Origin of the sequence: Candidatus Allofournierella merdipullorum (assembly GCF_048426865.1) — a bacterium.
GTDB lineage: Bacteria > Bacillota > Clostridia > Oscillospirales > Ruminococcaceae > Allofournierella_A > Allofournierella_A merdipullorum.
Map to the genome: position 1 here is coordinate 1 of NZ_DBFNWJ010000007.1, position 55,598 is coordinate 55,598.

Here is a 55,598-nt window from a genome sequence, read left to right on the forward strand (position 1 = left end):
TCTGGTGGGTCTGGCCGCCGGCTGGGCCGCCGCAAAGCGGGGCGTGCAGCTGCCCGGGCCGCTGAGCCGCCTTTTGGACAAGGCCGGCCTGGGCAACACCGAGCAGGTCACCGAAGAGGACCTGTATGAGATGGTGGACGACGCCGACGAGCAGGACCTCATCGACGAGAACCAGAAAGCGATGATCACCAACATCTTCGATCTGGGCGAGGTGACCGCCGGCGACATCATGACCCATCGCATGGACATGGTGGCGGTGGACGAGACCGCCAGCTGCCGGTCGGTGATCGCGGCGGCGGTGGAAAGCGGCAACAGCCGCCTGCCGGTGTTCCGCAAAACGGTGGACGAGATCGTGGGCGTTCTGTATGTGAAAGACCTGCTTTGCCTGTTCGACGAGCCCACCGCTCTGGACGGCCCGGTGAGCCGCTTTGTGCGCAAGGTGATGTTCGTGCCCGAGAGCCGCCCGGCGGGCCAGCTGCTGCTGGACTTCCGCCGCGAGCGCACCATGATCGCCATCGTGGTGGACGAATACGGCGGCACGGCGGGCCTTGTGAGCATGGAGGACATTCTGGAGGAAATAGTCGGCGACATCCAGGACGAGTACGACGACGAGGAGGCCGAGCTGGTGGCCCAGGGCGACGGCTACGCCGTGGACGGCGCCATCGACCTTTCGGACGTGTTCGAGGCCTTTGGCATGGAGTGCCCGGAGATGGGCGAGGACGAGGAGTTCGACACCCCGGGCGGCCTCATCATCGACAAGCTGGGCCGCATCCCCGAGGAAGGGGAGAAGGCGGCGGTGGAATGGGGCGGCCTTCGCTTTGAGGTGCTCAAGGCGGGGGAACGCCGGGTCCAGCGGGTGCTGTGCACCCGGCTGCCTGAGACAGGGGAGGAAGAGCAATGAGCCACAGCGAGACCCAACTGGACAGCCGCACCCTGTTCGAGGGGCGGGTGTTCACCGTGACCTTTGACCGTGTGCGCCTGGAAAACGGCGCCGAGAGCACCCGGGAAGTGGTGCATCACCACGGCGGCGCCTGCATCGCGGCGCTCACCGACAATGACGAAATTTACCTGGTGCGCCAGTACCGCTACGCCCTGGGGCAGGAGCTCTGGGAGCTGCCCGCCGGCAAGCTGGAAAAAGGGGAGGACCCCTTCGAGGCGGCCAAGCGTGAGCTGGCGGAGGAGTGCGGCCTGGTGGCCCAGCACTACACCGACCTGGGCGAGTTTTACCCCACGGTGGGCTACTGCACCGAGATCATCTACACCTGGCTGGCCAGGGGCCTGACCCCCTGCCCCATGCACCTGGACGAGGACGAGTTCCTCACCCCGGAAAAGGTGCCCTTCGACCAGGCGGTGGCCATGGTGCTGGACGGCCGCATCAAGGACGGCAAGACCGTTGCGGCGATTTTGAAGATCGACGCGCTGCGCCGGCAGGGGAAGCTGACCGGCTGAAACCATCATTGAAAAAAAGCCCCCCGGACGTTTGTTCGGGGGGCTTTTCTATACAATCTGTATTTTATAGTCGCTATATTACATGATTGCCTGGCCCTGCATATAGTAAACGCCCATCTTCCAGAGGAAAAAGGCGCTCACCGCCGCCAGCAGCCAGCGGGCGGGGCGGGGAAGGCTGGCCCCGATGAGGAAGAGAGGGATACACCCAAAGACGTAGCGTCCGCCGCTGATGAGCCAGCCGGCGAGGTAGCACATGCCCAGATACGCCCCGCCCCAGATGAGCCAGTGGGTGGGGCATTGTTTCCACAGGCCCCAAAGAAGCAGGGCCATGGCGGCAAAATAGAGCACCAGCTGGGCGTGGTAGAGGAACGGCGCGAGGCCGGGGTATTCCAGCGCCATCTGCCAGTGCTGGGTCAGGTTTTCGCTGATCCACTTCACCGACTGATACCAGGGGGGCGCGCTCTGAAACTCCATAAAAGCGAAGGGGTCGCCGAAGAGCCGGGCATTGAGGGCCAGATACCCGCCCCAGGCAAGAAGGGGCAGGGCCAGCGCCAGGGAAGCAGGGCCCTGTTTTTGCTGCCGCCTTGCCCGCAGCCAGAGGTAAACCAGGGGCAGCAGCAGCACCAGGCCCTGGTTGCGGCAGAGGGCCGCCAGGGCCCCCAGCACACCGGCGGGCAGCCAGCGGCCGCGGCGGGCAAAATACATGCACAGCAGGCAGAGCAGGAGGAACAGGCTCTCGGTGAACACGCCCAAAGCGAAGAAGCCGAAGGGATAAAAAGCCATCAGCGCCACGGCGCAGACCGCCTGTTCTTTGGGCAGGTCCTGCCCCGCCAGCGCCAGCATGGCCGCGCCCGCGCCGCCCCAGCACAGCCAGCTCACGGCGAGGGCCGCCCCCTCCCAGCTGACCGAAAAGGGGCTGAGCAGGGTGTGGACCAGCCGCACCGCCAGCGGGTAGAGGGGATAAAACACGATGTATTTGGCCGCGTCGCCCTCGGCCACATAGCCCTGCCGGGCCAGCAGCAGGTAGTGGGGGCTGTCGCCGGCGGTGGTGAACCGCTCCCAAAAGCATCGCAAAAAGGCGTCAATTCCGCCGCTCTGGCCCAGATCCAGCCAGCCCAGCCAGACGAAGAAACACTGCGCCGCCAGAACGCCCAGCGCGGCCAGGGCCAGCGCCCCCGGGCCGGGGGCCCAGCGGGGAGCGGCGGGCCGGGCGGGCACGGCGGGCCAGAACACAAGGCCCAGCCGCTTTGCGCACCGCAGCGCCAACAGCGCCACAAAGAGGAGCATCAGCCCTCCGCCGAAATGACCCAGAAAAACGCCCATGGGTTTCCTCCTCTCAGTGGCTCAGCATATAGGCCGCGCCGTAGAAATTGAACAGCGCACCCGCCGCCGTCAGCCACATGGCGCCGCCGCCGAAGGGGCGCCGGGGCCGGGCCAGATACCACCAGAGGGCCAGCGGGATGAGGTCCACGGTGTAGCGGGCGCCGAACTGCCAGCCGCCCATGGTGCGGTGAAGGCACAGGGCGACCAGGGTGATGAGCGCCAGCGCGGGGGCCAGCAGGTCTTTGGGCGCAAGGCGCTTTTGAGCCGCCGCCCGCACAATGTCGATGGCCCACAGCAAAAAGACAGGGCTTGCCAGAAACAGGCAGAAGCCGTTGAAGGTAGGGAAGGAGAGATCCAGCGAGGCGGTGAGGGTGACGGGACGCAGCACGCCCCACAGGTTGGCCCAGAAGTTCTCGGTGGTAAACTGGCCGCCGTCCCGCACGAACTCCGGGAGGTAGGAGTGGCCGAACTCGAAGGGGCTGCCGAACCGGATGAAGTTATACCAGCCCAGCGCCAGCGCCACGGCGGCGGCGGGAGCGGTGAAGGCCAGCAGGCGGCGCCACCGGCGGGTCTTGACCGCGTTCAACGCGGTGGGCAGCCAGAGGGCGAAGGCCAACAGGGCAGTGAAGGGGCGGCAGCCCACCGCCAGCGCCACCAGAAAGAAGGCGGGGGCGTACTGTTTTTTCAGCCAGAAGAACAGGCCCCAGACGGTGAAGGCGAAGTTGAGCACCTGAGCCTGGAACCAGACGCCGCCGCTGCCCGCCAGCCAGAAAAACCCGCTGGAGAGGGTGGCCAGCAGCGCCCACCCGGCGCAGGCCCGGGGGGTGTGGCCGGTGCGCCAGAAGCAAAGGTAGACCCCGGCCAGGGCGGCCAGAGCCCACAGCGCCTGCCACAGATTGCCCAGGGAAAGCCCCAGCGCCGCCGCCGGCAGCGCCAGCACCGAGGGCACCGGCGGGAAGGAGAGATAATACTCTCCGTTATAAATTGCAAGTTCCAACCAGGGGTATTTTTCGCCGTTGGCGATGGAGACCCGCCCCTCCAGCCAGTTTTGGGCCTGCAGCAGATAGCTGTCGTAGGCGTTGGCGTCCAGCAGGGTGCCCCCCGCCAGCGAGTGATAGAGCACGAGGGCCAGCGCCAGCAGCGAAAGGCTGCCCGCCAGCGCCTGAAGATGGCGGCGGTCAAAGGCGCGGGAAAAGAGCGACGGTGCCACGGGCGGGGCCTCCTTTCGGGCTTGGTTTTCGTTATTATACCACAAAAAGCCGCCCCGGAGAAAAGTTCTCCGGGGCGGCGGGTCATTTATTGCTGTTCGTCGTCACTTCTTCTGCGCAAAACCAGAATGACCACCAGCCCGATCAGCGCGGCCAGTGCCAGACCCAGCAGGGCCAGGCCCCAGGGGAAGCCGGAGGACGGCTCCTGCCCCTGGGAGGGCGCGGGGCTCTCGGTGGGAAGAGGCTCCGGGGTGGCCGTGGGCTCGGCGCTGGCGGAGGGTTCCGGGGCAGCCGAGGGCTCCGGCGTGGCAGTGGGGGCCGGGGTGGGCTTTGCGGTGGCCGCCGGCTTCGGGGTCGGGGTCGCAGCCGGAGCCGCCGTGGGCACGGGCGTGGCCGTGGGCGACGGGGTCCACTCCAGCTGGTCCAGACGCTTCAGCAGCGCCTGGCAGCGGGCCAGGAGGCTTTCCACCTTGTCCTTTTCCGCCTGGGTGGCGTCGGTGAGGTCGATGCCCTTCAGGGTCGCTTCCAGCGCCTGCAGCCGGGGCCGGTCGCCGCTGGTAACGGTTTGCTCCGTGAGCCCCTCCATCACCTTTTCCAGGTCGGACAGCGGCTTCATTTCCACGGTGACGGAGGTCACGTTGCCCGCCTTGTCGGTGACGACAACGGCATAGGTCGCCTTGGTGTCGCCGGTCAGGGTGAAGTCAGCGGCAACGGCCTCGCCGTTCACCGTCACGGTGTTCAGGTTCTCGTCGCTGGCCTTCAGCGCCTGGGTCACATAGTAGCTGGCGCCGTTCTCCACGCCGGTGAGGCCGGGGGCGGCGGCGTCCAGCACAAGGCCGTCGGAACTGATGCAGACCCCGTTGCCCGCGTGGTCGGTGATCTTCACATACACCACCAGCCGCGCCTCCGGGTCGATGGAGAAGGGCTGTTTGTATTCGGTGAACTCCACGCTCTTCAGGTCCTCCAGGGTGAGGGCCGTGCCGCCGCTGTGGAGATAATACTCCACTTTGACCGCTTTGTCCGGGGTGTAGCCGCCCACGGTATAACTGTCGTCCGAGGCGGTGACGGTCACCTGCTGGGTCTCCTTGAAGAACAGGCCGAAGGTGATGTCGTTGAGGAATTTGTTCCAGTGATTCTCGCCCAAAGTGATCTCACCGGAGGGTGGGGTGGAGTCCGCCTTCAGCGGGCCGTAGGCCCCGCCGCACACCTGGCACACCGCCTGCAAAAAGTAGGTGGCCTCGCCGCCGGTGCAGTTCTCCGTCTTGGTCTCGCCGCAGCCCGGCCGCTGGCAGATGCCGGTGTGGGTGCCGTCGCCGTTGGATTTCCAGCCGCCGAAGTCGTGGCCCAGGGGCGGAATGACCTTCCAGGAATCAAAGTCGACGATGGGCGTGTCGCAGGCGGCGTCCTCAAACAGCGCGCCGCATACGCTGCACTTATAGTAGGCTTTGACGCCCTGCTCGGTGCAGGTGGCCGGCTGCTCCGGCTGCGGCACTCCCACATGGGCGTGTTCCACCTGAACGTTGAGGTCCAGCTCCACGGTGTTGTAGTTCGCCGTATCGGCGGGGGTGTAGACGGCGGGGAATGTCTGCGTTCCCTCCTGTTCGGGAACGGTGCTGCCGTCCTTCCAGGCCCAGCCCTGGGGCAGCGCTACGTCGGAGAGAGGCTTGCCCAGCCGGGCGGTAAGGCCGGTGGGCTCCGTGTAAGAGGGCGTGGCTTTGGCGATGGTCAGGTCAAAACTGGTCTCGGCGTACCATTTTTCGACCGCATTCAGGCACTTGGCCTGGATGGTGTAGGCGCCGGCGTTCGTGGGCCAGCCGGAAACAGGGCTGCCTGCCGCGTCCGTGCAGGAGTACTCCAGCAGCGTGGTCCCGTTGGGGGCAATGGTGAAGTCCTCGCCCGGCACCACCGGCTGGCTGTCGTAGGTGATCGTTCCCTGATTCAGGCTCGCCGCGTCGTTCTTCACGGCGTACACTCCGTAGGAGTAGCCCTCCTTGTAAGCGGGGTCGTAATTGGCATCGCCGGCTTTTCCGCTTATTTCGAGTATCTTACACGGATTGTCGGTGTTGCCTACCAGGATATTGTCCTTATCACTGGGCGGGGCGTCGAAATAGCCGCCGTAGAGAGTGACCTTCTGCTGGCCGTCCGTTGTGAATTTGGAAATGCTGCAGTAGCCGCCGTATATGAGCCATTTTGCATTTTCCAGCGTCACCGAACCGCTTTGGACGGTGCCCTTATCCATTGTCACATCGACGTTTATCGCCTTTATATTGCCGCTGATGATGCTCTCGTCGTCTCCTCTGTCGCCGATCCGGAGCACGCCGTAATTTTTCGAGTTTGAGCCGTCACCCAAAAAATGCAGGTCGTTGTTGTCATAGACCAGTGTCCCGTTGAATTCCACGGTCCACTGCGCGCCGACCACATACATACCGCTGCCTCTGGCGGCGGTGTTTCCGGACAATAAACCACGATAATTCTCATTGCCGTTGAGATAGATGGTGCAGCCGCTTGCGGCCCAGATACCGCCGCCGTCGCCGGTGGCGCTGTTTTCTCTGAATTGCGCGTATGATGCCAGTTTGGCGCCGGAAGACAGATACACGCCGCCGCCGTTCGAGGCGGTGTTGTAACGTAAAGTTCCCGCGCTCATGTTGATACGCACACCTTCGCCCGCATAAATGCCGCCGCCGTTGCCAGTGGCGTTGTTGTTTAAGACCACGGAGCGTTCCCGCAGCCAGCAGGTGGCGCCGCCGGCCACATACACACCGCCGCCGTTTTTTGCCGTGTTGCCGTTGACTTCGGCATAGCCGTCGATGATGCATTTGCCGCCGGCCACATACATGCCGCCGCCGTTTTTGGCCGTGTTATTGGTGATGTTGGCAGCAACGTTCATGGCGCCGTCGATGATGCACTCGCCGCCGGCCACATACACACCGCCGCCGTTTTTGGCCGTGTTACTGGTGATGCTGCCGCCGCTGATGGTGCAGGTGCCGCCGGCCACATACACGCCGCCGCCGTTGCCGTTTTCGTTTTTGTTGTTTTGGATCGTGCCGCCGGTGATGGTGCAAACGCCGCCGTTCACACTCACACCGCTCTCATCATATGTATCTTGGATCGTGCCGCCGATGATGGTGCACTCGCCGCCGTTCACCGTAATGCCTTTTACAGTGCCGCCGTTGATGGTGCAGACGCCGCTGGTCACCATCCTGCTGCTCACCTCAGCGCCGTCATAGAGATTGAGGGTGCCGCCCTCTTCCACCGTGATGGTTCCCTTCACGGTGCCATAGATGTCTGCCGTGCATCCGCTTTCCACCGTGATGGTCCTGTTCACGGTGCTGCCGGCGCCCACGGTCAATGAACCCGTTTGGGGACTATAGGTTTTCACCTCGATATCGCCGCTGACAGTTACATTCTCCGTAAGGGTCAACGGCTCATAAACATTGATCGGCCCGCCCGTGACGGTGAGTTTTCCTTCGCCGCTGCAACTTTCAATGGTGAGAGGTGCAGTTACAATGAATTCCCTATTTTTCGGAACCGCCGCGAGTTTCACTATCAGGGTACGGCCCGCAAGGCAAAGGATTTGATTATTATCGCCCTGAAATATAACACCGCTTTCTATTGTTTTACTGTCGTTCACCCAGTAAGCAGGCTCCTCCAGGGCGCCGCCAATTGTTGCATCTCCGTCCAGCCGCTGTGGCCGCCGTGGTCGGCGGCAAACACCGCCCCGGGCAACACAAGGGCCAGCGCCGCAAGGCACACCAGGCCCCGCAGCAGCGCGGCGCGAATGGATGACTTTTTCATGTGGATTCCTCCTTTTCTGCCGCCGTTCCGCCGTTTCCGGCGGGCAGGGCGTTGTTTTTTGCCGCCAGCACCGCACGCAGCGAGGTGCGGATGGCGTTCAGCTGCAAGTTCAGATATTCCTCGTCCTCAAACAGGGCGTAGTGGACGCAGGCCCGCACAAAGGAATAGGTCATGCCCTGGATGTAGTCCGCCGGCAGGCCCAGCTTGCCGGAAAGCTGCCGGGCATACTCCCCATAGCGCCGGTTCACGCCCTCGAAAAATTCCCTGCCGCTTTGGCGGTATTTCGGGCTGGCATACACCTGATACATAAAGCGGTATTTCGCGCCGTGCATCTCGGCGGTGACGCGGGGCATCTGGCGCAGAAAACGCTCGATGTCCGGCGCGTTTTTGGGCGCCAGCGCCATGAAATCGTCCTCCACTTTGGCCATGCAATGGGCCGTCGCCTCAATGACGATGCGTTCCATGTTGCCGAAATAATACACCAGCGCCGCGTTGGACACCCCGCAGGCCTGTGAGAGCATCTTCATCGTTGTGTTCTCCAGCCCGTTTTCACAAAAGACGTCGAAGCATTTTTCCAAAAGCTCCGTCGCCCGGGGCGAGCGCAGTCGGTTTTCGATGAGGGCCACCTCCTGAATTTCCTTACTAACCGGACAGTAAGTTCCCGAAGAAAAAAAACAGCGGTCTCTCCGCTTTTTTTCATCATAGCACGGCGGCGGCAGGGCTCACAATCCCTCCGACTGTACAAAAACAGGGTGCCTTTTTGTTAAAACAAGACAAAGGAGCACCGCGGCAAAGGCCGCGATGCTCCCGAAAAGGCTGTTGTTTTTCCGGTCAGTTCCACGGGGACTGTTTCTCCGGCATGGAAAGCAGCCAGTCGCCGATGTCCTCCGCTTCCACGATGCCGCACGCCGCCAGCTGCCGGTTGGCGGCCCGCAGCCAGACGTCCGGCTGAGAGAGGCACAAGGCCAAAAACAGCCCGCAGAACACCGCCGCGGCGGTTCGCACCACCGGGAAGGGGCGGAACAGGCTGACCAGCGCCAGCACCGTGAGCACCGCCAGCACCAGAATGAACCAGCTGGAGACGATGCGGTTCGGGGTGAAGCCGAAGCGGTGGATGTAAAGCACCATCTTGCTGGCCCCCACCAGGGCGAACAAGAGGTTCGAAAGGCAGAGAGCGGCGGCCAGGCCCTTCAGCACCGGGCTTTGGCGCAGCGGGACACGGCTGGCCTTGGCGGCGGCGGTGAGCACCGAGAAGTTGAGCACCACCACGGCGCACAGCTCAAAGAAGCCACGGCGGGCGTATCCGGCGGCGGTGAAGCCCACGGGCAGACGGCCGAAAAAGCCGCCGGTGAGGTAGTTCAGCTGGATGGAAAAGAAGAGGACGTAAAGCGCCAGCAGCAGCGCAAGGCAGAAGGCCAGCGCGCCGGCGGGGGCAAGGCGCAGCTTTTCCGCCTCGGCCCGCAGGGCGGGACTCCGGGCGGGGTCGGGGGCTTTTTTCAGCGCGCCCGCCGCCAGGCCGAAGAGATAGGCGCCCACCGGCAGGCCCACCGCGAAGTAGGTAAACTCGCTGAGCAGCGCCCGCGGCAGGGTGATCCAGCTCAGGAAGTTTTCCAGCGCCGCGCCGAAGGCTTCGTCCGCGCCGGCCAGCAGCCCCGCGGCCAGCGCCAGCACCGGCACCGCCACGCACAGGGTGACCACTCCGGCCCAGAAATTTTCCTTTTTGCGTCCGGAAAGGCCCCGGAGCCAGTCCGTCAGGGCACGCAGCAGCACCCGGATGCGCAGAAAGAAATTGCCGAAGGGCAGGATCACCAGCGCCCGCAGCGTGTCCAGGGGGAGGAAGGGGCCGGTGCGGCCTTCGGTGAGGGAGCCGGTGCGGGCCAGCACCCAGTAGGCGGCGGCGAGATGCAGGGCGAAAAACTCCCAGTTCTGCACCGCGTCGTGGTAGAAAAAAGCGGAAATTTTAAAGATGTAGTCCGCCGCCAGCAGGCCCCACAGCGCCAGCCACAGCCGGCTCTCTTTGGGGGCGGGGCGGTTCGCGGCCCGGCACATCCACTCCACCCCGGCGAAGAACGCAAGGCAGAACAGAGCCATAAAAACCGGGCCGTATTCAAAGCCGAACAGCAGGCCCCGGGCGTAGGCCCAGCCCCACAGCCAGCTGAAAAGGACCGCGGGCACAATCCACCTGGGCAGCGGCGGGCGAACAGGGGAGGCAGGCGCGGGAGCCGGCGTTTCACCGGCTCCGGGGCCGTAGGCCGGGGGCGTTTTTTCGCCGCTCACAAGGAGCGGGGCAGGCTCCGTTGCCTGATTTTTGGGCGCATCAAAGATAGGGGGGCAGGCGCTGCCCTCCGTTTTGCGGGGTTCCATCATCAAACCCTCCTTTTATTCATTTATAGATGCGGCCGGTCTGCGCCGCTCATTCACTCAGGTCGGTGACCATCACCCACAGGAGCTGGTCGGTCTCATACACTCCCTCGTAGGGGCTCTCGATGTACCATTTGTTCTTTTCCGGGTAGACGAAAACCGTCTGCTCGCTGCCATCCTCCAGCACAAAGTGCACCGAGGCCATGTCCTCTTTGTCCGGCACGTCCTGCACGGTGGCCTTGCGGGTGGGTTCGGCGGCGGCCAGGTCCTCCAGCAGCATCTCGATCCAGCCCGGGCCGGTGCGGACGACGCTTTCGCCCTCGTATTCCAGCCGCACTTCGGTCACATCGTGGGCAGCGGGCAGGGTGAGCGGCCCGGCTTTGGCCGCGCAGGCGGAGCAGAGCAGCAGCAGCCCCGCCATAATGAGAGTCCAGATGGGTCGTTTCATCGGGTCAGTCCCCCTTTCAGGTGTCCAGTTCGCAATAGTAAAGGATACGGGCGTCGGCGTCGTAGACGCCCACGGTGAAATTGAAGGAGCCCCGCTCCAGCAGGGGAGCGGTCTGGTCGCTGTGGCGGTCGATGAGGCGGTAATAGCCCGTTTGCACCGCCGGCACCAGCGGCGCGCCCTCGCTGTCGGTGAGGCAGGGGCCGATGCTTGCCCCTTCGTCCTGTGTGCCCCAGACCAGCGTCTGCACCGTTTCGTCCGCAGGCAGGCTGTGCCAGGCGGGGTCGGCCGCCAGCTGCTCTTCCAGCCGGCCGTCCGGGAAGGAGAGGGCGATGCAGCCGGTCCCGTCACCGAGAAAACCGCCGTGGCTGTCGTAAGAAGAGACGAGGGCCGCGCCCGTTACGTCCAGGCTCAAGGCTTTGGCCACCGTCGCTTCCTCGCTTTTTGCGCCGCAGCCGGCCAGCAGAAGCGCCGCCGCCAGGGCAAGGGCCAATCGTTTCATTCGTCCTCCTCCTCGCCGGGCACATACTCCAGCAGATCGGCGGGCTGGCAGTCCAGCGCGCGGCAGAGCGCCGCCAGGGTGGAAAAACGCACCGCCTTGGCCTTGTTGTTTTTCAGAATGGAGAGGTTGGCCGGGGTGATGCCCACCTTTTCGGCAAGCTCGCCCGCGCCGATCTTGCGGCGGGCCATGACCACGTCCAGATTGATGATGATGGGCATTGCTCCGCCCCCTTTAAATGGTCAGGTCCAGCTCGGCCTTCATGCCGATGGCCCGCTGGAACACGTTTTTGATGATGCGGACGATGAGGCCCATGAAAGCCGCGGCGGCGGCCACCATCACCATGGGCAGGTAGAACACCGCGCCGCCCAGGCACAGCAACGCCACCGCCATGCAGCACCAGCTGGCCGCCCGCAGATGGTGGACGTTGTCCGCCACGAACACCTGTTCCTCTTCGATGTTGACCAACAGGCGGTAGAGGTTCCACAGCAGCACATAGGCCGCGGCACTGGCTACGTAGAGGGTGACGAGGCCCCACACCAGATGGGCGGCGTCGTTGATGCCGGCGTAGCGGCTGGTGCGCAGAAACCAGTTCACCAGCCACCAGCCGGACACGTCGCACACCGCCACCGCGCCGGTGAACAGCAGCACCGCCAGCCGGGAGAGGGAAAGGCTGTTTTTTTCGCTCCACATGAGAGATTTCTCCTTTTTTGACGAGTTTCGTTTGCCCCAGACGAGGGCAGCGGCGGCCGCCGCCGCCAGCGCCACCGGCCAGAGTGCCAGGCCGTAGACCGCGGCCACTCCGTAGTTGCGGTAGACTGGCTGGTAGCCGTAGACCCCCGCCCAGACAAGGTCGGTGAACGCCTCCGCCGCCAGAAAGGCCAGCAGAACATTTTTTGCCCCGGCCTTTTTGCGCAGGGGCGGCACGCCCAGCATCAGTGCGAAATACAGCGCCGCCAGGGCCAGCCAGAACACCAGCCAAAGCTGGGCGCCCCGAAGCTGGCTCAGGGCTAACATTGCAGTGAGCATACCGCTCCACCTTTCCCGCGGCGGGAAGGCCCGCCGTTTTTTCCCGGGGAGATACGAACTGCCCCGGCTGTCTGCGGCGCGGCCTTTGGGCCGCTCCGCTCTTTGAGGCCAGTATAGCATGGGGTTTATTGAATTTCAAGTGTTTTTTATTGTTTTTCGATAATTTTTTATTTTGTGACGATATGACCACCAGATATTGCGGCGGCAGGGCAGGGGGACACAAGGGGGGAGGGCGGCAAGGGAGGGCGGGTCTCTTACCCGTTTTGCCCGGCTCTCCGCCCGATGCAGGCCGAGCCAGACGCACCCAGGTCAGACTCTCTTTTTGCGTCCGCACGGGGGCACCACCCTCGCACGCGGCATCTCGGACACTTTTCACAACGAAGAAAAGTGTCCGTTCTGAGGCGCACTAAGGGTGGTGCCCCCGCGCTGCCGGGCCGGGTGGGGGAGGCAGGCAGGCCGCCCATTTTGGCGGCACCAACCTTGCGCTCGGGCCGGCGGCGTGGCATAATGGAAGAGCAACAAAAGAAAGGCGGCGACACGGTATGACCGAACTGAACATTTCCCAGGAATATCTTCTTCTGGCGGTGAACGACCGGGGCCGCTTTTCGCCCCTGAACCCCCAGCAGCCCATCTGCTTTGTGGCGGCGGCGCTGGCAGAACTGACCGAGGCGGGGGCCGTGGCTTTCACCGGCGAAAAGGTGAGCCTTGCCGGGCCGCTGCCCGCCGCGCTGCGGTGTCTGAAGCCGCTGTACGACTTCATCGATCGGCCCCGGCCGGTGCCGCTGGCGATGGCGCTGCGGGATTTTTCGCCCGACGGACCGAAGCTGGCGGAACTGGCCGAGACGGTGGGGGAGAGCCTGGAGGCTCTGGGCCTTGCCGCGCCCCAGCGGGCGCTGGCCGGGCGGGTGTTCTACCTGCCGGCGGCGGGGCAGACCACCCGGCGGCTGGAGCGACTGCTTTTTCATTTGAGCGCCGAGAGCGGCCCCGCCCCAAAGGAGGCGGCGCTGGCGGTGCTGCTGTGTCAGAGCGGAGCAGTGGCTCAGAAGGCGGGCGCGGCCGCGGCGGCGAAAGCCGAAGCCGCGCTGGCGGCGCTGCTGCTCACCGGCAGCGACGCGGCCCGGGCCGCCCACGCCGCTCAGGACATGGCCGACCGGGTGAACGCGGTGCTTCGATGACAAAAAAGAGCCGACGGCGCGCCGTCGGCTCTTTTTATTGCTTTTTTCTGCGCTGCATCAGCCGCTGCAATCGGGGACGGTTGTAGCGCTGGAGAGAAACGAACATCAGGTCAAACAGAGCGGCGGCAAGGCTCGTGAGCAAAAACACCGGCGCCGCCCCCAGCCAGGGCACGGCGGCAAGGGGCAGGAAACTGAGCACAGCGCAGGTCTCGTGCACCAGTTCCGCCTGGCACATGGCCATGGCCACCTCTTCCAGGCTCCGCTTTTTGGTGTCGAAAAGCTCCGGCTCCCAGGAGGGCATGCCGACCTTCCAGCGCTTCACCCTCAATGCCCGCCACAGAGCCGGCTCCCACCGGCGGGGGGTAAACCAGGGATTGCCCAGGTCGCAGCGGTTGTTCATCCGGCGGTCGAATACGCCGCCCACCAGCAGACGCATCCACAAATGATAACATACCGTGAGCAGGGTGACGGCTACAGCGGTGGAAAGGCTTCCCGGCCACAGCAGGGCCGCGGCCAATGCCGCGGCCGAGCCCGCCGCCGCCAGCCGGGCGGCCCGCTCCATACACCGTTTCATCCCTTTTCTCCCCTTTTGAAGAAAGAGAGCCGGCGGCAAGCGCCTCCGGCTCTCTTTTGTTTTATTCCTCGTCGCCCTCGTCGTCAGCGGCTCCTTCGTCCGCCGCCGCGTCCTCGGCGGCCAGAGCAGCCAGTTCCTCGTCGGTGAGGGTCTCCTCCGGCTCGTCCTCCGGCTTCTCCACCGGCTCCTCGTCGCTGCGCTCGGTGCGGGCCACCGTGACCACACGGTCGCCCTCCGCCAGACGCATGACCCGCACGCCGCTGCCGTAGCGGCTCTGGACGTTGATGTCCTCGGCGTGCATGCGGATGATGATGCCCTCCTGGCTGATGAGGATGACGTCGTCCTCGTCGTCCAGAATCTTGATACCGGCTACGCCGCCCTTGGCGTAGTTGCGGATGCCCTTGCCGCCGCGGCTCTGCAGGCGGTAGTCATCCACACGGCTACGGCGGCCCTTGCCGTTTTCGGTCACGGTGAACACCGTGGCGCCCGGGCGCAGGATGCCCACGCCCACGACCTCGTCGCCTTCCGCCAGGCGCACGGCGCGCACGCCGTGGCCCATGCGGCCCATCTGCCGCGCGCCCCGCTCGTCAAAGCGGATGGACATGCCGTCCCGAGTGGCCAGCAGCAACTCGTCCGAGCCGCTGGTGATGCGGCACCAGGCCAGGGAATCGCCCTCGTAGAGGCTGACGGCCAGCAGTCCGCTCTTGCGGATGTTGGAGTAGGCCTCGATGGGGGTGCGCTTGATGAGGCCCCGTTTCGTCACCATGGTGAGGAAACCCTCGGCCTTGTCGGCGGGCATGCACACCATGCGGATGACCTTCTCCTCGTTCTGCAGGGGCAGGAGATTGACGATGTTGGTGCCCTTGCTGGTGCGGCTGCCTTCATAAATCTGGTAGCCTTTGAGGCGGTAGACACGGCCCTGGTCGGTGACAAAGAGCACATAGTCGTGGGTGGAGCCGATGAACAGCTCCTCCACAAAGTCCTCGTCCTTGTGGGACAGGCCCGAGATGCCCCGGCCGCCCCGCTTTTGCACCTGGTAGGTGTCCTTGGACTGGCGCTTGATATAGCCCGCGTGGGTGAGGGTGAAGACGCACTCCTCCACCGGGATGAGGTCCTCGATGTCCACCTCGCCGCTGACGTGGGCAATTTCGGTGCGGCGCTCGTCGCCGTACTTCTCTTTCAGCGCCAGCAGCTCTTCCTTGACGATGGCCAGCACCTTGGCGTCGTCCGCCAGGATAGCCGTCCAGTCGGCAATTTTCTTGTGCAGCTCGTCCAGTTCGTTCTCTATCTTGAGAATCTCCAGACCGGCCAAACGGCCCAGGGGGAACTTGCAGATGGCGTCCGCCTGGGGATCGTCGAAGCCGAACTTCTCCATGATGGCGGCTTTCGCTTCCGCCTGGCCGCCGCCGCAGTGGCGGATGGTGTAGATGACGTCGTCCACGATGTCCACGGCGCGGGCGAGGCCTTCCAGAATGTGGGCCCGCTCCTGGGCCTTCTTCAAATCGAACTGGGTGCGCCGGCGGATGACCCCGTCCTGGAACTGGACATACCGCTCCAGCATGGTTTTGAGGGTCATCACCTTGGGCACGCCGCCGTCCAGCGCCAGCAGGATGACGCCCACGGTGTCCTGCAGCTGGGTGTAGCGGTAGAGCTGGTTCAGCACAACCTGGGGGTTGGCCTCTTTCTTCAGCTCGATGACGATGCGCATGCCGTGGCGGTTGGACTCGTCGTTCAAATCGCTGATGCCCTCGATGCGCTTGTCCTTCACCAGGTCCGCGATGCTCTCGATGAGGCGGGCCTTGTTGACCATGTAGGGAATTTCGGTGACGATGATCTGGAAGCGGCCGTTCTTCTTCTCTTCAATTTCCGTGCGGCCCCGCAGGGTGATCTTGCCGCGGCCGGTGGCGTAGGCCGCCCGGATGCCGCTGCGGCCCATGATGACGCCGCCGGTGGGGAAGTCGGGGCCTTTGATGTGCTCCATCAGACCGGCCAGGTCCAGCTCCGGGTCGTCGATGAGGGCCACCGCGCCGTCGATGACCTCGCAGAGGTTGTGGGGCGGGATGTTGGTGGCCATGCCCACGGCGATGCCGGTGGAGCCGTTGACCAGAAGGTTGGGAAAGCGGCTGGGCAGAACGGTGGGCTCTTTTTTGGTCTCGTCAAAGTTGGGGCCGAAGTCCACCGTGTCCTTGTCGATGTCGGTGAGCAGCTCCATGGCCATCTTGCTCATCCGGGCCTCGGTGTATCGGTAGGCAGCCGGGGGGTCGCCGTCCACGCTGCCGAAGTTGCCCTGGCCGTCCACCAGAGGGTAGCGCATGGAGAAGTCCTGGGCCAGACGCACCATGGCGTCGTAAACAGAGGCGTCGCCGTGGGGGTGGTAGCTGCCCAGCACGGCGCCGACGGTGTCGGCGCTCTTGCGGTAGGGATGCTGGGGGTCGTTGCCCCGCTCGTGCATGGTGTAGAGGATGCGCCGGTGCACCGGCTTCAGGCCGTCCCGCACGTCGGGCAGGGCACGGGAGACGATGACGGACATGGAGTAGTCCAGAAAGGCGCTTTCAATCTCGTCCTTCACGTCCCGCACGATGAGCTTGGTGCCGGTGCCGGGGATCATCACAAAATCTTCATTCAATGGTGTTCACCTGTCTCTTTCTGAAATAGGGAGCGTCACACGTCCAGCGTGGCGTAAAGGGCGTTCTTCTCGATGAACTCGCGGCGGGGCTCCACCTTGTCGCCCATCAGGATGGTGAAGGCTTCGTCCGCCTTCACGGCGTCCTCGATGGAAATTTGCACGATGACCCGGTTGTTGGGGTCCATGGTGGTCTCCCACAGCTGCTCGGGGTTCATCTCGCCCAGGCCTTTGTAGCGGTTGATCTTCACGCCCTGGCCCATCTCGGCGGAGAGCTTGCTCATCTCCGCCTCGTTGTAGGCGTAGCGCACGTCCTTGCCCTTGGCCAGCTTGAAGAGGGGAGGCTGGGCGATGTAGACATAGCCGCCCTCGATGAGGGGACGCATGAAGCGGAAGAAGAAGGTGAGCATGAGGGTGCAGATGTGGCTGCCGTCCACGTCCGCATCGGCCATGATGAACACCTTGTGGTAACGCAGCTTGGAGATGTCGAACTCCTCGCCGATGCCGCAACCGAGAGCGGTGACCACCGGCATCAGCTTCTCGTTGCCGTAGACCTTGTCCAGGCGGGCCTTCTCCACGTTGAGCATCTTGCCCCACAGCGGCAGGATGGCCTGGATGTTGGAGTCGCGGCCCATCTTGGCGCTGCCGCCGGCGGAATCACCCTCGACGATGTAGATCTCGGTCTTGGAGGGGTCTTTTTCGCGGCAGTCGGCCAGCTTGCCGGGCATGCGGCTGGTTTCCAGGGCGCTCTTGCGGCGCACCAGGTCGCGGGCCTTGCGGGCGGCCTCCCGGGCGCGGGCGGCCTGGGTGGCCTTTTCGTAGATGGCCTTGGCCACGCCGGGGTTCTCTTCCAGGAACTCCTTCAGCTTGTCGTAGACAAGACCGGACACCAGGCTGCGCACCTCGGTGTTGCCCAGCTTGGCCTTGGTCTGGCCCTCGAACTGGGCGTCGGTGAGCTTGACGCTGATGACGGCGGTGAGGCCCTCCCGCACGTCGGTGCCGGAGAGGTTGTCGTCCTTTTCCTTCAGATAGCCCTTCTCCCGGCCGAAGTCGTTGATGACACGGGTGAGGGCGGTCTTGAAGCCTTCCTCATGGGTGCCGCCGTCCGGGGTGTGGACGTTGTTGGCGAAGCTGAGCATCAGCTCGTTGAAGCTGTCGTTGTACTGCAGGGCCACCTCGGCGATGATGTCCTTCAGCTGGCCCTTGAAGTAGATGGGGGTGGGGTGGAGCACGGTCATCTGGCGCTTCTCGTGGATGTACTCCACGAAGCTGCGGATGCCGCCCTCGTAGCACATGCTCTCCCGCCGCACTTCCTCGCCCCGCTCGTCGGTGAGGGTGATGCGCACGCCGGCGTTGAGGAAGCTCTCCTCCCGCAGGCGGGTGAGCAGGGTGTCGTAGTCGTAGACGGTGGTCTCGGTGAACATGACAGGGTCGGGCTTGAAGCGGACGGTGGTGCCGTTGGAGGCGGCGGGCCCGATCTTTTCCAGATCGCCGTCGGGCACGCCCCGCTTGAAGGACTGGCGGTACTCATGGCCGCCCCGGCGCACCCGCACTTCCAGCCACTCGGAGAGGGCGTTCACCACGCTGGCGCCCACGCCGTGCAGACCGCCGGAGACCTTATAGCCGGAGTTCTCGCCGCCGAACTTGCCGCCGGCGTGGAGCACGGTGTAGACCACCGTCACCGCGGGGATGCCCAGCTTGGGCTGGATGTCCACGGGGATGCCGCGGCCGTTGTCGCTCACTTCGATGACGTCACCCTTTTTGATGGTGACCTCGATGTGGTCGCAGAAGCCGGCCAGGGCCTCGTCGATAGCGTTGTCTACAATTTCGTACACCAGATGGTGCAGGCCACGGGGGCCGGTGGAGCCGATGTACATGCCCGGGCGCTTGCGCACCGCTTCCAGGCCTTCCAGCACCTGGATCTGGCTGCCGTCGTAGTCCTCGGCCTGGCCCACTGTCTGCTTGTTCAACTCTTCTGCCATTCTCTCGTCTCCTTCTGTTGCTTATCAAAGCGCGCTGCCGCGCGGGTACTGGTCCAGATTTTCCATCCGCTCACACCGCCGCTGCAGGGTGCGGGCGGAGATGGGGCTGATGAACACCGTCTGGACAGGGAAGTCCGTCACCACGAAGCTCTTGGGCAGCTCACCGGAAACGGTGACCACCGCGCCCTCTTCTTCGGCCCGGCGCAGAAACTGCCGGGTGTTCTTGGCAACGGAACTGGATTCAATATCAAAGATGCCGATGATGTCTCTGGTGTGGACCACATAGTCCTGCCCGAGATGAAGATACATATTATCCCTCCAAAAGCCGGCCGCTTTCCATCCGCAGCATCACGCCCGCCGCCTTGTGGAAGAGGCTGGAATCGCAGGCGGTGACGATGGTCTGTTTGTGGCGCACCCGGGTGAGCAGGTATTCCTGCCGGGACGGGTCCAGCTCGCTGAGCACGTCGTCCAGCAGCATCACCGGGTGTTCGCCGGTGACCTCGGCGGCCACCGCCGCCTCCGCCAGCTTGATGCTCAGCACCGCGCTGCGCTGCTGGCCCTGGCTGGCGAAATTTTTGGCGGGCCGGCCGTCCAGCACCAGTTCCAGGTCGTCCCGGTGGGGGCCGGCGGTGCAAAAGCCCGCCCGACGGTCGGCCATGCGGCTGGCGGCCAGGGTCTCGGCCAGCGTGCCCGCTTCAAACCCGCAGCGGTAGCAAAGGCCCAGCGCCTCGCTGCCGCTGCTTATTTCTTCGTAATTCTTTTGGGCCAGCGGGCCGAGGCTTGAAAGAAAAGCCAGACGCCGCCGGCGTATCTCCTCGCCCTGCACCGCAAGGTCGGCGTCGAAGGCGTCGCACATTTCCGCCGCGCCGGGGGTGCGCTCCCAGAACTTTAAAAGGCTGTTCTTCTGGGCGATGAGCCGGGAATAGCGCCGCAGGGTGGCCAGGTACCCGGGGTACAGCTGGCACAGCGCCGCGTCGATGAAGCGCCGCCGCCGCTCGGGGCTGCCCTTCACCAGTTCAAGATCCCCCGGCTCGAACACCACCGCGGTGAACACGCCGGCGATTTCCGAGGCGCGGCCCGCGTCCGCTCCGTTCATCTTGGCGGTGCGGCCCGGGCGGGGGCTGTCTTTCACGCCGATGGTGATGCGCAGCCATATCTCGCCCCGGTCCTCCCGCTCGATGGGGCCTTCCATCACGCCGAACTGCTGGCCTTGGCGGATGAGCTGGGGGTCTTTCGCGCCCCGGAAGCTCTTGGCGCCGGTGAGCAGCCACACCGCTTCCAAAAGGTTCGTCTTGCCCTGGCCGTTGGCGCCGGTGATGACCGTCAGCTCCTCGCCGGGCTTAAAGTCGGCGCTTTCGATGTTGCGGTAGTTGCAGATGATGAGTCGTTTCAGCCGCATGGCGCGTTACCGGCCTTCGCCGATGGTCACGGTGCGGCCGTCCAGGGTGACGGTGTCGCCGGCGCGCAGCTTCTTGCCCCGCATGGTGCAAGCCTCGCCGTTCACCAGCACCTGGCCGTCCTGAATGAGCAGCTTTGCCTCGCCGCCCGTCTCCACCAGACCCGCCAGCTTGAGCAGGCTGTCCAGCTTGATGTATTCGGTATGAATGAGAATCTTATCCATAATCGCTCTCTTTTAATCGTTTTTGAAGCGCACCGGCAGCACCAGATAGATGAAATCGTTGCTGTCGTCCGCCGGCAAGATCTTGACGGGGCTCAAAGCGCCGGTCATCTCCATGGCCACCTTGTCGCAGCGGGCGTTGCGCAAAGCATCCAGCAGGTAGCGGTTGTTAAAGCCGATCTCCACGGCCTCGCCCTCGATGTCCGCGTCGAACTCGTCCACCACCTTGCCCAGGTTCGTCTGGCAGCGCACGGTGACCTTTTTATCAAAAAGGATGCGCAGGGGGTTCTTCAGCCGCTCGGTGATGATGAGGCTGGCGCGCTCGATGGTGTCGATGAAGTCCCTCGTCTCCAGCACCACCCGCGTCTTGAAGCCGGAGGGGATGACGTTGGAGTAGTTGAGGAACTCGCCCTCGATGAGGCGGGACAGAATGACGTAGCTGCCCGCCTCGAACACTACGAAGCGGCGGTTGGCGGAGATGTACACGTCCTGATCGTCCTCGCCCAGCAGTTTATTTACTTCGGTGAGGGTCTTGGCGGGGATGATGATGCGGATGTGCTTTTGGGCGGTGATGGGCCGCTCCACAATGGCCAGACGGTAGCCGTCCAGCGCCACCACGGTGAGCTTGTCCTCCTCAATGGCGAACAGTTCGCCGGTGTGGGCGGGCTTTTTGTCGTCCTGGCTGACGGCATACAGGGTTTTTTCGATCATGTCCCGCAAGGTGCCGGCCTTGATGCACAGGGTGCGGTCGGCGCCGGGGTTCGGCAGGTCGGGGTAATCGGCGGCGCTCATGGCCAGAATGTCGAACTCCGCCACACCGCCTTTGATGGTGGCGTTGCCGCCGTCGCCGGTGGTGATGTCAATGTCGCCCGCAGGCAGCCGGCGCACCATGTCGCCCAGCAGCTTTGCAGACAGGACAATTTCGCCCGGCTCCCGCACGTTGGCCTCGATGGTGGTGGTGATGGCCATTTCCAGGTCGTAGCCGGTGAGGGTGAGCTGGAAGCCGTCCGCCTTTAAGAGGATGCCCTCCAGCGCCGGGATGGACGAGCGAAGGGTCACCGCCCGGCTGACGCCGTCGATGGCGGCTGACAAAAGGGATTTGTCGCAGACGATGTTCATGCAGCTGCGCTCCTTTCTTTCAAAACGCGAAAAAGGCGTATTATAACAAACCTCAATGAAGCCGTAGTAATAGGGGGTGTGAATCTTGTGAAAAAGTGGGACAAGCCCTCTGGCGGCGCGGTCTCGACAGATGTGAACAAGTTTTTAGCGGATGTTGGAAATTTGTTGAATGGCCATTGGCCCCAAAGTTGTTCACACCCCAAAGTGGAAAACCACTGTTGAATGTTGAATACTATGTTGAAAAAGTTGAATTTCACATTCCGTTCAAATTTGGCCGCCGGGAGGGGTCAGCTCCGCACGTTTTTGATTATGTCCTCCACCGTTTCCTTGAGGCGGCGGTCGTTTTCCAGGTTCTGCTCCATGGCCTTGAGGGAGTAGACGATGGTGGAGTGGTCGCGGCCGCTGAACTCCCGGCCGATGTCCTCCATGCTCATGCCGGTGATTTCCCGCACAACGTAGATGGCGGTCTGCCGGGCGCTGGAGATGTTGGCCGTGCGGCGCATGCCTCTGATTTCGGCGGGGGAGACGTTGTAGGTGCGGGCCACCTCGCTGATGATCTTCTCGATGGTCACCGGCACCGGCTGGGTCTCGTTGAGGATGTCCTTGATGGCGTTCTGGGCTACGCCGATGGCCGGCTGGATGCCCTCCAGCAGGTAGTAGGCGTTCAGCTTCTTCACCGCGCCTTCCAGCTGGCGGATGTTGCTCTTCAGGTGGTTGGCGATGAACTCGGACACCTCGTCCGGCATGTGAAGGTTCAAAAGCTCGGCCTTGCGGCGGATGATGGCCACCCGCGTCTCAAAGTCCGGCGGCTGGATGTCGGCGGTGAGGCCCCACTCGAAGCGGGTGCGCAGACGCTCTTCCAGGCTTTTGATCTCCTTGGCCGGGCGGTCGCTGGCCAGCACGATCTGCTTGCCCGCGCCGTGGAGGGTGTTGAAGGTGTGGAAAAACTCCTCCTGGGTGCTCTCCTTGCCGGCGATGAACTGGATGTCGTCCACCAGCAGCACGTCCGCGGGGCGATAGGTCTGGCGGAACTCTTCGGTGCGGCCCGCCTGGATGGCGCTGATCAGGTCGTTGGTGAAGGTCTCGCAGTCCACATAGACGATGTTGAAATTGGGGTGGTTCTTTTTGATCTCGGTGGCGATGGCGGTGAGCAGGTGGGTCTTGCCCAGGCCCGACTGGCCGTAGATGAACAGCGGGTTATAGGCGCCCGAGGGATTGGAAGCCACCGCCTGGGCCGCCGCGTAGGCGAACTGGTTGGAGGGGCCTTTGATGAAGTTCTCAAAGGTGAAGTCATAGCGGCCGTCGGTGTCCACCGTCTCCTCCACGGGAACGGGGGCTTCCGCCTTTTCCGCCGCGGGCACCACCAGCTCCACCTCCACGTCGAAGCCCAGCACCGCCGCCAGCGCTTCCCGCAGCAGGGGGGTGTACCGGTCCCGCACGATGGTGCAGATGAAGTCGTTGCGTACCGCCAGCGTCACCTTGCCGCTGCCCTCGAAGCGCACCGCCTCCAGCCCGTCGATGTACAGGTTGTAGGTGGCGTCCACCAGGCGCTGTTTGCAGTATTCTTTTGCCGCGGCTAATACGTCGTTGAAAGAATCCATAGAATTTTAACGCTCCAATATTTGCAGATTTGGTATCCGATTAATTATATCATAGAAGGTTTTAATTTACAATTCTAAAATACTATTATATATATTATTTCTACTATAGTGGAATATGGGCCGCAAGGGGCGTTTTCATGCCAAAAAACGGCTTTGTAAGGCAAAAAACCTTTTCAGAAAGTGTTGACAAACCCGCGCCGTTTCAGCTATACTTTTATGTTGCAGGGTCGTCCCCAAAATTCGGGGAGCCAACAAAACTCAAAAACCCGCCCCCCGGGCGCGGGGAGCTTATAGGAGGAAATAAAAATGAAAAGAACTTTCCAGCCCAAGAAGCGTCAGCGCAGCGGCGTGCACGGTTTTCTGAAGAGAATGGCTTCCAAGAACGGCCGCAAGGTCATCGCCGCCCGCCGTGCCAAGGGCCGGGCGAAGCTGTCTGCCTGAAATAGCGCCTTCTGAAAAAAGGCAAAACACGAAGGTCACTTGTTGCAGGTGGCCTTCTTTTTCCATATCGAGGAGACCATGAGATACCGCCCCATCACCAAAAACAAAGAGTTCTGCCGCGCTTATGCCCGGGGCAAGGCCTTCGTGCACCCAAAGCTTGTGCTGTATGTGAATAAGAACCGCCTGGGCCGCACCCGGGTGGGCCTCACCGCCACCAAAAAAATAGGCGGCGCGGTGCAGCGCAACCGGGCCAGGCGGGTGATGCGGGCTGCCCTTTACCAGACGCTGCCCTACGACGTGGGAAGCTACGACCTGGTGTTCGTGGCCCGGGGGCAGACGGTGCGCTGCAAAAGCGGCGAGGTGGCCACGGCGGCCGCCCAGCTTTTGAAAAAAGCGGGGCTTGTGCAATGATCGCCCGGCTGCTCATCGCGCCCATCCGCTGGTATAAAAAGTATATTTCGCCGTGTCTTGGCAACAACTGCCGCTTTCGGCCCACCTGCAGCGAATACGCCATTCAGGCTCTCACCGTCCACGGGGCGGCCAAGGGCCTTGTTTTAAGCGTGTGGCGCATTCTGCGCTGCAACCCCTTCTGCCGCGGCGGCTACGACCCCGTGCCCGAAAAGGGCCGCTGGGTCAGCAAAAAGCGGAACCTCTTCCGCTGAAATTTCATCTGCTTCTTGTGACTTCACGGTTTGCGCCCGCCGGAGTCCTTCGAACCAAAAAATAAACAGCCCCGGCGCGCAAACGGGGCGGAATGGAACAACTATGGGATTTTTAGGTTTTCTTGGCACCCCCCTGGGCTACGTGCTGCAGTGGATGTATGACCTCTTCGGCAGCTACGGCTGGGCGCTGATCGTCTTCACCGTGGCCGTGCGTCTGCTCAGCTTCCCGCTGCAGATCGGCCAGCAGAAGAACACCGCCCGCATGGCGGCGTACCGTCCGATGATCGAGGAGATCCAGAAGAAGTACGCCAAAGACCGGGAGAAGCAGAACGAGGAGCTCATGCGCCTGCAGCAGGAGTACGGCTACAACCCCACCGCCGGCTGCCTGCCCATGTTCGTGAACTTCTTCATCATGTTCGGCGTTATTGAGGCGGTTTATTACCCCCTGCAGCACATCCTGCACATCAGCAAGGACGTGCTGACCCAGATCGCCGGCATCCTGGACATGACCTACACCTACACCACCAACACCGCCATCATCCAGATGGTGCAGAAGGGCACTCTGCCCGCTGAGGCCTCCGCTCTGCTCACCCCCGAGCAGCTGGAGAACATCAAGAACTTCAACGTCATGTTCATGGGCATGGACCTCACCGTCAAGCCCGAACTGGCCTTCAACATCCTGCTGCTGTTCCCGGTGCTCAGCGTGGTCACCATGGCCCTGAGCAACATCATCATGATGAAGTCCAGCGGCCAGGAGCTGCAGGGCAGCATGAAGTGGATGCCCTGGATGATGAGCCTGATGTTCGTCTGGATCGCCTTCACCGTGCCCGTGGCCTTCTCTCTGTACTACACCGTGTCCAACGTGCTGATGCTCATCACCAGCATGATCACCCGTAAAATGTACGACCCTGAGAAGATGAAGGCGCAGGTGGCCGCCGAGATCGAAGAGAAGAAAAAGGCCAAGAAGGCCAAGAAGCAGGTCAAGGTCGTGGACGAAAAGACCGGCGAGGAGAAGCTGAAGGAAGTCACCGAGGCGGAGATGAACCGTCTGCGCATCGAGCGCGCCCGCGCCATCGACGCCGAGCTGTACAAGGACGAGCGCACCACGCCCCTGAACGCAAAGACCGGGGAGGAAGAATCATGCGAGAAGTGATCGTTGCCGGCAAAACCGTTGAGGAAGCCACCGAGAAGGCCTGCCTGGAGCTGGGCCTGCCCCGGGAGGAAGTGAGCATCGAAATTCTGGAGATGCCCACCCGCAAGCTGTTCAAATCCACCCCCGCCAAGGTGAAGGCCACCGCCGACGAGGCCGAGGCCCCCGCCGCGGAGGAGAAGCCCGCCGCGCCGAAGGCGGAGGTGAAACCCGAGGCTCCCAAGGCCCCCGAGAAGGAGCCCGAGGCCCCCAAGGCCGAGCCGGTTGTTGCGGAAGAAGCCGCCGCTCCCGCCCAGGAGGCTGCGGAGGAGAAACCGGTCACCGAGGCCCAGCAGGCGAAGCTGGACGCCGCGGTGGCGTACCTCAAGACGGTGTTCGCCGCCATGGGCGCGGGCGAAGTGACCGTGACCACCTCGAAGCAGGGCGAGGCCTGCATCATCCGGGTGGAGGGCGACGACGTGGGCATGCTCATCGGCCATCGGGGCGAGACGATGGAGAGCCTGTCCTACCTTGCCAGCCTGGTGGCCAACCGGCTGCCCGGCGAGTACATCAAGCTGGGCCTGGACGTGGCCGGCTACCGCGGCAAGCGGGAGAAGGACTTGGAGGCCCTTGCCCGACGGATGGGCGCGAAGGTTGCCCGCACCGGCCGCAGCTGGGCCATGGACCCTATGAACCCCTACGAGCGGCGCATCATCCACTCCACCATCAGCGGCATGGAGGGCGTGCGCAGCGAGTCCAAGGGCGAGGGCGCTGACCGCCGCGTGGTCATCTACCCCACCGACCCCCAGGCTGCCGGCACCGCCTTCGAGCGGGAGCGCCGCGGTGAGCGTGGCGGCAGAGGCGGCCGTGGCGGCCGCGGCGGCAAAGGCCGTGGCGACAAGGGCCGCAAGGGCGGCGAGCACCGTTCCAGCGTGCCCGCCCGCGAGTTTGCCGACACCCCCCGCGAGGAGGGCGCGGCGCCCATGGCGCCCAAGCGCACCCAGCTGATCGACGACGCCGAGGGCTTCGCTCTCTACGGCAAGATCGAGCTGTAAAAACAGAACAAAGGTTTTCCGTCCGGCCCGGTTTGGGCCGGGCGGTTTTTGTTTTTGGGAGGGGAGAGGGGTTTTCCACATCCGTTGGGCGGGCTTGGGGAAAATGTGACCCGGTCTTTGTTTGCGTCCGCCCGGGCCACCGCCCAGCCGAGAGCGGAGCCCGGGCCTCCCCACGTAGTGCGCATCAGAACGGACATTTTCCGTCGGCGTGGAAAATGTCCGAGATGCCGCGTGCGGTGGGGAGGAACCGGGCAAAGCGTTTCCGCAAAACTATTCTTCTCTTTGCCGGGCGGACGCAAAAAGGGCGGCAGGCTTGGGCGAAACGGGAGAGGGTCGCCCTGCCTGTCCCGCCGCCCCCTTGCCCCCTCGGCGGCGCTGTGCTAAAATAAATCGGATATACCCAAAAATGCGGTTTGGCAAAAGGAGGCGTTTTTCATGGCCGAGACCATCGTGGCGCTGGCCACTCCCCCCGGGGCGGGCGGCATCGCCGTGGTGCGCCTGTCCGGCGAGGATGCGCTGGCAGTGGCGGCGAAAGTGTTTTTTCCACACAACGCCGCCAAGAAAGTGGAAAACGCAAAGGGCTATACCGCCCTCTATGGAAACTTCATGGTAAACGGCAAACCTCTGGACGACGGGGTGGCCCTGTTCTTCCGCGCGCCCCACAGCTACACCGGCGAGGACGTGGCGGAACTGAGCTGCCACGGCGGGCCGGTGGTGGCCCAGAGCCTCATCGACGCCTGCATCGCCGCGGGGGCCCGCCCCGCGGGGCCGGGGGAGTACACCCGTCGGGCCTTTCTGAACGGGCGCATCGACCTGACCCAGGCGGAGGCAGTGATGAGCCTCATCGGCGCGGCAGGGAGGCAGGGCGCGGCCCTGGCCCGCACGGCCCTGGACGGCGCGCTGGCAAAGCGCATCGAGGGGTTTAAACAGCAGCTGGTGGCCCTGGCGGGGCACATCGCCGCCTGGGTGGATTTCCCCGAGGAGGACGTGCCCGCCCTGGAGCCGGAGGCCCTCTCCGCCACCCTGGGAGAAGTAGAGGCCGGCCTTTCCGACCTCATCAAGAATTTCGGCGCGGGCGCCGTGCTGCGGGAAGGGGTGGACGCGGCCATCGTGGGCAGCCCCAACGTGGGCAAGAGCACCCTTCTGAACCTGCTGGCGGGCTTCGACCGGGCCATCGTCACCCCCATCGCCGGCACCACCCGGGACGTGGTGGAGCAGGCGGTGATGCTGGGCGGGGTGCGGGTCACTTTGCGGGATACCGCCGGCCTGCGGGACACCGGCGACGTGGTGGAGGCCGAGGGCATCCGCCGCAGCCGCCGCGCCATGGAGGAAGCGGGCCTGGTTCTGGCCGTGTTCGACGGCTCGGCCCCCCTCACCGAAGAGGACAAGCAGCTGGCGGCGGTGTGCGCCGGCCGGCCGGCCATCGCCATCGTGAACAAGAGCGATTTACCCCAGCAGTTTGACCCGGCGGCCATTGCCGGCAGTTTTTCTGAAATTGTCACTCTGGCGGCGGGCCGGGGCGAGGGTGCGGAACTCTTAGGCGAAGCGGTGCGCCGGGTGCTGGGTGTGGCGAACCTCGACCCCAGCGCCCCCTGCCTTGTGAGCCAGCGGCAGTACGCCGCCGCCTGCGAGGGCCGCGCGGCGCTGGAAGAGGCGGAGAACGCCCTGGCCGGCGGCTTCGGGCTGGACGCGGTGAGCGTCTGCGTGGACGACGCCCTCTCCGCTCTCTGCCGCCTCACCGGCGAGGACGCCTCCGACGCGGTGGTGGAGGAAGTGTTCTCCACTTTCTGCGTGGGCAAGTAACGATGCAAGTAACATTGATGTTTGAAAGGGGGGCCACGAATGGCTTCCGACACAAAAGGTCTCGTCCATCTGGGCGATTTTGATGTAATAGTCGTGGGCGCGGGCCACGCGGGCATCGAGGCCGCGGCGGCCGCCGCCCGGCTGGGTGTTTCCGCCGCCCTGTTCACCCTTGGGCTGGACGGCATCGGCAACATGCCCTGCAACCCCAGCATCGGCGGCACCGCCAAGGGCCACCTGGTGCGGGAGATCGACGCCCTGGGCGGCGTGATGGCTCTGGCCGCCGACGCCACCACCCTCCAAAGCCGGATGCTCAACCGGGGCAAGGGCCCTGCGGTGCACTCCCTGCGGGCGCAAATTGACCGGCAGGCCTACCACCGGTTCACCAAGGAATATCTGGAACACGTCCCCGGCCTTTCCATCAAGCAGGCCGAGGTGGTGGACATTCTTATTGAAAACGGCCGGGTGAAGGGCGTCTGCACCCGCCTCCACGGGTTTTACGGCGCGAAGGCGGTGGTGCTCTGCACCGGCACCAATCTCGCCGGCAGGATTTTCGTGGGCGACGCCAGTGTGCCCAGCGGCCCCGACGGCCAGCACGCCGCCACCCTCCTGGCCGAGAGCCTGCGGGCGGCGGGCCTGCCCATGCGCCGCTTCAAGACCGGCACCCCCGCCCGGGTGCACCGGCGCAGCATCGACTTTTCGGTGCTGGAGCGTCAGCCGGGGGAGGAGCCGCCGGAGCCCTTCAGTTTTCTCACGCCCCCCGGCGGCGTGAAGAACCAGGTGGACTGCTTCATCGCCTGGACTAACCCCGAGACCCACAAGGTCATTCAGCAAAACCTCCATCGCTCGCCCCTCTACGGCGGGGCCATCGAGGGCATCGGCCCTCGCTACTGCCCCAGCATCGAGGACAAGGTGGTGCGCTTTGCCGACAAGGACCGCCATCAGATTTTTGTGGAGCCCTGCGGCCCGGACACGGAGGAGATGTACCTCCAGGGCATGAGCAGCAGCCTGCCCGAGGACGTGCAGATCGCCATGTACCGCACCATCCGGGGCTTTGAAAACATTGAAATCATGCGCCCGGCCTACGCCATCGAGTACGACTGCATCGACCCCCAGGCCCTGCGCCACACTCTGGAAAGCCGGGCGGTGGCGGGCCTTTACGGCGCGGGCCAGTTCAACGGCACCAGCGGCTACGAGGAGGCGGCGGCCCAGGGCCTTTTGGCCGGCGCCAACGCCGCCCTGGCGGTGCTGGGCAAAGAGCCCATGACCCTGCCCCGCTACACCTCCTATCTGGGCACCCTGGTGGACGACCTGGTCACCAAGGGCGTGATGGACCCTTACCGCATGATGACCAGCCGCAGCGAGTACCGGCTGACCCTGCGGCAGGACAACGCCGACGAGCGCCTCACCCCCATCGGCCGCAAGTTCGGCCTGGTGGACGACGAGCGCTGGGCCGCCTTTGAAAAGGCGATGGAGGTAAAAGCCGCCGAGGAGAAGCGGCTGGCCTCCACCACCGTGCGGGCGGCGGATCTGAACGCCGTCACTGAAAAAGAGGGCCTGCCCCCGGTGGAAAAGGGAGGCACGGCGGCCCAGCTGCTGCGCCGCCCGGAGCTGACCTATGACCACATCGCGGCGGTCATCGGGCCCGGTGAGGGCGTGGACAGCCGCATGGCCGGCCGCATCGTCACCGAGATAAAATACGAGGGCTACATCGCCCGGCAGCAGCGGGTCATCCGGGAGACAAAGCGGCTAGAGAGCCAGCCCATCCCGGCCGACTTCGACTACGCGCCGCTGGAGGGCCTGCGGCTGGAGGCGAGGGAAAAACTGCAAAAACTGCGCCCGGCGGACATCGCCGCCGCGGGCCGCATCCCCGGCGTGTCGCCGGCGGACATCGCTGTTCTCTCGGTGGCCGTGGCCGCCGCCAATGCCAAAGCAAGAAGGGAAGGGGAAACCGACCAATGATCGACAAACAGCGCCTTGCGGCCAAGTGTGCCGCCGAAGGTGTGACCCTCACCGGCGAAATGCTGGACAAGCTGGACAAATACGCCGAATGCCTGGTGGAGTACAACCAGAAGGTGAACCTCACCGCCATCACCGACCCGGAGGGCATCGAGGACAAGCACTTTGTGGACAGCCTGCTCTTCGCCGCCCGCCCCGAGGTGGCCGGCAAGCTGGTGGACGTGGGCACCGGCGCGGGGTTCCCCGGCGTGGTGGCCAAAATCTACAAGCCCGACCTGGAGCTCACCCTGATGGAGCCCACCGGCAAGCGGGTGGATTTTCTGCGCTGGGTCTGCGGCGAGCTGGGCCTTACCGGCGTGGAGTTCGCCAAGGAGCGTGCGGAGGAAGCGGCCCGCAAACAGTGGCGGGAGGCCTTTGACGTGGCCTGCGCCCGGGCGGTGGCGGCCCTGCCGGTCCTCAGCGAGTACTGCCTGCCCCTGGTGAAGGTGGGGGGCGTGTTCATCGCCCTGAAAGGAGCCAGCGGCGAGGAAGAACTGGCCGCCGCCAAAAACGCCATCGCCAAACTGGGCGGCGCCTGGAAGGAGACTTCCCGTCTGAAGCTGCCCGGCGGCGACGAGCGGTGCCTGATTTTGTGCGAAAAGATTTCGCACACTTCGACCGTTTACCCCCGCAACGGCGGAAAGATCGCAAAAGCCCCCTTGAAGTGACCCGCCAAAGGGCGGATACCGTCGCTTGGTGTAAATGGAAAATACTGGAAAATATCGGATGTTCGTGGTATACTTTCCCTGCAAGGGAAGGAGGGCGAAGAAGCCCGCCTTGCCTTGCAGGAAGGGAAAATGAGCCGCGGGCGTCCGTTTTTTTGCGTCCGCCCGCCCCAGGGAAGGAGAAATGCCCCATGCTGACCGCGAGACCGAAGGTGCAGGGAAAGGTGCTGCTTTTGCCGGTGGAGAAGATCGTCCCCTCGGCCCACCAGGCCCGCACCCATTTTGACGAGCAGGAAATTGCCCGCCTTGCCCTCAGCATCGCCCAGAACGGCCTGCTGCAGCCGGTGAGCGTGCGCCCGGGCCGGGAAAAGGGCGAGTACGAGCTGGTGGCGGGGGAGCGGCGGCTGCGGGCCTGCAAGCTGGCGGGCCTTGCGGAGATACCCGCCATCCTCACCCAGCGGGACGAGAGCCAGTCGGCGGCGCTGGGGTTACTTGAGAACATCCAGCGCCAGGGCCTCGACCCCTTCGAGCAGGCCCGGGGCATCCGGGAGGTCATCACCCTCTGGGGCTGCACCCAGGAGGAGGCAGCCAAGCGGCTGGGCATTGCCCAGCCGACCCTGAACAACAAGCTGCGGCTGCTGGCTCTCTCCGACGAGCAGCAGAACTATTGTATCGCCAACGGCCTCACCGAGCGCCACGCCCGGGCGGTGCTTCGCCTGCCGGAAGCCGAGCAGCGCAGCCGGGCGCTGGCCCGCTTTGTGGAGAAGAAGATGAACGCCCGCCAGGCGGATGAGTACGTGGAGCAGTGCCTCGAGCAGAAAAAGCCCGCCCGCCGCCGCCCGGTGCCCATGGTGCGGGACGTGCGCATCTTCGTGAACACCATCAACAAGGCGGTGCGGCTGATGGTGGATGCCGGCGTGCCCGCCCGCACCACCCGCAGGGAAGGGGAGGGCTTTGTGGAGTACACCGTGCGCATTCCCACCGAGCCTGCCAAAAAGACCGCCGGCGCGGGCTGCTCGGCTTAAGCAGCGGACAAGCCTTTGCCACAACCATTTTCATGCCCTTAACAATCCCGGAGCCTTCGTCCGCGCACTGCGGCGGGGGCTCCGGGTTTTTGCGTGCAAATGTTCCACGTGGAACAATGAAAAAAGCCCCGGAGAAAACTCCGGGGCAAAATCGAAGAGGTCAGGCTACCCGCCGTCCAAAGGGAATGAACAGCAGCGGCGCAAACTGGGCGAGAATGGTGGCGGCGGGCAGGGGAAGGGAAAGCTGCATCAAAAGAGACGCAAGGTTTCCGGTCCAGCAGTAAAACCGGGACAGAAAGAGACTGACCTCCAGCGGAAAGGAGGGAAGGAAAAGCTGGGCCAGAACAATGGCCAGCATCGGCAAAATCAGCAGCGCTGCCGAAGCCGCAATTTCCCGCCGCGTCATCGAGCGGAAAGCCCACAGTCCGCCCGCCAGCAGAACAGCAAAAATCAGCACTGCCTGAAACAGCACAGAGCGCACGGGGTCGGTGGAGACTTCGATGGTGCCGTTTTCGCCGACGGTGCGATTTACATAAATCAGTGCGCCCGGAAAAATGGTCAGCCAGTAGCAAGCAAGACTCGACAGAAGGCAGAACACGGGCACGCGCCAGAGGGTACCAATGCGGATATTCATGGGCGACCTCCTTATCTTGTGATTCTGCTTGAAGTATATCATCCCCCAGTAAAAAGGAAAGCCTTTGCAAAGAGGGGCAGCGGAGAGCGACGCAAAATGTTCCACGTGGAACATTCAAACCGCAAACTTCCCGCCAAAACAATGTTCCACGTGGAACATTTCCGCAAAAAACTCTTCGAGCCGCCGGCCATTGGACACTACATATAGAGAAACACCCCGCAAATAGGAGCTTTTTTGGCCCGACCACAAGATATTGCCCGTTTCAAAAGCGGCCCGGCTGTGCTATAATAACAGGCACAGCCCGTTTTTTTCGGGGCCGGCGGCTTTGCCGGCGCATCAGCACACTGAACAAGAGGAGAACAAACGTGGGCAAGATCATCGCGGTTGCGAACCAAAAGGGCGGCGTGGGCAAAAGCACCACGGCGGTCAATCTGGCGGCTTGTGTGGCCGCCCAGGACAAAAAAGTCCTTATTGTGGACCTGGACCCCCAGGGCAACACCACCAGCGGCTACGGCGTTTCCAAGAAAAACGTCCAGGCCAGCGTCTACGAGCTGCTCATCGGGGAGGCAAAGGCTGCCGACACCATCATTCCCACCCAGTACAAGGTGGACCTCATCCCCTCCAACATCCAGCTGTCCGGCGCGGTGGTGGAACTGGTGAACCTGCCCAAGCGGGAAAGCCGCCTGCGTCAGGCATTGGCTCAGGTGGCCGGCAATTACGACTTCATCTTCATCGACTGCCCGCCCAGCCTCGATCTGCTCACCCTCAACGGCCTGTGCGCCTGCGATTCGGTGCTCATCCCCATCCAGTGCGAGTTCTACGCCCTGGAGGGCCTGTCCGAGCTGATGAGCACCCTCAAAACCGTGCGCAAGATGTACAACCACTACCTTGAGATCGAGGGCGTGGTGTTCACCATGTACGCCGGGCGTCTGAATTTGACGCTGCAGGTGGTGGAGCAGGTGAAAAAGTTCTTCGGGGACAAGGTCTACAAGACCACCGTGCCCCGGAACGTGCGGCTTTCCGAAGCGCCCAGCTTCGGCATGCCCATCAATTACTACGACCCGGTGAGCAAGGGGTGCGAGGCCTACAGCGAAATGGCCGCCGAATTCCTTGCAAACAACCGGTAAAAGGGGGAAAATAGGATGGCAGTGAAAAAGGGAGGCCTCGGCCGGGGGCTGGAGAGCCTCTTCGAGGACGCCGCCCGGGACGTGGGCGGGCCGGTGAGCACCCTGCCCCTGCGGGAAATCGAGCCGGACAAGGACCAGCCCCGCAAGGACTTCGACGAGCAGGCCCTCTCCGAACTGGCGGACAGCATCGCCCGCCACGGCCTGCTGCAGCCCATCGCGGTGCGGGCGGCGGCCGGCGGGGCCTATAAAATCATCGCCGGCGAGCGTCGCTGGCGGGCCGCGCGGCTGGCGGGCCTTTCCGAAGTGCCGGTGGTCATCAAGGACGTCACCGACGCCGAGGCTATGGAGCTGGCGCTCATCGAGAACCTCCAGCGTGAAGACCTGGATCCGGTGGAGGAGGCCATGGGCTACCGCCAGCTGATGGAGCGGTGCGAGCTGACCCAGGAGCAGACGGCCCAGAAAATAGGCAAGAGCCGCAGCGCGGTGGCCAACAGCCTGCGCCTTCTGAACCTGCCGGAGGATGTTCTGACCTTTTTGAAGGAGGGCAAGCTCTCCACCGGCCATGCCAAGGTGCTGCTGGGCCTGCCGGACGCGGCACTGCAGAGCCAGGCCGCCGAAGCGGTGGTGGGGCAGAACCTGAACGTGCGCCAGACCGAGGCGCTGTGCAAAAAACTGGTAAAGCCGGAAAAACCGGCCAAACCCCAGCCTCTGCGCCCTGCGCTGGCGGGCGAGGTGGAATATGCCCTGCGCCAAGTGCTGGGCAGCGAGGTAAAGGTGGACTACAAAAACGGTCAGGGCAGCCTGACGGTGCACTTTTACTCGGACGAGCAGCTGAGCGCCTTTGCGAATCTGCTGGGCGGCTACAATAAGGAAGAAAACAAGTAAAAGGGGAGTAGCGACATGCTGGACATTCGATTTGTGCGGGAAAATCCCGACGCCGTGAAGGAGAACATCAAGAAGAAATTCCAGGAGCAGAAACTGCCTCTGGTGGACAAGGTCATCGAGCTGGACACCAAAAACCGTGCGGTGATGACCGAGGCCAACGCCCTGCGCGCCGAGCGCAACACCCTCTCCAAGCAGGTGGGTATGCTGATGGGCCAGGCCAAGAAGGACCCCTCCAAGCTGGCCCAGGCCGAGGCGGCCAAGGCCAAGGTGACCGCCCAGGCCCAGCGCCTGGCCCAGCTGGAGGCCGAGGAGGAGAAGCTGGAGGGCGAGATTCGCGACATCATGCTGGTCATCCCCAACATGATCGACCCCTCTGTGCCCATCGGCCCGGACGACAGCTGCAACGTGGAAGTGCAGCGCTTCGGCGAGCCTGTGGTTCCGGAGTTTGACATTCCCTACCACACCGAAATTATGGAGAGCTTCGGCGGCATCGATCTGGACAGCGCCCGCCGTGTGGCCGGCAACGGCTTCTACTACCTGCTGGGCGACATCGCCCGCCTGCACGAGGCGGTGCTGGCCTACGCCCGCGACTTCATGATCAACAAGGGCTTCACCTATGTCATCCCGCCCTTCATGATGCACGGCGCGGTGGTGCAGGGCGTTATGAGCTTCCCCGAGATGGACGCCATGATGTACAAAATTGAGGGCGAGGACCTCTACCTCATCGGCACCAGCGAGCACACCATGATCGGCCGCTTTGTGGATCAGATCATCCCCGAGGGCAAGCTCCCCCTGACCCTCACCAGCTACAGCCCCTGCTTCCGCAAGGAGAAAGGCGCCCACGGCCTGGAGGAGCGGGGCGTTTACCGCATCCACCAGTTTGAGAAGCAGGAGATGATCGTGCTCTGCAAGCCGGAGGAGAGCATGGACTGGTACGAGAAGATGTGGCGCAACAGCGTGGAGCTGTTCCGCAGCCTGGACATCCCCGTGCGCCAGCTGGAGTGCTGCTCCGGCGACCTGGCTGACCTGAAGGTGAAGAGCTGCGACATCGAGGCCTGGAGCCCCCGCCAGAAGAAGTACTTCGAGGTGTGCAGCTGCTCCAACCTTGGCGAGGCCCAGAGCCGCCGGCTGAAGATCCGCGTGAAGGGCGAGGACGGCCGCAACTACCTGCCTCACACCCTGAACAACACCTGCGTGGCGCCTCCACGCATGCTGATCGCCTTCCTGGAGAACAACCTCCAGGCGGACGGCACGGTGAAAATTCCCGAGGTCCTGCGGCCCTACATGGGCGGCAAGGAGCTGCTGGTGCCCGAGCAGAAGTGAAAAACGGCGGGGGCGGCAAATTTTTGCCGCCCCCGCACTGTTTCTGCCCAAAAAAGTATTGACAAGCCCTCACTCTTTCAGTATAATATAAAAGCGCCTTTCAAACAGGTGCAACTGAATATGGCGGTATAGCTCAGTTGGCTAGAGCATTCGGTTCATACCCGAAGTGTCACCGGTTCGAATCCAGTTACCGCTACCAGATACAAGGTTTAGCTACGATACATGGGGGTCGCCCGCAGTAGTGGACGATGTGTTTGCTTGCTGTCGTAGCTAAGCCTTGTATAATATGGCCCGTTGGTCAAGAGGTCAAGACATCGCCCTTTCACGGCGGTAACCCGGGTTCGATTCCCGGACGGGTCACCAGAAAGCCGGCAGACGCTTTTGCGTCTGCCGGCTTTCCCTATATCCCGGATTAGACCGGCGGGCGAGGGGTTCGGATTTAATGAGGAAGAGGCGCAGAAATCTCTGCGCCTCTTCCATTTATTTGTAACGGGCCAAACAAGTTTGTCGTTTTTGATTGATTGACAGAGAAAGCATTTGGAGGTTAATAAAAAGTTTAATCTCACCGATAAAAGTTTCTGCTCAAATAGAAGTCAATCATCGTGACGCTTTTTTCTGGAACATTTTGGGCAGCCAGATCCTTTTGTGCGGTAAGTAATAGCAGTTTGCCTTCATGCCCACATTTGGAGCATTTCCACCATGCCTTTTTTCCGCTTCCAGGAAGTAGCTGCTTCGGATCCAAGTTTGTATTTTTGTGAAAGTCCCACTCTTTCAGCAACTCGGGGTATAAGGTTGCCAAGTCGTTTACTCCGCTTTTGGGAACCCGCCCGCTGCAACAGGGACAGCCGGAACCTTTCTTTCGATTGTTGGGACTGGCCTCCCATTCATGACTGCATCGCAGGCAACGCCACCAAACGGGCTTAAAATGCCCTGCTGAGATATCATTCGGAGACAGTGTTCCGTTTTTCGTCGGATGCCATTCTTTTGCCAAATCGGGCATCGTTTCGGCGAGTGAACCTACTCGATTTACAACCTGTTTGGTAAAAGAAATTCCACGCCGGCTTTTAGAACACACCGCACAGCCGTGTCTTCCTGGCCGTGTCATACTATTAATGCTGCATTGCCACTCATGACCACAGTCCGGACATTTCCAATATCCAACTCCATGGAATGCTCGAATATTTCTTTATATCTGTTGATCGCATCAGGATATAGTTTTTTTACATAGAAAAGAATGGCCTGCTCCGGAAAGGAAGTCTGACTCTTTGCGTTACAAATGGGGCATCTGGTATCATCACTGGTTCTATCGTGAATTGTAGCCTGATATTCATGTCCCAGCGGACATAACCACCATACTTTTTTCCCACTTCCTGCTGTTATGTCGAACGGAGTCAGATCACCGTTTTTTATGGGGTGCCATTCTTTTGCCAAGCGAGGATTTACGGTTGAAAGATCGTTAAATCCTTTTAACGCTTTATGACCTGAGCAGTAGGGACAAGAATATCCTCGATTGGTGCGTTTAATAATAGACTGCTCATAGGCGTGACCCTTTTCACAAAGCCACCAAACCTTTTTTCTGCTGCCAGCAGTTACATCGTGTGGAGTTAAATTGCCGTTTTTTTCGTAATTCCACTCGCTTGCCAAGTTGGGATATTTCGCAGCCAAATCATTTTCGCCCGTTATCAATCTGGCCATAATTACCTCCCGGGATAAAATAAGCAGTTTAGTATTACTATACCACAAAAAAGGACAGAGCACTGCGCTCGCTCGCTTTAGAAAAGGACATACAATTAAATTTAGCTCTGGATTTCCATGGAAAAAGGATATGCGCGGGTGTTGCATCTGCTGGTTTTTTCTGCTCAGTGAAAGACCACACGCCGCACGCGGCCGGGCAGGCCGGCCAGCAGGGTGCGGGGAGAAAAGACCACCTGCTTGATCCAGACGCCCTCACAGGAGAGGACCAGCAGCAGGTGGAGCCGGTCGTCGGAGGGAAGGTGGGCGGCCCGGGCGGGCAGGCTCACCTCGATTTGTTGGGTGTGCCCCCGCACCAGACCGCGCCGGAAGGCGAGGCACAGGGTGGTGAGAGGATGGAAGAGGACGTTGCAGTGGCCCAGCCACCGCCAGGCGGCGTAGATCACCGTTTCATTGGGCAGGTCCGGCCCGCCCGGGGCCACTGTGGTTTCGGAGGTGGTGTACACGTTGCAGGGAATGCCTTCGTATTCGATCATGCGGGTCATAAGCGTCTCCTTTCGCTGGACGAAAAATGAAAAAATGGCACACTGGTCCCGTCGACCAATGTGCCATTTCCGATATTCTGTTGTTTCGTCCCCCGAAAGGGGTACCCTAATTATACCACACCGGGGCGGCGCGCGTCAACGAAAATCATTGAACCGCCCCTCACGGAGCCAGAAAACACCCCGGCTCGTGGCCGTTGATGACCCCCGCCGCCTGCAGGTAGGCGTAGACCACCGTGGTGCCCACGAAGGACATGCCCCGGCGTTTTAGGTCGGCGGAAATTTCGTCCGAGAGGGGAGAAAAGGCCGGGCCGTACTCGATGACGGGCTTGCCCCCGGTCCAGTGCCAGAGCCAGGCGTCGAAGCTGCCCCACTCCTTTTGAATGTCCAGAAACACCGCCGCATTCTTTACTGCCGCCCTGATCTTGCGCTGGTTGCGGATGATGGCGGCGTTTTGGGTCAGCTGCGCCTGCTTTTCCTCGTCGAAGGCCGCCACCTGCTCGGGATAAAAGCCCTCGAAGGCCTGGCGGAAGGCGGGGCGCTTGTTCAGCACGCACTCCCAGGACAGGCCCGCCTGAAAGGTCTCCAAAATCAGCAGCTCAAACAGGGCCCGGTCGTCGTGCAGCGGCACGCCCCACTCTTCATCGTGGTAGGCGATGTAGGCCGGGTTTTTCGGGTTCGCCCAGCGGCAGCGGGGCTTTCCGTCCAGCCATTCCATGGCAGAGCCTCCTTTTCAAGGGCGGAAGGGAATGCCCTCCAGCCGCAGAAGAAATATCTTGTTTTCCAGCCCGCCGCCGTAGCCGGTGAGGCGGCCGTCCGCTCCCAGCACCCGGTGGCAGGGCAGGAAGATGGAGATGGGGTTGCGGCCCACCGCGCCGCCCACCGCCCGGGCGCTCATCTTCGGGATGCCCCGGGCCGCCGCAAGGGGCGCGGCCAGCGCGCCGTAGCTGGTGGCCGCGCCGTAGGGCACCGCCGCCAGCTGCCGCCAAACCTCCTGCTGAAAATCCGTGCCCTTCGCCGCCAGCGGCGGAGTGGGGCCGGGGTCCCGGCCGGAAAAATAGACCGCGAGCCAATGTTGCGCCTCGGCCAGCACCGGGTCGTGGGTGCTGCGGGGCGGCTCGGCGGGGATGGGGGGCAGAAACCGCCCCCGGGTGAACCAGCAGCCGGTGAGGGCGCCGCCCTGGGCCGTGAGCCAGAGGGGGCCCACCGGACTTTCAAGAAGCAGGCCGTTCATTCCCGGGCCTCCCCGGTATGTACCTCGCCTAGGATGTACCGGGCAAGCTCTGCGGGGCTGGACGCCAGCATCTCGGCCCCCGCCGCCGTCAGTTCTTCTTTCGTGCGGAAGCCCCACAGCGCACCCGCACCCGGCAGACCGGCGTTGTGGGCGGTGTGGATGTCCACGTCGCTGTCCCCCACAAAGAGGGTGCGGCCTTCCTCCGCGCCCATCCGCTCCAGCAGGCGGTGCAGCGCCGTGGGGTCGGGCTTCACCGGCACGCCGGGCACCGCCCCCTGCACAAACGCAAACCGCCCGGGGAAATAGTGCTCCATGACTCCCTGGGCCAGGGTGTGCTCCTTGTTGGTGAGCACGCCATAACGCACCCCCGCCGCCGTCAGCCGGTCCAGCATTTCTTCAATACCGGGGTAGGGGGCGGTGGTGTCCTCCTTGTGGGCGGCGTACCGGGCGCTGAATTTGGCCAGAACCTCTTTCTGGCTGGCCTCGTCCCGGGCCGTTTCCGGCACGAATCGCTGGCACAGCTTCGGGATGCCGTTGCCCACAAAATAGCGGTATTCGTCCAGCGTGTGCTCCGGCCAGCCGTTCTCACGGCAGACGTAATTGGCCGCGTCCGCCAGATCCTGCAGGGTGTTCAGCAGGGTGCCGTCCAGATCGAATACCACAGTATCGTAACGCATTGTTTCGACTTCCTTTCTCTCGTCAGGGTACAAGTTTCAGCCGCACCGCCCGGGCGTGCTTCACCTGGCGCACCCGCACCTTGGCGCGGCAGGGCAGGCGGGCGATGAGATCGCACCGGCCCACCCCTTCCGAAAAGGGCGTTTGGCGGCAGGTGAGGGAAAAATCCGCCGTGAGCAGATAGACCGTGTGCCGGGTGTAGCCCCGGGTGAACTGCATCGCCAAGGTGCCATTGGGGGCCTGCCACACGCCCTCGGTGATCCAGGCCTCCAGCCCCGCCAGCAAAAGCCCCAGGCAGAACAGCAGCGGCAGGGCCAGCATCGGGGTGAACCGGGGCATCCGCCAGAGGCTCACCCCCATCAGGGCGGCGCAGAAGGCAAAGGACGCGCCCCCCTTCCACAAAAACACCGGCAGGCTGCGTCCGGCCAGCAGTTCCGGGGCGTAGGGCGCGGGGGAGAACTGGGGCACCAGCGCCTGCACCAGCGCCGCCGCCCCCGGCTTGCACACCAGCACCGGGATGTCGCCGCCCCGGTAGCTGCCCGCGCTCAGATACACCGCCCGCCGGCCCAGCAGCCGCCCCACCGGGGTGAGGCGCACGTCGCAGGCGCTGATGGCCGCCGCGGCGATGCGCCGCTCGGTGTGGTTCACATGGCCGCCCTTGGCCAGAATGACGCCGCCGCTGCGGCACACCCTAAACCCCGCCGTGGACAGCAGCGACCAGAACAGCGCCACCCCCCACAGGGCGAAGCCCAGCGTCACCAGCCAGGCAGCGCCGGCGGGCAGCACCAGCTCCAGCAGCTTTTCCACCTGGGCCAGCTGGCCCAGGGCCAGGTCGTTCAGTTTCTGCTCCAGCCCCGCGCCCAGGATGCGCCGGGTCTGCCGCAGGCTCACCAGCACCAGCGCGCCGGTGGCGGCGATGTTGGCGCTGAGCATGGTCAGCCGCGCCCGCTCCGCCCGGGTGGGGGCGAAGAGCACCGCCTCGGAGTTCACCGGCAGCAGCGTTTCCGCCAGCGCCGCCGCCTGCCGCCGGGGCAGGTAGAAGGTGGCCTTGTTGGCGCCCCGGCCCCGGGCCATGTACACCGTCACCCGGCTGGCCCCGGCGATGCGCAGCCACAGCGGCCGGGCCTGTTCCAGCACCGCGATGTCCCGGCGGGCAAAGCTCACCCGGCGGCGCACCAGAATGCCGGTGTCCAGCACCAGCGCCTTGTCGGTGAGGGCAAAGCCCACCCGCCGCCACAGCACCGCCCCCAGCGCCGCCATGGCGATGAGGATGACCGCGTCCTGCCGCAGCGCCCGGTACAGGCTTTCCAAATCGAAGTCCAGCAGCGCCTGCACCATGGGAACAATGCACAAAATCAGGCCGTAACGTATAATCTTTAAAATATATACAATATGGAAATGACCTTTGAGGCGGATGTCCTCCATGTCAGCCTCCTTGCAGATAAGAAAGCAGGCTGTCGGCGTCCTCGTCGGACAGGCCGGGCAGCACCAGCAGCGACCCGCTGGTGGACAGCACCAGCACACAGCAGCGGCACAGGCGCAAAAGGGGCGTGGAGAAGCGGCCGCTGGCGCTGACCCAGCGGGTGGGGACGCGGCGGCTGACCTTGAACAAAAGGCCGCTGCTCATGCGTACTTCGCCCAGAGTGACGCTGCCCTCGAAACTCTGCAGGCGGGCGGGCAGCCACCCAAGGCACAGCCCCAGCCAGAAGGCGGCGAACACGATGCCCGCGCCGACGCTCTGCCAGAAGATGAAGGGAGCGGCGGCAGCCCCCGGGATGAGGGCCCACAGGCAGACCACCGCAGAGCCTTTTTTGTTCAGCGTGAAACGCACCATGGGGCAGCGCCTCCTTTCGGGAAGTTACAAAGGGCAAATTCTTCCCCGATTATACCCGATTGCACCGGGAAAAGAAAGGGGAGCGGCGGCGGGTTCTGTTTTGGAAAGAATTGTGGTATAATGCAAAAACAGAAAAGGGCGGCCATGAGCCCCCGCAGTTCAAAAGGAGAAAACCGATGGAATACCTGAAGGTCATTTTATACGGCATCATCGAGGGCATCACCGAGTGGCTGCCCATCAGCAGCACCGGCCACCTCATCCTGGCGGAGAAGCTGCTGGCGCTGCCCTATTCGGAAGCTTTTCTGAGCATGTTCCGGGTGGTCATCCAGCTGGGAGCCATTCTGGCGGTGGTGGTGCTGTATTTCCCGCGGCTGTGGCCCTTCACCACCGACCCGCGCCATAAGTACCAGCGCCCGGCGGTGTGGCAGCTGTGGTTCAAAATTCTGGTGGCCACTCTGCCGGCCATGGTGCTGGGCCTGCTGCTGGACGACTGGCTGGACGCCCACCTTTATAATTATATCACCGTTGCGGCCATGCTCATTCTTTACGGCGTGTTCTTCATCCTCATCGAGAACCGTCACCGCCGGCCGCTGGTGCGCCGGATGGACCAGCTGACCTACCGCCATGCCCTCATCATCGGCTGCTGGCAGGTGCTGGCCATGATCCCCGGCACCTCCCGCAGCGGCGCCACCATCGTGGGCGGCCTGCTGCTGGGCCTTGCCCGGCCGGTGGCGGCGGAGTTCACCTTCTTTCTCGCCATCCCGGTGATGGCCGGAGCCAGCGGCCTCAAGCTGGTGAAGTTCCTGGCCGACGGCGGCACCTTCACCGGCGGCGAGGTGGCGGCGCTGGCTCTGGGCTGCGCGGTGGCCTTTGTGGTGAGCGTGGCGGCCATTCGTTTTCTGGTCAGCTTTGTGCAAAAGCACAATTTCAAGGTCTTTGGCTGGTACCGCATCGCCCTGGGCGCGGTGGTTCTGGCGGCGGCCTTTCTGGGATTCTGATTTTTGGTGTAAGGAGTGTAAAACAAGATGGAAAAAGCAAAGGTTTATTACAGCGATCTGCGGGCAAAGCCCGGCCTGAACCTGCTGCAGAAGCTGCAGCGGCTGGTGCGTGCGGCGGGGCTGGACACCATCGACATGCAGGACAAATTCGTGGCCATCAAAATTCATTTCGGCGAGCCGGGCAACCTGTCCTACCTGCGGCCCAACTACGCCAAGGCTCTGGCGGACGTCATCAAGGCCCAGGGCGGCCGGCCCTTCCTCACCGACTGCAACACCCTCTATGTGGGCCGGCGCAAGCACGCCCTGGAGCACATCGAGGCGGCCTATGAGAACGGCTTCACCCCGCTGTCCACCGGGTGCCAGGTCATCATCGCCGACGGCCTCAAGGGTACCGACGAGGTGGAAGTTCCGGTGGCGGGCGGCGAGTACGTGAAGGAGGCCAAGATCGGCCGGGCCATCATGGACGCGGACATCATCATCAGCCTGAACCACTTTAAGGGCCACGAGTCCACCGGTTTCGGCGGCGCTTTGAAGAATCTGGGCATGGGCAGCGGCAGCCGCGCGGGCAAGATGGAGCAGCATTCCTCCGGCAAGCCTCAGGTGGATCAGGAGCTGTGCCGCGGGTGCCACGCCTGCGCCAAGGACTGCGCCCAGGGCGCCATCTCCTTCGACGGGGCGAACAAGGCTTCCATCGACCACGACAAGTGCGTGGGCTGCGGGCGGTGCCTGGGCCGGTGCAACTTCGACGCCATCTCCTGCCCCTCCGACGCGGCCAGCAAGCTGCTGAACTGCCGCATCGCCGAGTACGCCAAAGCGGTGGTGGACGGGCGGCCCAACTTCCACATCAATCTGGTCATCGACATCTCCCCCAACTGCGACTGCCACTCGGAGAACGACGCGCCCATCATCCCGGATGTGGGCATGTTCGCCTCCTTCGACCCGGTGGCGCTGGACCAGGCCTGTGCCGACGCCTGCAACAACATGCCCGTTCTGCCGGACAGCCAGCTGGCGGACAACCTGGCCACCCCGGGCTTCTGCTCCTGCGGCGACCGCTTCACCGACAGCGCCCCCATCACCCATTGGCAGTCCGCCCTGGAGCACGGCGAGAAGATCGGCCTGGGCACCCGGGAGTATGAGCTTGTGAAGGTGTGAATTCTGGTATAAACCTGGAATAAAATTACAAATTGTATAAAAAGCGGCCCTTTGCCCCGGTGTTTTTGGGGGGTGAAGGGCCGCTTTTTTGCGCGGGCGGGGGAGATGAGCAGGGGAGCGCTCTTTTTGCGTCCACCCAGGGGCACCCACCCTCGCACGCGGCATCTCGGACACTTTTCACGACGAAGAAAAGTGTCCGTTCTGATGCGCACTAAGGGTGGTGCCCCTGGGCTGCCGGGCCGGGTGCGGGAGGAAGACAGCGCCGCGGCCACCCCTCGCCAAATTACTGACACCCCGCGCCGCCCGGGCAAAGAGAAGGATAGCTTTGCGGAAACGCTCCACCCGGCCCTCCCCACCGCACGCGGCATCTCGGACACTTTTCACGACGAAGAAAAGTGTCCGTTCTGATGCGCACTAAGGGTGGTGCCCCTGGGCTGCCGGGCCGGGTGCGGGAGGACGGGCGGCGCTCTCCCGGTTCCGCCCCAAAACAAACCGCCCCGGAGGAATCCCTCCGGGGCGGTTTTCAATCTTCTTCCAGATACTGCTCCACGGCGCAGGTCAGCCGCTCGAAACAGGCGGGGGTGTAACGGTCGTAACCCTGGGGGTCGCCCGCGTCCGCCAGCAGCGGCAGCTGGCCGGGCAGGTCCCGCACCATCGCCCAGGCCTGCTCCTCCACCATCGGCCAGTTGGCCCAGAACTGGCTCTGCCGCTCCGGGTCCAGCCCCGCCAGCCAGCCGCCCAGATGGGCCGCCATGGCGTCGATGGAGCTGTCTTTGGCATTCGCTTCGGCCCAGTCCAGCAGGTCGGCGGCGGCGATGGCCGTTTTCAGGCTCACCCCCGCCTCTCCCTCGCCGAAGGAGACGCAGCCCCCCAGCGCCGCCGTCAGACCCTCCGGGTCCTGCACCGGCGCGGCCTCGGGCCGTCCTGCCGCCTCCTGGGCCTCCGATCCATCCCCGGAGGCCGGCGGCAGCGAGTCGGCTCCCGCCGAGGCGGCGGGGGAGGGCAGCGGCGGGGCGGAGGGCTCCGTGGAGGGTGCCGCCCCCGGCACGGTGCAGGCCGCCAGCATCAGAAAGGCCGCGCACACCATCAGCCAAAGTTGTCTCATCCCGTTGCCTCCTCCCGCACGGCAGTGCCGCAGTTTACTTTGTGTTTAGTATACGCCGCACAAGGCGAAAAATACACACCGCCACCGCGGCAAATCCCAGCGCCAGCGCGCTGACCGCCCAAAAGGAATGTTTCTTCTTTTCCATTTCAAAGCCTCCTTGCGCCCTCGCCGCCCTGCCGTTGACGGCACAGCGGACGGGCCGTATAATGAAAGAAAAATCGGAGCGGCGCGGTGTCAGAGAACCAAAACGCCGCCGCCCCCGCCAAAAAACGAGGTGCTTACACTCTATGAACGATTCTGCCCTGCTGTTTGACTTCATTCGCCGCAGCCCCAGCCCCTGGCACGCGGTGAAAACCGCCGCCGAAGCCCTGGACCAGGCCGGCTGCACCCGCCTGGAAGAGCGGGAGAGCTGGTCTTTGGTCCCCGGCGGCAAATACTACACCACCCGGGAGGGCTCCAGCCTCATCGCCTGGCGTCAGCCCGCCGCCCCCGCCGCCGGCTGGCGCATCGCCGCCGCCCACTCCGACAGCCCCGCCTACCGGGTGAAGGGCGCGGCGGTGAAGAGCGGCTGCACCATGCTGCTCACCGAGGGCTACGGCGGCATGATCCGCGCCTCCTGGCTGGACCGGCCTCTGGGCCTTGCCGGCCGTGTGCTGGTGCGCACCGCCGCCGGCGTGGAGGCCCGCCTCATCGCCCCTGACCGGGACCTGGCGGTGATGCCTCACCCGGCCATCCATCTGGACCGGAACATCAACGACGGCCACAAATACGACCCCAAGGCGGATATGCAGGCCCTCTTTGCCCCCGGCGAGGCCGTGGGCAGCTATGAGGAACTGCTGGCCGCCGAGGCGGGCTGCGCCGTGGAGAACATCCTGGGCGCGGACATCCTGCTCTACTGCCGCCAGGAGGGCACCACCGCCGGCGCGAACGGCGAGCTCATCCTCTGCCCCCGGCTGGACGACCTGGCCTGCGCCTGGGCCACCCTGCAGGGCTTTTTGGAAGCGCCCGCCTCCGAGGAGGGCGCGGTGTGGTGCCTGTTCGACAACGAAGAGGTGGGCAGCGGCACCCGGCAGGGTGCCCTGGGCACCTTCCTGCCCGACGTGCTGGCCGCCGCAAGCGAAGCCCTGGGCGAGACGGAAGACCAGCGCCGCCGGGGCATCGCCAAAAGCATCGCCCTCAGCGCCGACAACGGCCACGCCATCCACCCGAACTTCGCTTCTTATGCCGACGGGGACTTCCCGGTGCGGCTGGGGGGCGGCGTGGTGCTGAAGTTCAACGCCAACCAGAAATACACCACCACCGGCCTCACTGCCGCCCTGTTCAAGGCGGTGTGCGAGGGCGCGGGCGTGCCGGTGCAGACCTACTATAACCGTCCGGATATGCCCGGCGGCAGCACCCTGGGCAACCTTTTGGGCACCCGTGTGCCCCTGCCCATGGCGGACATCGGCCTGCCCCAGCTGGCCATGCACTCCTGCGTGGAGACCGCCGCGGCCTCCGACGTGGCCGCCCTGCACAAAGCCTGCGCCGCCTGGTACGCGGCCAAACTGACCCCGGCGGAAAACGGCTGGGCCATCGGCTGATGGCGGCCGTGACCGGGCGCTTCGCCCCCAGCCCCTCCGGCCGGATGCATCTGGGCAACCTGCTGTGCAGCCTGCTGGCCTGGCTCAGTGCCAAACATGCCGGCGGGCGGGTGGTGCTGCGCATCGAGGATCTGGACGCCGAGCGCTGCCCCCGCAAATTTGCCGACCTGTTGGAGGCCGACCTGCGCTGGCTGGGCCTTGTGTGGGACGAGGGCGGCAGCGACGGCGGGCCGAACGGCCCCTACTACCAGAGCGAGCGCTCGGAAATTTACGAAACCTATTTTAAAAGGCTCACGGAACTGGGCCTTATCTATCCCTGCTTTTGCAGCCGCAGCCAGCTCCACGCGGCCAGCGCCCCCCACCGGTCGGACGGCACCCCCGTCTATTCCGGGGCCTGCCGTGACCTCTCTGCGGAGGAAGTGCGCCGCCGCTCGGCCCAGCGCCCGCCGGCCTGGCGGCTGCGGGTGGGGGAGGAGACCGTCTCCTTCACCGACGGCCACCTGGGCCGGTACGAGGAATCCCTGCCCGCCGACTGCGGCGACTTTGTGGTGCGCCGGGGGGACGGAGTGTTCGCCTACCAGCTGGCGGTGGTGGTGGACGACGCGCTGATGGGGGTGACCCAGGTGGTGCGTGGAGCGGACCTGCTGCAGTCCACCCCCCGGCAGCTCTACTTATATAAATTGTTGGGCCTGCCCGCCCCGGAATTCTATCACCTGCCCCTGCTGCTGGCCCCGGACGGGCGGCGGCTCTCCAAGCGGGACGGGGACGTGAGCCTGGAAACGCTGCAAAGCCGCTTCACCGCCGAAGAGGTGGTGGGCCGGCTGGCCTATGCGGCGGGTCTGTTGGAAAAGCCCGAACCCGTGGCGGCGGCGGAACTTGTAAAAAGTTTTTCCTGGGAAAAGGTCCCCAAAGAGGACATCCTTCTGCCCCGGGGCCTGTTTGACTGAAAGGGGAGAGAAAGATGAAAAAGACCTTCGCGGCGGCGCTGGCCGCATTGCTTGCGGCGGCGGCTCTGTCCGGCTGCGGGCGAGAGGTGCCTCCCGCCGCCCCGGTGACGGTGGCCAGCGACCTGCACTATGTGGGCGAGGCCATCGAGGACGGAGGCGAACTGTTCACCCGTGTGGTGGAGGAGGGCGACGGCCGTCAGCTGAACTACATCCGCCCCATCACCGACGCCTTTCTGGCCGAAGTGATAGAGGACAAGCCCGACGCGCTGATTTTGACCGGCGATTTGAGCTTCAACGGCGAAAAGGCCAGCCACGAGGAACTGGCGGCAAAGCTGAACAAGGTGGTGGAAGCGGGGGTGCCGGTGTACGTGCTGCCCGGCAACCACGACGTGAACAACTACGCCGCCTCCACCTATCTCGGCGGGGAGCGGGCGGCCACGGACTTCGTCACGCCGGAACAGTTTGAGGAACTTTATAAAAACTGCGGATTTTCCGACGCCGACAGCCGGGACAAGGCAAGCCTCAGCTATATGGTCAAACTGAACGCCGGGGTCTGGCTCTTCATGCTGGACACCCAGCCCTACTATCTCCACGAGCCGGGCTTTCCCTATTGCGTGGGCGGCGTGGTGCAGGACGGCACCTGGACCTGGCTGGAAAAGCAGCTGAAACAATGCAAAGAGGCGGGGGCGGTGCCCCTGTTGGCGATGCACCAGAACCTGGCGGTGCACAGCGAGCGGTTCACCACCGGCTACCGCCTCTACGACGCCGACCGGATGGCCCAGCTGCTGGCGGACTACGGCGGGCAGCTGGCCTTCAGCGGCCATCTGCACCCCCAGCACATCGCCCTGTGGCAGAGCGAAGGGGGCCGGCAGGTGTGGGACGTGGCCTCCGGCAGCCTGGCGGTGTGGCCCTATCTCTCCGGGCGGGTCACCATCGACCCCGACGGGGCGGGCCGGGCGGCCTATGACTATGAGGCGAAGCCCACCGACGTGACCGCCTGGGCCGCCGCCACCGGCCAGACCGACCCGGTGTTTGAGGGTTTCTCCGCCTTCGGCCGGGAGCAGTTTGCCATAAACTCCACCAGCCGCGGCGCGGACAAGTTCGTGGAAGCCCTGGGCGAGGAGGACGCCGCGGCCTTCCGCCGGGCGATGGGCCAGGCGAACGTGCTTTACTTTGCCGGCGCCCTCACCCGCGAGGCCGCCGACGAACTCGCCGCCTCGCCGGACTGGGCCGCCGTGGAGCGGGCGGGGGAGCAGGGCGTGGACACCGCCCGCTACCTCGCCACGCTGGTGAAAGAGGCGGAGGGAGACCATTGCAGCCTGCACATCGACCCGGCGGGCTGACCATCGGATACACTGCCGGCGGGCAGGGGAAACACCCCCTGCCCGCCGCTCTTTTTGGTATGAGAATATTTCATACTTTGCACAGGGGCCATTTGATGGTAGCCTAAGGATAGAAAATGACGCGCCGCGCCGCGCTATCTTTGAAAAAGGAGGAAGCAAAACCGCTATGTTCAGTTCGAAAAAGAAAACCGGCTTTTCCAAGTTCGTAGCGTCCATTCCCAACTGGGTCTGGATCATCATTTCGCTGGTCACCGCGCTGCTGCTCTGGGTCATCATCTCCCACACCGAAAAAGGCAGCATCGTGTTCGCCACTCCCACCAAGGTGGTGGAGAGCCTCGTCAAACAGGTCTCCAGCGGCCTTCTGTGGGATCACGCCAGCCACAGCCTGTTCCGCGTGATCGTGGGCTTCTGCCTGGCCTTCGTGGCCTCCATCCCCGTGGCTTTCCTGATGGGCTGGTACGCCCCCTTCCGCCATGTGGTGGAGCCCTGGATCCAGTTCGTGCGTAACATCCCGCCCCTTGCCTACATTCCTCTGGTCATGGTAGGCGCCGGCGTGGGCGAGCCTTCCAAGATCATCGTTATCTTCATCGCCTCCTTCCTGGTTCTGGTGGTCACCATCTACCAGGGCGTGTGCAACGTGGACGTCACCCTCATCAAGGCGGCCCGCATCCTGGGCGCCTCTGACCGCGACATCTTCTTCCGGGTGGTCATTCCCGCTTCCACCCCCTTCATCCTCACCGGCGCCCGTCTGGGCCTGTCCGCCGCGCTGACCACCCTGGTCGCCGCCGAGCTGACCGGCGCTTCCGAGGGCCTGGGCATGATGATCCAGAAGGCCAGCGGCTACTACGACATGGGCACCGTGCTCATGGGCATCATCGTCATCGGCATCATCGGCATCTCCATGGAGAAGCTGGTTCGGTTCTTAGAGAGGAGGCTCACAGGATGGCAGGAAACAGTGCAGCAGTAAAGGTCAAGATCGACAACGTCGTCAAGAAGTTCAACGGCCGTAATGGCGAGATGATCGCGCTGAACGGCGTCAATCTGGACATCCACGAGAACGAATTCATCACGGTGGTCGGCCCCTCCGGCTGCGGCAAGTCCACCATTCTGAACATCATCGCCGGCCTGCTTGAGCCCACCAGCGGCAGCGTCTATGTGGACGGCAAGAAGGTGGAAGGCCCCGGCCCCGAGCGCGGCGTGGTGTTCCAGCAGTACGCCCTGTTCCCCTGGCTGACCGTGCGCAACAACGTCAAGTTCGCGCTGGATATGCGCGGCATCAAGGGCGCGGAAGCCGACGCCATCGTGGACAAATACTTAAAGATCGTTGATCTGGAGAAGTTCGCCAACCACTATCCCAAGGAGCTCTCCGGCGGCATGAAGCAGCGCGTGGCCATCGCCCGTGCCTACGCCGCCGAGCCTCAGGTGCTGCTGATGGACGAGCCCTTCGGCGCTCTGGACGCCCAGACCCGTACCCAGCTGCAGACCGAGCTGCTGAAGACCTGGGAGACCGAGCAGAAGACCTGCTTCTTCATCACCCACGACGTGGACGAAGCCATCATCCTGGGCCAGAAGGTCGTTATCATGAGCGCCCGCCCCGGCCGCATCAAGGAGATCGTGGACATCGACATCCCCTATCCCCGCGACCAGGAGACCAAGATGAGCCCCCGCTTCCTGGAACTGAAGAACTACATCTGGAGCCAGGTGTATCAGGAGTATCTGGAAGTCCGCAAATAAGCGAAAAACCGCACCAAAACGCCCCGGAGCCTCGCGGCCCGGGGCGTTTATGTTTCAAAAATGTAAATCCGGTTCGCCTTTGTTGAAAAAAACCACAAAGATGTGGTATATGTAAGTTATAATGAGAATCATTCCGCTATACGGAGCTATACGGAAGAGAAGCATTCGGGCTCCCTCCCCACAGGGGGGCGGGGCCGAACAGCGAAGGAGGTCATGAAAGATGAAGAGACGCCTGATCAGCCTGCTGGCTGCGGCGGCTCTGCTGGTTGCGGCCATTCCGGCCCCGGCGCTGGCCGCGGAGGGCGAGGCGACCGCTCCGGCCGCGTCCACGGTGCAGCCGGCAGAAACCCCTGCCGAGCAGCCTGCCGCTGTGGTGAACACGCCTGCCGCGGAGGACGCCCCTGTCGTTCTGGCGGACGGCACTGTGTCCACTGCCGACGATCTGAAAGCCGCGGTGGCAAACGCCGAGGACGGCAAGGAGACTACCGTCACCCTGGGGGCGGAAATCACGCTGGACGCGCCCCTGGAGATCCCGGCGGGCAAGAACATCGTGCTGGATCTGAACGGGTTCACCCTGTCTTCCAGCGCGACCGGTGAAAACACCGGCGACGTTATCAATAACAAAGGCACCCTCACCGTGAAGAACGGTACGGTGGCCGCCGCGGATAAAGGCGCCGGCACCTGGGGCATGGCAGTGAATAACCGCACCGGAGCCGTGCTCACCGTTGCGCAGGACGAGGGCTTCACCACCAGGCTCGTGGGCCGCAGCGGCATTGCAAACGAGGGCAGTGCCACTGTGCTGAACGGTACGGTGGAGAGCTACAACCGCAACGCCTACTGGGGCCAGGGAGGCAGCACCCTGCTGGTGGAGGACGGCGTCTTCACTGCGCCCTCCGCCAGCTCCGGCATGGGCCGGGCCATCTCCACCGAGGGCAACGTCACCATCCACGGCGGCAGCTTCTATGCCGGCGGCTCCGTTGGGGCCGGCGACAACTATGTGAATGCCATCGGCATGTTCTATGACGCCCAGCTGCTCATTGAGCCCGCTGCTGGCAAGACTGTCACAGTCACCTCCAAGACCGACTACGCCGTGGCCACCCGCTACGGCGCAAAGGCGGTCATCAAAGGCGGCAGCTTCGCCTGCGAGGGCGACCGGGTCGACCTGAAAAACATCGACGACGAGTACACCGGCCGCTTTGAGGTCACCGGCGGCACCTTCCGGCATGAGCCCGCCGCCGAGTATCTGGGCGACGGCTGCGTGGTGGTGCCCGAGGGCAGCGGCTTTGCCGTCAAGCAGGTGCAGGCTCCCACCGACCTGACCGTGAATACTTACGAGGAGCTGGCCGCCGCCCTGAACGGCGACATCCTCCAGCCCAAGAACATCACGGTGGGCGCCAATGTGCAGATTCCCGCCGGCGCCCGGCTGACCCTTAAGAACGGCTACACCCTCACCGTGCCCGCGGGCAAGACCCTCACGGTGGACGGCGTCCTCTCTCTGGAAGGCGCCATGACCAACGCCGGCACCCTGACCGTGAGCGCCAACGGCTTTGTGGAACACCCGCTGAAGCTGACCAACACCGGCTCCATCACCGGCTTCCCGACGGTGGAAAACGGCGTGTGCAAGGTGTCCACCCCCATGGAGCTCCAGTGGGTCTCCTGCATGGTGGAGTGGAATAACGACAACATCCCCGCCCGCATCGAGCTGGCGAATGACATCGTTATGCCCGCCGTGGAGTTCACCCCCATCGGCAACAGCGAGAGCAAGCCTTTCCACGACGCCACCTTTGACGGCTGCGGCCACACCGTCAGCGGCCTGAAGATCGTGGCCGAATCCGGTTACCGCGGCGGCTTCCTGGGCTATGTGAACGGTGCGTTGGTGCAGAACCTGACCCTGGCCGACGGCAGCACCACCAGCACCAGCAGCTACATCGGCAGCGTGGCCGGCCTGGTCACCGGCAACACCACTTTCCTCAACGTCAACGTGAAGAACTACGAGGTGAGCAGCCCTGTCAGCTACGGCGTGGGCGGCTTCGTGGGCCAGATCAGCGACACAAACGCCGCCAACCGGGTGGAGTTCATCAACTGCAAGCTGGAGAACTCCAGCGTTACCGGCTATGCCAACGTGGGCGGCATCTGGGGCACCAGCACCGGCAGCCTCGGCACCATCGGCATTTATAACAGCTCTGTCTCCGGCACCGTGGAGGCCATCAATGTGAACGGCGGCGTCTGCGGCGGTTTCGGCAACAGCGCTCCCGTGCAGATCATCGGCCTGGACAACAGCAGCCTGACCCTGACTGTGAAGGGCGCTCCGTCCGACAAACTCGTTTCCGCTTCGGATGCGAGCAAGCAGGACATTGCCAACGCCGGCTCTGAGAACACCGCCATCAAGAACGACAAGGGCGAGTGGGTCGTGAAGGGCGATACCCCTGAGACCACCGCCGTGGCCTCGATCAACGGCGTGGACTACACCTCCATCAACGCCGCGGTGAACGCCGCCAACCCCGGTGATGTGATCACCCTGCTGGCCAACGCCACCGAGGATGTGGTCGTTCCCAAGGGCAAAAATGTCACTCTGGACCTGGCAGGGAAGATCCTGAACCTGAAGGGTGAACAGCAATACGATCCGGAAGGCAACGTGAAGGCGAAAATGGTGGGCATTGTCAACCATGGCAGCCTCACCATTCAGAACGGCGTCGTTGCCTGGAACAAAGCATTCTCTGGCATTGCCAACACCGGCACGCTGAACATTGCTTCCAACGCCACGCTGAGCAGCACGGTGACTTCGTGGGACGGCAGCTGCCTGATTTTCAATGTGGGCGGAAATGTCACCACCGCCGGTTCGCTCAGCAGTACAGCCAACGACGGCATCGTGACCTATGGCGGCAGCGTGAACGTCACCGGCGGCCGCATTACTGCGAAGAACGCGAACGCGTCCTGCGTTACCATCTTCAACCGGGAATACAACAACGAGAGCGCGGGCGCCAATGTGATCATCTCCGGCGGCAAGCTGGAATCCGGCAACTTCACCGTCAGCACCAACAACCTGCGTTCCGGCGGTGAAAACGGCAGCAACCTCACCATCACCGGCGGCGAACTCGTCTCCGACATCACCGCTGTCTACTGGCCGTCTTCCGGCAAGCTGACCGTCGGCACCGAGGGCAGCGCCAACGGCCCCGCCATCACCTCCAAGAAGGGTTCTGCCATCGAAGTTTGCAGCGGCACGCTGGCCGTTTACGGCGGCACGCTGAAGGGCGGCACCGAGCATGCCGACAAAGACAGCATCATCACCACCAGCGAGTGGGTGGAGGCATTCCGTGCAAACTCCGGCGCCTCCGGCATCGGTGATGCGATCACGGTCATCGCCCGCCGCGGCAGCGGTTACGATTCTGCGCCTCTGAATGTCACCATCGCCGGCGGCACCTTCACCAGCGGCCAGAACTATGCGGTGCGCTTTATGGACTGCAACACCACCGAAAACGCCGACCAGATCGAACAGGATGTCTCTGTGGGCATCACGGGCGGTTCCTTCAGCGGCAAGATCGCCGCGGTGGATGCGTCCTTCGTGAAGTCCGACGAGCAGAAGATCATCGACGGCGGCACCTTCTCCAGCGACCCCACCGCCTACCTCACCCCGGACAGCCAGGTGATGAAGAACCCGGGCGGCACCTTCGGCGTGCAGGATAAACCCGCGGTCACGCCCACTCCGAAGCCGGAGGAGCCCTGGACCCCGAATCCCACCCCGACGCCGACCCCTGTGCCGGCGCCCACCGCCACCCCGAAGCCTGCGGCCACCGCGCGGCCGAAGCCCACGGCTACCCCCGCGCCCACCGAGGCTCCGGCCGAGGCGACCCCCACCCCCGAACCTGCTGAACCCACCCCGACGCCCGCGCCCACCGAGGCTCCCGCCGAGCCCGCCGGCACCGACGCCGAGGGCGGCCTGCCGGTTGTGCCCATCGCCATCGGCGGCATCGCTCTGGTGCTGCTGATCCTGGTGCTGGTGCTGCGCAAGCTGCTGGGCAAAAAGGACGAGGACGAGCGGGGCTATTGATGCACCGTGAACGGGCCTGACCCGTGAATCAGAACGGCCCCCGCCACACAGGCGGGGGCCGCTTTTTGCGCGCTGCAAGGGGTTACAAATGGTAACGGACGCTGTCCGCCGGAGGGGGATTTCTCCGGCAGAACCCACAAGGGAAGGGAAGTGGTTTTGGCACATTACCCAAAAACTCTCCCGAAAAGGTATGAGAATATTTCATACTTTTCAATGCCTTTTCCGGCGGGTATACTTAAAGCATCAACAGCCGGAGAAGGTGTGTGCCTTGCCGGCGTAACGAGGCGGGCGGTGCCCGTCCGGTTCAATAACAATGGAGGAAGATACATATGAAAAAGCTTCTCAGCCTCGCGCTGGCAGGCGTTATGGCCCTGAGCCTGGCCGCCTGCGGCAGCACCCCCAGCAGCACCCCTGCTTCCACCCCGGCTTCCGAGCCCGCTTCCGCTTCCACTCCCGCTTCCGAGCCCGCCGAAGAGTTCGAGACCGTGGACCTGCGCGTTGCCTACATGCCCAACATGGGTTCCAACAGCCTGCTGGCCACCGCTCTGAACATGGGCTACTTTGAGGAGATGGGCCTGAACGTCACCCTGACCGAGTTCCAGGGCGGCCCCGCTGAGATCGCCGCCATGGCTTCCGGCGACATCGACATCTCCCAGATCGGCCACGGCGCCCATGCCCTGTGCATCGAGGGCCAGGCCAAGATCTTCCACCTGGACTGCACCAGCCTGGCCGACGCCGTTGTTGCCAACACCGAGAAGGGCATCAGCTCCATCGCCGACCTGAAGGGCAAGACCATCGGCGTTTCCAGCGGCACCTCCGCTGAGATCATCCTGAACCTGGCCCTGGCTTCCGCCGGCCTGACCCAGGACGACGTCACCCTGACCGAGATGGACGCCAACGGCATGGTCACCGCCATGGTGAGCGGCGGCGTTGACGCCTGCGCCACCTGGAGCCCCAGCACCATGACCATCGCCAACGCTCTGGGCGACAAGGCTCTGACCCTGGCCACCAACAACGACTACGTTGACCAGGTCACCTTCCCCTCCAGCTTCATCACCACCGAGAAGTTCGCCAGCGAGAACCACGACGTTCTGGTCCGCTTCAGCCGCGCTCTGCTGAAGGCTCAGGACTACCGTGCCGCCAACATCGAAGAGGTGGCCAAGTGGGTC

52 protein-coding genes and 2 tRNA genes (1 of these 54 running past the window's edge) are annotated in these 55,598 nt (G+C 63.6%); 26 read left to right on the forward strand and 28 right to left on the reverse strand.

The annotated features are described in order from the left end of the window. Together ACMNAY_RS01255 and ACMNAY_RS01260 are read left to right on the forward strand one after the other, a co-directional pair. Window positions 1-901: hemolysin family protein (locus tag ACMNAY_RS01255; protein ID WP_418718082.1), on the forward strand; the 901-nt coding region annotated here is incomplete at its 5' end. Further along, a complete protein-coding gene (locus ACMNAY_RS01260) occupies window positions 898-1,449 on the forward strand; it encodes an NUDIX hydrolase (protein ID WP_418718083.1) in 552 nt (183 codons plus the stop codon). The genes ACMNAY_RS01255 and ACMNAY_RS01260, both read left to right, overlap by 4 nt. Window positions 1,450-1,527: 78 nt before the next feature. Here the strand turns inward: ACMNAY_RS01260 and ACMNAY_RS01265 are convergent, their stop codons facing one another. From ACMNAY_RS01265 to ACMNAY_RS01310, 10 genes are all read right to left on the reverse strand, one after another. Next, the gene (locus ACMNAY_RS01265; RefSeq protein ID WP_418718084.1) at window positions 1,528-2,772 is read right to left on the reverse strand and encodes a hypothetical protein; all 1,245 of its coding nucleotides are present in this window, start codon (window positions 2,770-2,772) and stop codon (window positions 1,528-1,530) included. A gap of 13 nt (window positions 2,773-2,785) precedes the next feature. Next, window positions 2,786-3,982 (reverse strand): hypothetical protein, encoded by a 1,197-nt coding sequence (locus ACMNAY_RS01270; protein ID WP_418718085.1) that lies wholly within the window; start codon window positions 3,980-3,982, stop codon window positions 2,786-2,788. A gap of 86 nt (window positions 3,983-4,068) precedes the next feature. Next, complete coding sequence (locus tag ACMNAY_RS01275) at window positions 4,069-7,305, reverse strand: hypothetical protein (RefSeq protein ID WP_418718086.1); 3,237 nt, start codon at window positions 7,303-7,305, stop codon at window positions 4,069-4,071. Between the two features lie 302 nt (window positions 7,306-7,607). Continuing rightward, complete coding sequence (locus ACMNAY_RS01280) at window positions 7,608-7,775, reverse strand: hypothetical protein (RefSeq protein WP_394977463.1); 168 nt, start codon at window positions 7,773-7,775, stop codon at window positions 7,608-7,610. Beyond that, on the reverse strand, window positions 7,772-8,401 hold the full coding sequence (locus ACMNAY_RS01285) for a TetR/AcrR family transcriptional regulator (protein WP_418718087.1): 630 nt from the start codon (window positions 8,399-8,401) through the stop codon (window positions 7,772-7,774). Before ACMNAY_RS01285 ends, ACMNAY_RS01280 begins: the two co-directional genes overlap by 4 nt. Before the next feature lie 205 nt (window positions 8,402-8,606). Further along, window positions 8,607-10,139: a DUF4173 domain-containing protein gene (locus ACMNAY_RS01290; RefSeq protein ID WP_418718088.1), complete on the reverse strand. Its 1,533-nt coding sequence runs from the start codon at window positions 10,137-10,139 to the stop codon at window positions 8,607-8,609. A 49-nt stretch (window positions 10,140-10,188) separates the two neighbouring features. After that, on the reverse strand, window positions 10,189-10,584 hold the full coding sequence (locus tag ACMNAY_RS01295) for a DUF5301 domain-containing protein (protein WP_418718089.1): 396 nt from the start codon (window positions 10,582-10,584) through the stop codon (window positions 10,189-10,191). Window positions 10,585-10,600: 16 nt separating this feature from the next. After that, window positions 10,601-11,083 carry a hypothetical protein gene (locus ACMNAY_RS01300; protein WP_418718090.1) on the reverse strand — a complete coding sequence of 161 codons (483 nt, stop codon included), beginning with the start codon at window positions 11,081-11,083 and terminating at the stop codon, window positions 10,601-10,603. Then, window positions 11,080-11,301, reverse strand: coding sequence for a helix-turn-helix domain-containing protein (locus ACMNAY_RS01305; RefSeq protein WP_394969345.1), 222 nt, complete (start codon window positions 11,299-11,301; stop codon window positions 11,080-11,082). Before ACMNAY_RS01305 ends, ACMNAY_RS01300 begins: the two co-directional genes overlap by 4 nt. Before the next feature lie 13 nt (window positions 11,302-11,314). Next, window positions 11,315-12,109, reverse strand: coding sequence for a DUF2975 domain-containing protein (locus ACMNAY_RS01310; protein WP_418718091.1), 795 nt, complete (start codon window positions 12,107-12,109; stop codon window positions 11,315-11,317). 542 nt (window positions 12,110-12,651) lie between these two features. Between ACMNAY_RS01310 and ACMNAY_RS01315 the strand changes: the two genes are divergently transcribed. Then, window positions 12,652-13,284: a GPP34 family phosphoprotein gene (locus tag ACMNAY_RS01315; protein ID WP_418718092.1), complete on the forward strand. Its 633-nt coding sequence runs from the start codon at window positions 12,652-12,654 to the stop codon at window positions 13,282-13,284. A 34-nt stretch (window positions 13,285-13,318) separates the two neighbouring features. On the opposite strand, the gene ACMNAY_RS01320 is transcribed toward ACMNAY_RS01315, so the two are convergent. From ACMNAY_RS01320 to dnaA, 8 genes are all read right to left on the reverse strand, one after another. Further along, a complete protein-coding gene (locus ACMNAY_RS01320) occupies window positions 13,319-13,858 on the reverse strand; it encodes a hypothetical protein (RefSeq protein ID WP_418718093.1) in 540 nt (179 codons plus the stop codon). Between the two features lie 61 nt (window positions 13,859-13,919). Beyond that, window positions 13,920-16,484, reverse strand: a complete 2,565-nt coding sequence (gene gyrA / locus ACMNAY_RS01325) for a DNA gyrase subunit A (RefSeq protein WP_418718094.1) — start codon at window positions 16,482-16,484, stop codon at window positions 13,920-13,922. 35 nt (window positions 16,485-16,519) lie between these two features. After that, window positions 16,520-18,463 carry a DNA topoisomerase (ATP-hydrolyzing) subunit B gene (gene gyrB / locus ACMNAY_RS01330; protein ID WP_418718095.1) on the reverse strand — a complete coding sequence of 648 codons (1,944 nt, stop codon included), beginning with the start codon at window positions 18,461-18,463 and terminating at the stop codon, window positions 16,520-16,522. Window positions 18,464-18,487: 24 nt separating this feature from the next. After that, window positions 18,488-18,772 (reverse strand): extracellular matrix regulator RemB, encoded by a 285-nt coding sequence (gene remB, locus ACMNAY_RS01335; RefSeq protein WP_394969355.1) that lies wholly within the window; start codon window positions 18,770-18,772, stop codon window positions 18,488-18,490. A gap of 1 nt (window position 18,773) precedes the next feature. Further along, on the reverse strand, window positions 18,774-19,862 hold the full coding sequence (recF, locus tag ACMNAY_RS01340) for a DNA replication/repair protein RecF (protein ID WP_418718096.1): 1,089 nt from the start codon (window positions 19,860-19,862) through the stop codon (window positions 18,774-18,776). A gap of 6 nt (window positions 19,863-19,868) precedes the next feature. Continuing rightward, window positions 19,869-20,084: a S4 domain-containing protein YaaA gene (gene yaaA, locus ACMNAY_RS01345; protein WP_394977441.1), complete on the reverse strand. Its 216-nt coding sequence runs from the start codon at window positions 20,082-20,084 to the stop codon at window positions 19,869-19,871. Between the two features lie 12 nt (window positions 20,085-20,096). Continuing rightward, a complete protein-coding gene (gene dnaN, locus ACMNAY_RS01350; protein WP_418718097.1) occupies window positions 20,097-21,200 on the reverse strand; it encodes a DNA polymerase III subunit beta in 1,104 nt (367 codons plus the stop codon). A 287-nt stretch (window positions 21,201-21,487) separates the two neighbouring features. Beyond that, complete coding sequence (gene dnaA / locus ACMNAY_RS01355) at window positions 21,488-22,801, reverse strand: chromosomal replication initiator protein DnaA (protein ID WP_394977437.1); 1,314 nt, start codon at window positions 22,799-22,801, stop codon at window positions 21,488-21,490. Between the two features lie 306 nt (window positions 22,802-23,107). Here dnaA and rpmH point away from each other — a divergent pair, with 306 nt between their 5' ends. The 9 genes from rpmH (at window position 23,108) to ACMNAY_RS01400 (ending at window position 31,576) form a co-directional block, all read left to right on the forward strand. Next, window positions 23,108-23,242 (forward strand): 50S ribosomal protein L34, encoded by a 135-nt coding sequence (rpmH, locus tag ACMNAY_RS01360; protein ID WP_058963434.1) that lies wholly within the window; start codon window positions 23,108-23,110, stop codon window positions 23,240-23,242. Between the two features lie 78 nt (window positions 23,243-23,320). Beyond that, window positions 23,321-23,653, forward strand: a complete 333-nt coding sequence (gene rnpA / locus ACMNAY_RS01365) for a ribonuclease P protein component (RefSeq protein WP_418718098.1) — start codon at window positions 23,321-23,323, stop codon at window positions 23,651-23,653. Beyond that, on the forward strand, window positions 23,650-23,904 hold the full coding sequence (gene yidD, locus ACMNAY_RS01370) for a membrane protein insertion efficiency factor YidD (protein ID WP_418718099.1): 255 nt from the start codon (window positions 23,650-23,652) through the stop codon (window positions 23,902-23,904). Before rnpA ends, yidD begins: the two co-directional genes overlap by 4 nt. Window positions 23,905-24,007: 103 nt before the next feature. Beyond that, window positions 24,008-25,057 carry a YidC/Oxa1 family membrane protein insertase gene (locus ACMNAY_RS01375; protein ID WP_418718100.1) on the forward strand — a complete coding sequence of 350 codons (1,050 nt, stop codon included), beginning with the start codon at window positions 24,008-24,010 and terminating at the stop codon, window positions 25,055-25,057. Beyond that, window positions 25,045-26,088 carry an RNA-binding cell elongation regulator Jag/EloR gene (gene jag, locus ACMNAY_RS01380; RefSeq protein ID WP_418718101.1) on the forward strand — a complete coding sequence of 348 codons (1,044 nt, stop codon included), beginning with the start codon at window positions 25,045-25,047 and terminating at the stop codon, window positions 26,086-26,088. Before ACMNAY_RS01375 ends, jag begins: the two co-directional genes overlap by 13 nt. 435 nt (window positions 26,089-26,523) lie before the next feature. Next, on the forward strand, window positions 26,524-27,891 hold the full coding sequence (mnmE, locus tag ACMNAY_RS01385) for a tRNA uridine-5-carboxymethylaminomethyl(34) synthesis GTPase MnmE (RefSeq protein ID WP_418718102.1): 1,368 nt from the start codon (window positions 26,524-26,526) through the stop codon (window positions 27,889-27,891). A gap of 39 nt (window positions 27,892-27,930) precedes the next feature. Continuing rightward, on the forward strand, window positions 27,931-29,850 hold the full coding sequence (gene mnmG / locus ACMNAY_RS01390; RefSeq protein WP_418718103.1) for a tRNA uridine-5-carboxymethylaminomethyl(34) synthesis enzyme MnmG: 1,920 nt from the start codon (window positions 27,931-27,933) through the stop codon (window positions 29,848-29,850). Then, complete coding sequence (gene rsmG, locus ACMNAY_RS01395) at window positions 29,847-30,554, forward strand: 16S rRNA (guanine(527)-N(7))-methyltransferase RsmG (RefSeq protein WP_394977423.1); 708 nt, start codon at window positions 29,847-29,849, stop codon at window positions 30,552-30,554. The genes mnmG and rsmG overlap by 4 nt, the downstream gene beginning before the upstream one ends. Before the next feature lie 188 nt (window positions 30,555-30,742). Continuing rightward, entirely contained in the window at window positions 30,743-31,576 is an 834-nt protein-coding gene (locus ACMNAY_RS01400; RefSeq protein WP_418718104.1) for a ParB/RepB/Spo0J family partition protein, read from the forward strand. A 160-nt stretch (window positions 31,577-31,736) separates the two neighbouring features. Here ACMNAY_RS01400 and ACMNAY_RS01405 read toward each other — a convergent pair whose 3' ends face one another. Then, a complete protein-coding gene (locus tag ACMNAY_RS01405) occupies window positions 31,737-32,210 on the reverse strand; it encodes a hypothetical protein (protein ID WP_418718105.1) in 474 nt (157 codons plus the stop codon). 365 nt (window positions 32,211-32,575) lie between these two features. On the opposite strand from ACMNAY_RS01405, the gene ACMNAY_RS01410 reads away from it, so the two are divergent. From ACMNAY_RS01410 to ACMNAY_RS01430, 5 genes are all read left to right on the forward strand, one after another. Then, window positions 32,576-33,337: a ParA family protein gene (locus ACMNAY_RS01410; protein WP_418718106.1), complete on the forward strand. Its 762-nt coding sequence runs from the start codon at window positions 32,576-32,578 to the stop codon at window positions 33,335-33,337. Between the two features lie 15 nt (window positions 33,338-33,352). Beyond that, window positions 33,353-34,222, forward strand: coding sequence for a ParB/RepB/Spo0J family partition protein (locus ACMNAY_RS01415; RefSeq protein ID WP_394968886.1), 870 nt, complete (start codon window positions 33,353-33,355; stop codon window positions 34,220-34,222). Between the two features lie 15 nt (window positions 34,223-34,237). Beyond that, complete coding sequence (gene serS, locus ACMNAY_RS01420; RefSeq protein WP_418718107.1) at window positions 34,238-35,545, forward strand: serine--tRNA ligase; 1,308 nt, start codon at window positions 34,238-34,240, stop codon at window positions 35,543-35,545. 122 nt (window positions 35,546-35,667) lie between these two features. After that, window positions 35,668-35,744, forward strand: a tRNA-Met gene (locus tag ACMNAY_RS01425). Between the two features lie 89 nt (window positions 35,745-35,833). After that, window positions 35,834-35,908, forward strand: a tRNA-Glu gene (locus tag ACMNAY_RS01430). 199 nt (window positions 35,909-36,107) lie between these two features. Here the strand turns inward: ACMNAY_RS01430 and ACMNAY_RS01435 are convergent. The 8 genes from ACMNAY_RS01435 to ACMNAY_RS01470 all read right to left on the reverse strand — a co-directional run bounded on the left by ACMNAY_RS01435 (window position 36,108) and on the right by ACMNAY_RS01470 (window position 41,522). Further along, window positions 36,108-36,725, reverse strand: coding sequence for a zinc-ribbon domain-containing protein (locus ACMNAY_RS01435; protein WP_418718131.1), 618 nt, complete (start codon window positions 36,723-36,725; stop codon window positions 36,108-36,110). Then, window positions 36,647-37,240: a zinc-ribbon domain-containing protein gene (locus tag ACMNAY_RS01440; RefSeq protein WP_418718108.1), complete on the reverse strand. Its 594-nt coding sequence runs from the start codon at window positions 37,238-37,240 to the stop codon at window positions 36,647-36,649. The genes ACMNAY_RS01435 and ACMNAY_RS01440 overlap by 79 nt, the downstream gene beginning before the upstream one ends. A gap of 164 nt (window positions 37,241-37,404) precedes the next feature. Further along, the gene (locus ACMNAY_RS01445; RefSeq protein WP_418718109.1) at window positions 37,405-37,782 is read right to left on the reverse strand and encodes a hypothetical protein; all 378 of its coding nucleotides are present in this window, start codon (window positions 37,780-37,782) and stop codon (window positions 37,405-37,407) included. Window positions 37,783-37,942: 160 nt separating this feature from the next. Then, entirely contained in the window at window positions 37,943-38,497 is a 555-nt protein-coding gene (locus tag ACMNAY_RS01450) for a DNA-3-methyladenine glycosylase I (RefSeq protein ID WP_418718110.1), read from the reverse strand. A gap of 15 nt (window positions 38,498-38,512) precedes the next feature. Further along, window positions 38,513-39,013, reverse strand: a complete 501-nt coding sequence (locus tag ACMNAY_RS01455) for a methylated-DNA--[protein]-cysteine S-methyltransferase (protein ID WP_394977407.1) — start codon at window positions 39,011-39,013, stop codon at window positions 38,513-38,515. Then, entirely contained in the window at window positions 39,010-39,690 is a 681-nt protein-coding gene (locus ACMNAY_RS01460; RefSeq protein ID WP_418718111.1) for an HAD family hydrolase, read from the reverse strand. The genes ACMNAY_RS01455 and ACMNAY_RS01460 overlap by 4 nt, the downstream gene beginning before the upstream one ends. Before the next feature lie 22 nt (window positions 39,691-39,712). Continuing rightward, window positions 39,713-41,113: a PH domain-containing protein gene (locus ACMNAY_RS01465; RefSeq protein WP_418718112.1), complete on the reverse strand. Its 1,401-nt coding sequence runs from the start codon at window positions 41,111-41,113 to the stop codon at window positions 39,713-39,715. A gap of 1 nt (window position 41,114) precedes the next feature. After that, window positions 41,115-41,522, reverse strand: coding sequence for a PH domain-containing protein (locus tag ACMNAY_RS01470; RefSeq protein WP_418718113.1), 408 nt, complete (start codon window positions 41,520-41,522; stop codon window positions 41,115-41,117). Between the two features lie 176 nt (window positions 41,523-41,698). Here ACMNAY_RS01470 and ACMNAY_RS01475 point away from each other — a divergent pair, with 176 nt between their 5' ends. Together ACMNAY_RS01475 and ACMNAY_RS01480 are read left to right on the forward strand one after the other, a co-directional pair. Then, window positions 41,699-42,520 (forward strand): undecaprenyl-diphosphate phosphatase, encoded by an 822-nt coding sequence (locus ACMNAY_RS01475; protein WP_418718114.1) that lies wholly within the window; start codon window positions 41,699-41,701, stop codon window positions 42,518-42,520. 27 nt (window positions 42,521-42,547) lie between these two features. Further along, window positions 42,548-43,672 carry a DUF362 domain-containing protein gene (locus tag ACMNAY_RS01480; RefSeq protein WP_418718115.1) on the forward strand — a complete coding sequence of 375 codons (1,125 nt, stop codon included), beginning with the start codon at window positions 42,548-42,550 and terminating at the stop codon, window positions 43,670-43,672. A gap of 523 nt (window positions 43,673-44,195) precedes the next feature. Here the strand turns inward: ACMNAY_RS01480 and ACMNAY_RS01485 are convergent. Next, a complete protein-coding gene (locus ACMNAY_RS01485; protein ID WP_418718116.1) occupies window positions 44,196-44,777 on the reverse strand; it encodes a hypothetical protein in 582 nt (193 codons plus the stop codon). Window positions 44,778-45,064: 287 nt separating this feature from the next. Between ACMNAY_RS01485 and ACMNAY_RS01490 the strand changes: the two genes are divergently transcribed. From ACMNAY_RS01490 to ACMNAY_RS01520, 7 genes are all read left to right on the forward strand, one after another. Then, window positions 45,065-46,357 carry a M18 family aminopeptidase gene (locus ACMNAY_RS01490; protein WP_418718117.1) on the forward strand — a complete coding sequence of 431 codons (1,293 nt, stop codon included), beginning with the start codon at window positions 45,065-45,067 and terminating at the stop codon, window positions 46,355-46,357. After that, the gene (gene gluQRS, locus ACMNAY_RS01495; protein WP_418718118.1) at window positions 46,357-47,304 is read left to right on the forward strand and encodes a tRNA glutamyl-Q(34) synthetase GluQRS; all 948 of its coding nucleotides are present in this window, start codon (window positions 46,357-46,359) and stop codon (window positions 47,302-47,304) included. The genes ACMNAY_RS01490 and gluQRS overlap by 1 nt, the downstream gene beginning before the upstream one ends. 14 nt (window positions 47,305-47,318) lie before the next feature. Then, entirely contained in the window at window positions 47,319-48,647 is a 1,329-nt protein-coding gene (locus tag ACMNAY_RS01500) for a metallophosphoesterase (protein WP_418718119.1), read from the forward strand. A 166-nt stretch (window positions 48,648-48,813) separates the two neighbouring features. Beyond that, a complete protein-coding gene (locus tag ACMNAY_RS01505; protein WP_418718120.1) occupies window positions 48,814-49,614 on the forward strand; it encodes an ABC transporter permease in 801 nt (266 codons plus the stop codon). Continuing rightward, window positions 49,590-50,381, forward strand: coding sequence for an ABC transporter ATP-binding protein (locus tag ACMNAY_RS01510; protein ID WP_418718121.1), 792 nt, complete (start codon window positions 49,590-49,592; stop codon window positions 50,379-50,381). Before ACMNAY_RS01505 ends, ACMNAY_RS01510 begins: the two co-directional genes overlap by 25 nt. A 220-nt stretch (window positions 50,382-50,601) precedes the next feature. After that, on the forward strand, window positions 50,602-54,429 hold the full coding sequence (locus ACMNAY_RS01515; RefSeq protein WP_418718122.1) for a hypothetical protein: 3,828 nt from the start codon (window positions 50,602-50,604) through the stop codon (window positions 54,427-54,429). A gap of 329 nt (window positions 54,430-54,758) precedes the next feature. Continuing rightward, window positions 54,759-55,598: the 5' portion of an ABC transporter substrate-binding protein gene (locus tag ACMNAY_RS01520; protein WP_394976750.1), read on the forward strand. 234 nt of this gene lie beyond the right edge of the window; the window shows 840 of its 1,074 coding nt (coding positions 1-840); it begins with the start codon at window positions 54,759-54,761; the stop codon falls past the right edge of the window.

Bases quoted from the DNA above. Each gene is read 5' to 3' on its own strand.
- ACMNAY_RS01260 (WP_418718083.1), top strand. From the start codon at position 898: ATGAGCCACAGCGAGACCCAACTGGACAGCCGCACCCTGTTCGAGGGG.
- ACMNAY_RS01265 (WP_418718084.1), bottom strand. From the start codon at position 2,772: ATGGGCGTTTTTCTGGGTCATTTCGGCGGAGGGCTGATGCTCCTCTTT.
- ACMNAY_RS01280 (WP_394977463.1), bottom strand. From the start codon at position 7,775: ATGAAAAAGTCATCCATTCGCGCCGCGCTGCTGCGGGGCCTGGTGTGC.
- ACMNAY_RS01290 (WP_418718088.1), bottom strand. From the start codon at position 10,139: ATGGAACCCCGCAAAACGGAGGGCAGCGCCTGCCCCCCTATCTTTGAT.
- ACMNAY_RS01295 (WP_418718089.1), bottom strand. From the start codon at position 10,584: ATGAAACGACCCATCTGGACTCTCATTATGGCGGGGCTGCTGCTGCTC.
- ACMNAY_RS01300 (WP_418718090.1), bottom strand. From the start codon at position 11,083: ATGAAACGATTGGCCCTTGCCCTGGCGGCGGCGCTTCTGCTGGCCGGC.
- ACMNAY_RS01305 (WP_394969345.1), bottom strand. From the start codon at position 11,301: ATGCCCATCATCATCAATCTGGACGTGGTCATGGCCCGCCGCAAGATC.
- ACMNAY_RS01310 (WP_418718091.1), bottom strand. From the start codon at position 12,109: ATGCTCACTGCAATGTTAGCCCTGAGCCAGCTTCGGGGCGCCCAGCTT.
- ACMNAY_RS01315 (WP_418718092.1), top strand. From the start codon at position 12,652: ATGACCGAACTGAACATTTCCCAGGAATATCTTCTTCTGGCGGTGAAC.
- ACMNAY_RS01320 (WP_418718093.1), bottom strand. From the start codon at position 13,858: ATGAAACGGTGTATGGAGCGGGCCGCCCGGCTGGCGGCGGCGGGCTCG.
- gyrB (WP_418718095.1), bottom strand. From the start codon at position 18,463: ATGGCAGAAGAGTTGAACAAGCAGACAGTGGGCCAGGCCGAGGACTAC.
- remB (WP_394969355.1), bottom strand. From the start codon at position 18,772: ATGTATCTTCATCTCGGGCAGGACTATGTGGTCCACACCAGAGACATC.
- recF (WP_418718096.1), bottom strand. From the start codon at position 19,862: ATGCGGCTGAAACGACTCATCATCTGCAACTACCGCAACATCGAAAGC.
- yaaA (WP_394977441.1), bottom strand. From the start codon at position 20,084: ATGGATAAGATTCTCATTCATACCGAATACATCAAGCTGGACAGCCTG.
- dnaN (WP_418718097.1), bottom strand. From the start codon at position 21,200: ATGAACATCGTCTGCGACAAATCCCTTTTGTCAGCCGCCATCGACGGC.
- dnaA (WP_394977437.1), bottom strand. From the start codon at position 22,801: ATGGATTCTTTCAACGACGTATTAGCCGCGGCAAAAGAATACTGCAAA.
- rpmH (WP_058963434.1), top strand. From the start codon at position 23,108: ATGAAAAGAACTTTCCAGCCCAAGAAGCGTCAGCGCAGCGGCGTGCAC.
- rnpA (WP_418718098.1), top strand. From the start codon at position 23,321: ATGAGATACCGCCCCATCACCAAAAACAAAGAGTTCTGCCGCGCTTAT.
- yidD (WP_418718099.1), top strand. From the start codon at position 23,650: ATGATCGCCCGGCTGCTCATCGCGCCCATCCGCTGGTATAAAAAGTAT.
- ACMNAY_RS01375 (WP_418718100.1), top strand. From the start codon at position 24,008: ATGGGATTTTTAGGTTTTCTTGGCACCCCCCTGGGCTACGTGCTGCAG.
- jag (WP_418718101.1), top strand. From the start codon at position 25,045: ATGCGAGAAGTGATCGTTGCCGGCAAAACCGTTGAGGAAGCCACCGAG.
- mnmE (WP_418718102.1), top strand. From the start codon at position 26,524: ATGGCCGAGACCATCGTGGCGCTGGCCACTCCCCCCGGGGCGGGCGGC.
- mnmG (WP_418718103.1), top strand. From the start codon at position 27,931: ATGGCTTCCGACACAAAAGGTCTCGTCCATCTGGGCGATTTTGATGTA.
- rsmG (WP_394977423.1), top strand. From the start codon at position 29,847: ATGATCGACAAACAGCGCCTTGCGGCCAAGTGTGCCGCCGAAGGTGTG.
- ACMNAY_RS01400 (WP_418718104.1), top strand. From the start codon at position 30,743: ATGCTGACCGCGAGACCGAAGGTGCAGGGAAAGGTGCTGCTTTTGCCG.
- ACMNAY_RS01405 (WP_418718105.1), bottom strand. From the start codon at position 32,210: ATGAATATCCGCATTGGTACCCTCTGGCGCGTGCCCGTGTTCTGCCTT.
- ACMNAY_RS01415 (WP_394968886.1), top strand. From the start codon at position 33,353: ATGGCAGTGAAAAAGGGAGGCCTCGGCCGGGGGCTGGAGAGCCTCTTC.
- serS (WP_418718107.1), top strand. From the start codon at position 34,238: ATGCTGGACATTCGATTTGTGCGGGAAAATCCCGACGCCGTGAAGGAG.
- ACMNAY_RS01440 (WP_418718108.1), bottom strand. From the start codon at position 37,240: ATGGCCAGATTGATAACGGGCGAAAATGATTTGGCTGCGAAATATCCC.
- ACMNAY_RS01445 (WP_418718109.1), bottom strand. From the start codon at position 37,782: ATGACCCGCATGATCGAATACGAAGGCATTCCCTGCAACGTGTACACC.
- ACMNAY_RS01450 (WP_418718110.1), bottom strand. From the start codon at position 38,497: ATGGAATGGCTGGACGGAAAGCCCCGCTGCCGCTGGGCGAACCCGAAA.
- ACMNAY_RS01455 (WP_394977407.1), bottom strand. From the start codon at position 39,013: ATGAACGGCCTGCTTCTTGAAAGTCCGGTGGGCCCCCTCTGGCTCACG.
- ACMNAY_RS01460 (WP_418718111.1), bottom strand. From the start codon at position 39,690: ATGCGTTACGATACTGTGGTATTCGATCTGGACGGCACCCTGCTGAAC.
- ACMNAY_RS01465 (WP_418718112.1), bottom strand. From the start codon at position 41,113: ATGGAGGACATCCGCCTCAAAGGTCATTTCCATATTGTATATATTTTA.
- ACMNAY_RS01470 (WP_418718113.1), bottom strand. From the start codon at position 41,522: ATGGTGCGTTTCACGCTGAACAAAAAAGGCTCTGCGGTGGTCTGCCTG.
- ACMNAY_RS01475 (WP_418718114.1), top strand. From the start codon at position 41,699: ATGGAATACCTGAAGGTCATTTTATACGGCATCATCGAGGGCATCACC.
- ACMNAY_RS01480 (WP_418718115.1), top strand. From the start codon at position 42,548: ATGGAAAAAGCAAAGGTTTATTACAGCGATCTGCGGGCAAAGCCCGGC.
- ACMNAY_RS01485 (WP_418718116.1), bottom strand. From the start codon at position 44,777: ATGAGACAACTTTGGCTGATGGTGTGCGCGGCCTTTCTGATGCTGGCG.
- ACMNAY_RS01490 (WP_418718117.1), top strand. From the start codon at position 45,065: ATGAACGATTCTGCCCTGCTGTTTGACTTCATTCGCCGCAGCCCCAGC.
- gluQRS (WP_418718118.1), top strand. From the start codon at position 46,357: ATGGCGGCCGTGACCGGGCGCTTCGCCCCCAGCCCCTCCGGCCGGATG.
- ACMNAY_RS01500 (WP_418718119.1), top strand. From the start codon at position 47,319: ATGAAAAAGACCTTCGCGGCGGCGCTGGCCGCATTGCTTGCGGCGGCG.
- ACMNAY_RS01505 (WP_418718120.1), top strand. From the start codon at position 48,814: ATGTTCAGTTCGAAAAAGAAAACCGGCTTTTCCAAGTTCGTAGCGTCC.
- ACMNAY_RS01510 (WP_418718121.1), top strand. From the start codon at position 49,590: ATGGCAGGAAACAGTGCAGCAGTAAAGGTCAAGATCGACAACGTCGTC.
- ACMNAY_RS01515 (WP_418718122.1), top strand. From the start codon at position 50,602: ATGAAGAGACGCCTGATCAGCCTGCTGGCTGCGGCGGCTCTGCTGGTT.